This window comes from Burkholderia sp. RF4-BP95 (genome assembly GCF_001521985.1).
Taxonomy (GTDB): domain Bacteria; phylum Pseudomonadota; class Gammaproteobacteria; order Burkholderiales; family Burkholderiaceae; genus Burkholderia; species Burkholderia diffusa.
Genome location: NZ_LOSX01000018.1, coordinates 861,043 through 918,713, shown reverse-complemented (window position 1 = coordinate 918,713; position 57,671 = coordinate 861,043). Strand labels below are relative to the sequence as shown.

Annotated in this window: 36 protein-coding genes and 2 pseudogenes (2 of these 38 only partly in view); 17 read left to right on the top strand and 21 right to left on the bottom strand. The window is 64.8% G+C overall.

All coding sequences use genetic code 11. The annotated features are described in order from the left end of the window. The 11 genes from WS46_RS08580 to tssJ form a co-directional block, all read left to right on the top strand. On the top strand, positions 1-1,341 hold the 3' portion of the coding sequence (locus tag WS46_RS08580; RefSeq protein WP_059690133.1) for a glycoside hydrolase family 19 protein. 1,284 nt of this gene lie to the left of the window's left edge; 1,341 of the gene's 2,625 nt are visible here — the last part of the coding sequence; its start codon lies off the left edge, out of view; its stop codon occupies positions 1,339-1,341. After that, positions 1,334-2,128 (top strand): hypothetical protein, encoded by a 795-nt coding sequence (locus WS46_RS35145; protein ID WP_156443094.1) that lies wholly within the window; start codon positions 1,334-1,336, stop codon positions 2,126-2,128. The genes WS46_RS08580 and WS46_RS35145 overlap by 8 nt, the downstream gene beginning before the upstream one ends. A 347-nt stretch (positions 2,129-2,475) precedes the next feature. After that, entirely contained in the window at positions 2,476-3,399 is a 924-nt protein-coding gene (locus WS46_RS35140) for a hypothetical protein (protein ID WP_156443093.1), read from the top strand. A gap of 243 nt (positions 3,400-3,642) precedes the next feature. Next, complete coding sequence (locus tag WS46_RS35135) at positions 3,643-4,182, top strand: hypothetical protein (RefSeq protein WP_156443092.1); 540 nt, start codon at positions 3,643-3,645, stop codon at positions 4,180-4,182. Continuing rightward, positions 4,179-4,436 (top strand): PAAR domain-containing protein, encoded by a 258-nt coding sequence (locus WS46_RS08575; RefSeq protein WP_059690132.1) that lies wholly within the window; start codon positions 4,179-4,181, stop codon positions 4,434-4,436. Before WS46_RS35135 ends, WS46_RS08575 begins: the two co-directional genes overlap by 4 nt. Before the next feature lie 3 nt (positions 4,437-4,439). Beyond that, entirely contained in the window at positions 4,440-5,678 is a 1,239-nt protein-coding gene (locus WS46_RS08570; RefSeq protein ID WP_059690131.1) for a hypothetical protein, read from the top strand. Next, entirely contained in the window at positions 5,675-9,223 is a 3,549-nt protein-coding gene (locus WS46_RS08565; RefSeq protein WP_059690130.1) for an ImcF-related family protein, read from the top strand. The genes WS46_RS08570 and WS46_RS08565 overlap by 4 nt, the downstream gene beginning before the upstream one ends. Further along, positions 9,223-10,803 (top strand): type VI secretion system protein TssA, encoded by a 1,581-nt coding sequence (gene tssA, locus WS46_RS08560; protein ID WP_059690129.1) that lies wholly within the window; start codon positions 9,223-9,225, stop codon positions 10,801-10,803. The genes WS46_RS08565 and tssA overlap by 1 nt, the downstream gene beginning before the upstream one ends. A 12-nt stretch (positions 10,804-10,815) precedes the next feature. Further along, positions 10,816-12,630, top strand: a complete 1,815-nt coding sequence (gene tssF / locus WS46_RS08555; RefSeq protein WP_059690128.1) for a type VI secretion system baseplate subunit TssF — start codon at positions 10,816-10,818, stop codon at positions 12,628-12,630. Beyond that, positions 12,627-13,748, top strand: a complete 1,122-nt coding sequence (gene tssG, locus WS46_RS08550) for a type VI secretion system baseplate subunit TssG (RefSeq protein WP_059690232.1) — start codon at positions 12,627-12,629, stop codon at positions 13,746-13,748. The genes tssF and tssG overlap by 4 nt, the downstream gene beginning before the upstream one ends. Before the next feature lie 12 nt (positions 13,749-13,760). Next, entirely contained in the window at positions 13,761-14,288 is a 528-nt protein-coding gene (gene tssJ, locus WS46_RS08545) for a type VI secretion system lipoprotein TssJ (protein WP_059690127.1), read from the top strand. A 116-nt stretch (positions 14,289-14,404) separates the two neighbouring features. On the opposite strand, the gene WS46_RS08540 is transcribed toward tssJ, so the two are convergent. The 10 genes from WS46_RS08540 to WS46_RS08490 form a co-directional block, all read right to left on the bottom strand. Then, positions 14,405-15,334, bottom strand: coding sequence for an ABC transporter substrate-binding protein (locus WS46_RS08540; RefSeq protein WP_059690126.1), 930 nt, complete (start codon positions 15,332-15,334; stop codon positions 14,405-14,407). A gap of 34 nt (positions 15,335-15,368) precedes the next feature. Then, positions 15,369-17,138, bottom strand: coding sequence for an amino acid ABC transporter permease/ATP-binding protein (locus tag WS46_RS36740; RefSeq protein ID WP_082725278.1), 1,770 nt, complete (start codon positions 17,136-17,138; stop codon positions 15,369-15,371). Positions 17,139-17,197: 59 nt separating this feature from the next. Beyond that, the gene (locus tag WS46_RS08525; RefSeq protein WP_059690125.1) at positions 17,198-18,556 is read right to left on the bottom strand and encodes an LLM class flavin-dependent oxidoreductase; all 1,359 of its coding nucleotides are present in this window, start codon (positions 18,554-18,556) and stop codon (positions 17,198-17,200) included. A 7-nt stretch (positions 18,557-18,563) separates the two neighbouring features. After that, positions 18,564-19,613: an LLM class flavin-dependent oxidoreductase gene (locus WS46_RS08520; RefSeq protein WP_059690124.1), complete on the bottom strand. Its 1,050-nt coding sequence runs from the start codon at positions 19,611-19,613 to the stop codon at positions 18,564-18,566. Positions 19,614-19,651: 38 nt separating this feature from the next. Beyond that, positions 19,652-20,593 carry an ABC transporter substrate-binding protein gene (locus WS46_RS08515; protein ID WP_059525535.1) on the bottom strand — a complete coding sequence of 314 codons (942 nt, stop codon included), beginning with the start codon at positions 20,591-20,593 and terminating at the stop codon, positions 19,652-19,654. A gap of 63 nt (positions 20,594-20,656) precedes the next feature. Beyond that, complete coding sequence (locus WS46_RS08510; protein WP_059525532.1) at positions 20,657-21,217, bottom strand: GNAT family N-acetyltransferase; 561 nt, start codon at positions 21,215-21,217, stop codon at positions 20,657-20,659. Positions 21,218-21,515: 298 nt separating this feature from the next. Continuing rightward, complete coding sequence (locus tag WS46_RS08505; RefSeq protein WP_059690123.1) at positions 21,516-21,917, bottom strand: type II toxin-antitoxin system MqsA family antitoxin; 402 nt, start codon at positions 21,915-21,917, stop codon at positions 21,516-21,518. Between the two features lie 130 nt (positions 21,918-22,047). After that, positions 22,048-23,082: a succinylglutamate desuccinylase/aspartoacylase family protein gene (locus WS46_RS08500; RefSeq protein WP_059690122.1), complete on the bottom strand. Its 1,035-nt coding sequence runs from the start codon at positions 23,080-23,082 to the stop codon at positions 22,048-22,050. Between the two features lie 241 nt (positions 23,083-23,323). After that, positions 23,324-23,599 carry a hypothetical protein gene (locus tag WS46_RS08495; protein ID WP_059525528.1) on the bottom strand — a complete coding sequence of 92 codons (276 nt, stop codon included), beginning with the start codon at positions 23,597-23,599 and terminating at the stop codon, positions 23,324-23,326. 268 nt (positions 23,600-23,867) lie between these two features. Then, positions 23,868-25,418, bottom strand: a complete 1,551-nt coding sequence (locus WS46_RS08490) for a diguanylate cyclase domain-containing protein (protein ID WP_059690121.1) — start codon at positions 25,416-25,418, stop codon at positions 23,868-23,870. Between the two features lie 502 nt (positions 25,419-25,920). Here WS46_RS08490 and WS46_RS08485 point away from each other — a divergent pair. From WS46_RS08485 to WS46_RS08475, 3 genes are read left to right on the top strand one after another with little or no spacing between them, the layout of a single operon-like run. Next, a complete protein-coding gene (locus WS46_RS08485) occupies positions 25,921-28,797 on the top strand; it encodes a xanthine dehydrogenase family protein molybdopterin-binding subunit (protein WP_059690120.1) in 2,877 nt (958 codons plus the stop codon). After that, positions 28,794-29,480, top strand: a complete 687-nt coding sequence (locus WS46_RS08480) for a (2Fe-2S)-binding protein (RefSeq protein WP_059690119.1) — start codon at positions 28,794-28,796, stop codon at positions 29,478-29,480. The genes WS46_RS08485 and WS46_RS08480 overlap by 4 nt, the downstream gene beginning before the upstream one ends. Beyond that, positions 29,477-30,739 (top strand): cytochrome c, encoded by a 1,263-nt coding sequence (locus tag WS46_RS08475; RefSeq protein ID WP_059690118.1) that lies wholly within the window; start codon positions 29,477-29,479, stop codon positions 30,737-30,739. Before WS46_RS08480 ends, WS46_RS08475 begins: the two co-directional genes overlap by 4 nt. 92 nt (positions 30,740-30,831) lie before the next feature. Here the strand turns inward: WS46_RS08475 and WS46_RS35965 are convergent, their stop codons facing one another. The 3 genes from WS46_RS35965 to WS46_RS08465 all read right to left on the bottom strand — a co-directional run bounded on the left by WS46_RS35965 (position 30,832) and on the right by WS46_RS08465 (position 33,321). After that, positions 30,832-31,002, bottom strand: a complete 171-nt coding sequence (locus tag WS46_RS35965; protein WP_175906937.1) for a hypothetical protein — start codon at positions 31,000-31,002, stop codon at positions 30,832-30,834. A 239-nt stretch (positions 31,003-31,241) separates the two neighbouring features. Then, on the bottom strand, positions 31,242-31,733 hold the full coding sequence (gene pal, locus WS46_RS08470) for a peptidoglycan-associated lipoprotein Pal (RefSeq protein WP_059690117.1): 492 nt from the start codon (positions 31,731-31,733) through the stop codon (positions 31,242-31,244). A gap of 331 nt (positions 31,734-32,064) precedes the next feature. Beyond that, on the bottom strand, positions 32,065-33,321 hold the full coding sequence (locus WS46_RS08465; RefSeq protein WP_059690116.1) for a porin: 1,257 nt from the start codon (positions 33,319-33,321) through the stop codon (positions 32,065-32,067). Between the two features lie 565 nt (positions 33,322-33,886). On the opposite strand from WS46_RS08465, the gene WS46_RS08460 reads away from it, so the two are divergent. Next, complete coding sequence (locus WS46_RS08460) at positions 33,887-46,231, top strand: LWXIA domain-containing protein (protein ID WP_059690115.1); 12,345 nt, start codon at positions 33,887-33,889, stop codon at positions 46,229-46,231. Between the two features lie 49 nt (positions 46,232-46,280). Here the strand turns inward: WS46_RS08460 and WS46_RS36855 are convergent. Then, a pseudogene (locus WS46_RS36855) lies at positions 46,281-46,512 on the bottom strand (ISNCY family transposase); the annotation flags it as partial. 315 nt (positions 46,513-46,827) lie between these two features. Between WS46_RS36855 and WS46_RS33580 the strand changes: the two are divergent. Continuing rightward, a pseudogene (locus WS46_RS33580) lies at positions 46,828-46,965 on the top strand (transposase); the annotation flags it as partial. Between the two features lie 56 nt (positions 46,966-47,021). Here WS46_RS33580 and WS46_RS08450 read toward each other — a convergent pair. Together WS46_RS08450 and WS46_RS08445 are read right to left on the bottom strand one after the other, a co-directional pair. Continuing rightward, positions 47,022-49,973, bottom strand: a complete 2,952-nt coding sequence (locus WS46_RS08450) for a GH92 family glycosyl hydrolase (protein ID WP_082725287.1) — start codon at positions 49,971-49,973, stop codon at positions 47,022-47,024. Between the two features lie 316 nt (positions 49,974-50,289). After that, complete coding sequence (locus WS46_RS08445; RefSeq protein ID WP_059690112.1) at positions 50,290-51,048, bottom strand: hypothetical protein; 759 nt, start codon at positions 51,046-51,048, stop codon at positions 50,290-50,292. A gap of 1,088 nt (positions 51,049-52,136) precedes the next feature. On the opposite strand from WS46_RS08445, the gene WS46_RS33575 reads away from it, so the two are divergent. Continuing rightward, positions 52,137-52,310 carry a hypothetical protein gene (locus WS46_RS33575; RefSeq protein ID WP_179949134.1) on the top strand — a complete coding sequence of 58 codons (174 nt, stop codon included), beginning with the start codon at positions 52,137-52,139 and terminating at the stop codon, positions 52,308-52,310. Positions 52,311-52,665: 355 nt separating this feature from the next. Here WS46_RS33575 and WS46_RS08440 read toward each other — a convergent pair whose 3' ends face one another. The 5 genes from WS46_RS08440 to WS46_RS08420 form a co-directional block, all read right to left on the bottom strand. Then, positions 52,666-53,772 carry a porin gene (locus WS46_RS08440; RefSeq protein ID WP_059690111.1) on the bottom strand — a complete coding sequence of 369 codons (1,107 nt, stop codon included), beginning with the start codon at positions 53,770-53,772 and terminating at the stop codon, positions 52,666-52,668. A gap of 219 nt (positions 53,773-53,991) precedes the next feature. Beyond that, positions 53,992-54,696, bottom strand: a complete 705-nt coding sequence (locus WS46_RS08435) for an RraA family protein (protein WP_059690110.1) — start codon at positions 54,694-54,696, stop codon at positions 53,992-53,994. 18 nt (positions 54,697-54,714) lie between these two features. Further along, a complete protein-coding gene (locus tag WS46_RS35130) occupies positions 54,715-55,653 on the bottom strand; it encodes a hypothetical protein (RefSeq protein WP_156443091.1) in 939 nt (312 codons plus the stop codon). Positions 55,654-55,818: 165 nt separating this feature from the next. Beyond that, entirely contained in the window at positions 55,819-56,820 is a 1,002-nt protein-coding gene (locus WS46_RS08425; RefSeq protein ID WP_063892197.1) for an ABC transporter permease, read from the bottom strand. 16 nt (positions 56,821-56,836) lie between these two features. Further along, positions 56,837-57,671 carry the 3' portion of a sugar ABC transporter ATP-binding protein gene (locus tag WS46_RS08420; RefSeq protein ID WP_082725276.1) on the bottom strand. It continues 716 nt past the right edge of the window, so only the last 835 of its 1,551 coding nucleotides appear in the window; its start codon lies off the right edge, out of view; it ends in the stop codon at positions 56,837-56,839.

The window sequence follows — 57,671 nt, the reverse complement described above, 5'->3', positions numbered from 1 at the left end:
CCTGGTTACCCGGTGAGCTGGTGGCACGTCGACGGCGTGAATGCACAAGGTCAACCAATCGACGGCTGGGTGTGCGACTTCAATCATGCAAGTGGGCGGGTGACGCGGGAATTCGCGCAGAAGTGGATCGACTTCGAGTGTACGGGGGATACCCATGATCCGGCGCATACAATCTTTGCGACAACCCCAAAGTGGGTCGACTATGAGAGCGGCGCCAATGTTGGCGACATCGCTTCGCGTTCGAATCTCAGCCCGTTGATGCTCAAGGTGTACGACACCCTGTTCACGAGAGGGGATGGCAAGCGGGCGGCTGACGAACTATGCACACTGGCACAGACCGGGCGCGGGGGATATCCGTGGTTGATGCAGGCGGCGTCCCGGCTGATCGTCAAGCACGAGAGCGAGTGGGCGAATCCGTCGAAATGGAAGCACTTAATCGCAGAGTTGGAGAAGCAGACGGGGCCCAAGCCGCAGCACGACGAAGAGCAGAAGCGTATCGAGAAGCTCGCGTGGTGGAATGACGTGAAGGCCGAGGTGCCGGGCCTTCCGGGCCCAGATGTACATCATGTTAACCCAATTGCCATCGCAGCAAATTTCTCAAATAAGAATCTTGTGTGCAAGAGATGCGGTGCGATAATCACATTAACCACAGAGTTCTTGAGAAAAATTGCCCCTGGCGCTGGTGCCAACTTTGTTTCCGAAATGACCCGCGCTTCAGTTGAATTATTCCCGGAATATGGTGTAAATAGCTGTCGCCAAGTGAAGCATCTCTTAGCGCAGGCCAAGCACGAGACGCAGCGCTTTACGGCATTCAGAGAGTCGCTCAACTATGCAAGCCACACCGGGCAAAGCCTGTATAACATGGCTCGCACTGCCATCAACAACGGTTTTGCTCGTAAAAATATGACCTTTCCAACTCCTTCGGCAAAGATTGCATGGATTCAAAATAATCTGATTGCAAATGATGTCGCCTATGGGGAACACTGCTTTGGATCCAATGAACAACCTGGAAAAGACTTTCGTGGTCGCGGCCTGCTTCACTTGACCCATTACGAAACCTACAGGCGCTGCGCTCAAGCGACTGGCCATCTTATTGATAGTCAGCCAGAGCTTGTCGAAAATAATCCAATAGCGATTATAGAGACTGGATTATGGTTCTGGAGGGATAGGAGGATTGGTTCGATTGCTGACAATCCAGCGGTCGTCGGAGATGACGGTGTCAAGAAGGTTACTCGCCCAATAAACCCCGGATACAAAGGCCTTTCTGAGCGACAGCAGTTCAAAAGAGAGATTTCTTCCATATTCAATCAAGATTTTTCATCGAGGTGCACTGATGATTAATTATTACATTTGCTTGGCGATCGCTCTTGTAAGCGGTTCGGCATGCGCGAAGAATACGTGTGCCGATATTCGCGGCGCACAGGGTTACCCCCCGCTGAGCGTAGGGAGTGGAATAATCTGCTTCGTTCGAGAGCAGGCATCGGATCCGAAGACCGAGGTGCAGGTCGGCGCCGAGGCGATTTCCTTGTATTATATCGCTGATGGAAATCCACCTTTAAAGGCCGAAGGTCGTGGGTTGCTCTATGATGATACGCCTGGTGAAATTGTTGACGCATTTTCATTGGAAATTGATCAAAGCCATCGAAAAAAAATCTTCGTAATCCATTCAATGGAGGTTCGAGATTCTATCGCGGAACAAAATTCATCTGGCAAGTTCTATTCTGTCGATGTTTTTGATCTGGCTGGGAATATCTTGCGCCGTAATGAGCGTGCTTCCGATTGGTTTGGGGCAGGTTATAGCTTCTTGTCTGACGGAGTAAAAATAACATACAATTTCCCTTACCTGACAAAACTGGACGTTCGGCGGGCAATGGAATCTCCTTTCGCTTCGCTGATGAGTGGGGACGAAAATATTCCTGTCCGAGTGAAGTTTAAAAGCCACCTGTTCGAATTGCCGAATACTGGCGACAAGACAAGAAAGTATCTGATCGAAGGGGACCGGGTTACAGTCGAAAAAGTTACAGCAGGATGGTGCAAAGTTAAACTCTCCGGAGGTTTGAAGCCGCTAAAGATGTGGTTAATGTGTTCAGCATTAGAAATTGAAGATCGGAACAATAAGGTGAATTGATATCGTGAGGGGAAGGTTGCGGATTTCATTGGTCGTTTGCGCACTACAATCACCAAGAAGTCGTGCGGCTATAGAAATTCAGTAATTGACTTATTGCTATCTTGACTAGGTCGCGCGCTTGCTCTTGATCAGGACGTCAACACACTCGATAAAGTCTCTAGAGATCTTGAAACATCAATTAATGCACTTCGGGCATGACATGCGGCATTGGGCACAGACCCGACGCAATGGGGTGACAACAGATCGCAGTATGAAGCCGAACTTATTCAGATCTATGGTCCATCACGCCATATGAACTCTGCTGTAGAACGTTACAACCAACTTCGCGGGATGCTGTAGAACTTCAAATGATTCGTAGATCCCTATTTTTGTTCTTCACAGTACTGTCTGCCTGCGTTCAGGCCCAGGTATATGTGTCGAGTGAAGCAAGTATTTTAGAGTATACCAATCGCGGGCATGACACCTACCGATCGCTTCGCTTTAAGCGGCCAGATGGCACGACGTTTGCCCCTTTCGATGAGGGATTGAGATTTTACGAGCCCGGCACGAGCAGTCTGTCTCCAGACAAACAATACTCGGTCGTGAATTTTTCTGCCGAAGGAGAGCTCGCTGATTCCAACGGTGTGTCGGAGCGTTCCGAGTATTTATGTGCCTTCGTACGCATGAAGGATGGTTGCGTTTTGCATGTGGCGCAAGATGCGCTCTGTGGTGGAGAGTGGCAATCGCCTCACCAGTGGTCCGTCAACATTGAGCCGATCTTCGATAATCCACCTAATGCAACCGACATCTACGCCGCTTATTCATCGAAACATAAAAATGGATACCAAATTTCACAGCCGCCAATACTGGCATATCTGGCGGAAGGTACCACATTTGACAATCTGCTTGCGTGCGATCCACCAAGTGCAGGCAATAGAAGTGTTTATTCTAAACTACTTGTCAAATTACAGAGAGATGGAGACACCGAAGACGCCGCTAAGCTGAAGAAGATTCTGACTAGCGACCGGAATGGCGCGTCTATCCATGTAGCACCAGTTGAGTCGGGTGCCTGGGTCGGACATGCAGTGATTCCAAAGATGGCATATCTATATGCGATCCCCGATAAATCAAAAGTTACTAGAGCCTACCTTGTGCAAGATGATTCAGTATTGGTGAATGAATCTGGCTTGTCGAAGGGATTTGTGCCGTCAAGATATCGTCAGAAGGACGGAAATATTATCGAGCGCTGGATTCGTTGTGAAGATGTGAATGCGTGCTCCACAGGTAATTGAATCGTCGAGTCTTAGTTTTCTGGTAAATATTTGCTTAAGATGTACGGTGCTATGTGGCGTTGTTGCATACGTAGACGGCGGCAGCTCAAAATCCGGGCCGAAGCTGGCAGGTTCCGATTATGGCGCAGCAGGGGCTGCGCGCTCGCAAGACACCGAATGGCACACATATAGGCATTCTGCCTGCGGGGGGCCAACGTTGGCATCGAGAGGATCGAGACGAAGAACGGAGAGCGGTGGGAGCAATTGACGAATCTTCTGGGGCATCACTGTATCCGCAAGAAACAGGCGGATATGTGGGTGGGCAAAAAGAGGAGATCGATACCTAAATTTCAATGGGTCAACGCCATGAATAGATTGAGGGGCCTAATTTTGGGGTGCATATTCTCTGTGACTTCGGCCTGCGGATGTGCGTCTTCTACTGATTTCTTTGTTGGTGAGTGGGGCTGGAATAACTCTCCGGACACGATGACTTTTTCAATTGAAATAAAGCAGCAGGGTAAAAATCTTCAAGGGCAGTATTGTGCGGCGGCGCAAAACGGCAGAAAAATGGACTGTGACGATGCAGCAAACCCAAATATTGACGGAGTTATCGATGGTACCGGAAAATCGGCAAACGTAATTTTTTCTTCTTTCTTTGGTGCAAAGAATGGAAAGGCAGTTATGAAGATAAGTGATGGACATCTCATTTGGCATATTGTCAGAAACCCGAGTGAAGGGGAATTCTACGCTCCTAAAAATGCCATCTTGGCACCTCATCAATTCACGCGGGAAAACACCCAATGAAAAATCTCGCATATGAAGGTGACGCAACGAGCCACGGCGGCAAGATCCTGACCGGCTCGGATCGCATCAAGGTGAAGGGGCGTCGGGCCGCCCGTGTCGGTGACAAGGTGTCGTGCCCGATTCACGGCGACAATGAAATCGTCGAAGGCAGCGGCAGGATGAAGGATGGCACCACGCCGCTGTCGCGCGATGGCGATCACACGCGGTGTGGGGCGGTCCTCGTGGGTTCTTCCGCCGGGGCGCAGGTTCGGTAAGCGATGCCCGTCGATTTCAATCGCGTGCCGCCGCGAGTCGCGGTACCGCCTGCACCGCAGCCGTCGGTGCTCGTCTGGACGAGCCTGCTCGTACTCATGATGGGCGCGGGGGCAGCGCTGGCGATCATGCTCTGGCCTGCGGGCGCGCCGACGAACACACTATGGTTTGGGTTCTGTCTCGCGGGCTACCCGTTTATGGCGTGGGCATTTCTGCTGTGTGCTTGGCTCGGGTATGGCTATGTCCGTCGCAATCAGGCGATTGCGTTTAACCGCATCAGCGATGAGGCGGAGCAGCGGTGTCACGCTGTTGCAGGCAGGCCGCTCGCGATACTGGGCCATGCCTGGTGTTTCGCCGCAGACGATTCGGAAAACTCGCTCGAAGGAATACTGACTGGAACTGAACTGGCGAAGCTTCGTCCAAGCGGCGCAGTCGCGGATACTGAAATCAATGCACGTTGGCTCGACATTCCTGAGATGCATTTTCAGCCGGGCAACGAACTCGCTGAACACATCCGGCATCACGCCGTTTGTACGTGGCTGCTCGAACGCTTGATCGACCGTCTCCTGCCACAGCTCCAGAGGCTTCCGCCACAAACGAAGCTTCAAATCGAACTGCATCATCGGTCCCGGTTGAAATCCGAGGCTGTCGAGGTCCAGCTACGGGAAGTGCTTTCGAAACGTGTGGCCGTGTTGAAGGTGGACATCGTGCCGGGTGAACACACGATTCCGCTCTTCCGGACAGACGCGTGGCATGACAAGCGAGACGTCAACACAGCCCATCTGATGATCGCCGTTGAGCTTCGCGATGCGATTAGTGCCGTCCTATCGGACGGCGTTGCCGAAGCGGGTGTTGCGCTGCTCGTTGGGCACCCACGCGTTACGTCATCGGCCACGCCTGTCGGGCTATGGCTGCATCGTCCTGCCAAAGGTGCTTTTGATGCTGCTGCCCGGACTATCGAGCTTGCCGCCCGTTGGGGCCGGTCCTCGTGCGATCGTCTGCGCACGGTTTGGGGGCATGGTCTGACTGGCGACAAAGTGAGTGCCGTTCGGCAAGCCGCGTTATTTCCGAACGAGACTCGATGGATTGCGCTTGAGTCATCGGTGGGTGACTGTTCGGGCGCGGGGGCGTGGTTGGCCGTGGTCCTTGCCGCAGAGAACGCGCAGACCACCGGCGACCCGCAATTGGTGCTGTGTGGCGAAGACGAGGGACTCATCGCCCTTATGTGCAGAAAGCAGACATGAACGACAACAAGAACGATAACAAAACCATACGGGCAGGCCTCTTTATTGGCATCGCGGTTGTCATTATCTTCCTTGCGCTCGGTATTGCGGTATGGGTGAAGGGGACTCGTTACGGGTGGTCTCGCGATACCCGGATCATCGCCGAGCTTTCCCTGTTTTCGGTCTTGCTGGTGGTGATACTGCTGGTCAAGTACTTAGAGGGTGCGCTGCTTTGGATTGCCTCGCTGAGAGCTGCTCGTTGGTTTGCTCGATATGGCGCCAGCAAGCGCGCCACGTCCGTCGACCAATACGATCCGGATGAATCACCGGGACAAGTTGACGGAGCTGCTATGCTGCGTAATAACCTGCGCGACCGTCACGGCTGGCGCTGGCGCTACCGGGATCGCTGGGTGCTGGTTGCCGGCGACGAACCGCTCGTCAAGCGCCTGGCACCAGGCCTCGCCGACGCCGGCTACGCGATCACAGGCGACACCGTCCTGCTCTACGCGAAACAAACGAGCAACACGCTCGACGCAGAATGGCTCGACCAGATCCGCCGCCTGCGCCGTCGCCGCCCGGTCGACGCGATCGTCGCGGTGACGCGTAACCGCAGCACGGCCCATGCGCCGTTCGACGCCGACAATCTCTCGCAGCGGCTCGCCCGTCACGCACGCGCACTGCATTGGGCCGCGCCCGCGTATCTGCTCAACGTCACGGATTTCGGCGACGAAACGTCGAGTCCCGACGAAGCGATCGGCTTCACGTGGGCGAACGCGCGCGTCAGGGCCGACGAGATTGACGCGTCGTTGCACGACCTTGCCTTTAATCTCGCGGACGTGGGCGTCGTGCGTTTGACGAAGGATGCCGGTGACCGCTATCCCGCCGAGCTGTCGCGGCATATTTCGGATCTGCGCAGCGCCTTGTCGGGATTGGTGCTGCAAACCGCCCAGTCCCGCGTCTGGCAGCACGCGGTTCACGGCGTCCTGTTCGCTCCGTTGTTCAAGGCGCGGGAACTGCCCCCCCCGGCATCTGGCGCCCCGGAAGACGACGAGGTGCCACTCGGCCCGCAACATCGAACGATCTGGCAGATGGTCGCCGAGCACAGTCGCAAGATCCACGGCCGCCGGGTCGGCTTCTCGCTGTCGACGACGGCCGCGTGGCTCACCACGACCCTGATCGGTTTGTGGATCGTCGGCACGATGGTGTCGGGCTTCACGAACCGCGCGACGATTCAGGCCGCCGGGGACACGCTCACGAAGCTGTCGGGAACGCAGGACCGCACCCAGGCGATGTTGACGCTGGACCGTCTCGACAAGCAGATCGACACGCTCGAAGTCCATCGGCGCGACGGCGCCCCCTGGCTGACCCGTTTCGGCCTGAACCGCGACGGCGCGCTGCTCGACGCACTGTGGCCGAGCTACGCCAACGTGGCGAGCCGCATCCTCGTTGCACCGATCCGTCAGAAGCTCGAGGAACGCCTGCATCAGCTCGCGTCCCTGTCAGACGCCGAGATCGCCAGCGGCGGGAATGCGCAGGTACAGGCCGCCTACGACACACTCAAGGCCTACCTGATGCTCGCGAAGCCCGAACGCGCTGTCGCGTCATTTCTGACACCGCAGCTCGCTGCAACGGCGGCGCCCGTGCGACCGGGCAATTCGCCGCTATCGTCGGGCGCCTGGGAAGACCTTCGCCAGCACACGATTGCCTTCTTTGCGGACCATTTGGGCCGCGGTGGATTGCCGGCAATCACCCCGGATCTCGGCCTCGTTGCTTCGACCCGCCAGACGGTCATCGGCGTGCGCGGCATCCAGAACTCGACCGACGCTGTGTACCAGCAGATCCTCGACGACGCGAAGGCCAAATATCCGCCCGTGTCGCTCGCGACACTGCTAGGCGATACGACCAGCCGCGGCCTGTTCAACACGACGGCGACGGTCCCGGGCGTGTTCACGCGCGCCGCGTGGGACGAACGGATCGCGAAGGCGATCGACGAAGCGAGCGAGCGGCAAAACGCTGCGGGCGACTGGGTGTTATCCGACGTCAAGACTACCCAGGCCACCCCGTCGACCTTGAAAGCCGACCTGCGTCAGCGTTACTTCGACGACTACGCGCGCGCCTGGGCGCTGTTCCTCAACGGCCTGCGCTGGCAACCCGCCGCAACGCTGTCGGCCACGGCCGACCAGCTGACGTTGTTGGGCGACCCACAACGTTCGCCGCTCGTCGCGCTGATGAACGCAGTCGTCTACCAGGCCGGCACGGGCGCGAATGCGCAGTCGCTGGCCGACAACCTGATCAACAAGGCGCAGCAACTTGTCGGAGGCAGCGAGAAGGACCCGTCGAAGCAGGCTCAGCCGCAGCTTGCGCCGCTTGCCACAGTTTTCGGCCCGATCTTGCGCCTGACCGGCAGTGATCTTATGTCAGGTGCCCCAGGCAACGGCAAAGCCGCCACGCAGCTCGCCGCGACTGGAGACCTGAGTCTCGCGCGCTACCTCGAGCGGGTCACTGCGATGCGGCTCAAGGCGTCGCAGATCGTTTCCGGCGCCGATCCGGACGCGATGGCGCGTCTGGCAGCGCAGTCGGTGCTGCAGGGCAAGACATCCGATATCGCCGACAGCCGCGACTACGCAAGCAGGTTGGCCGCCAGCCTGGGCGAGCAGTGGTCGGGGTTCGGCGAACTGTTCCGCGCGCCGTTCGATCAGTCGTGGCAGGTCGTCGTGCAGCCGGCCGCCGCGAGCCTGAACGAGATCTGGCGCACCGCGATCCTGGCCGACTGGAACAGGGCATTCGGCGGCCGCTATCCGTTCGCCGACTCCGACAACGATGCGTCGTTACCCGAAATGGCGCGCTTCATGCGCCCGGACAACGGCGTGATCACGCAGTTCGTCATGACGCAGCTGGCCGGCGTCATCGAGCGGCAGGGCGACCGGTGGGTAGCCGCGCAGGGCGCCGACCACGGCGCGCTGACGATCGATCCGGGCTTCCTCGCCAGCCTGAACAAGCTCACGCGAATCTCGACGGTGCTGTTCCCGTCCGGCGACGCGCGCGTGCGCTATGAGTTGCAGGCGGTGCCGACACCGGGCGTCACCGACATGCGGTTCGTGCTGTCCGGACGCGAATTGCACTACTTCAACCAGAAGCAGGAGTGGACGCCGTTCGAGTGGCCGGGCCAGTCGCTGGAAAACCTGTCGCACATCGAATGGCAGACCGAGCAGGGTGGCTTGCGTACCGCGCTGGATTCGCAGGGCCGATTCGGCCTGATCCGGCTGCTGGAGCGTGCGAAGGTGTCGCAGCAGGACGGCGCGCGCTATCTGCTGACCTGGACGCCGGACACGAGCCAGGGCATTCCGCTCAGGGTGCAGCTGCGCAGCGAGGCGGGCGCGGGGCCGCTGGACGTGCTGCAGTTGCGCAACTTCACGCTGCCGAAGCGAATCTTCGTGACAGGCTCGACAAAAGCGGAGCCGAAGCTTTCGTCCAGCAATCCACCGCCGTTACCGGCATCGATGATCGCGGCGGCGAAGCACGCCGCGGTGCCCTTGCCGCGTGGCACGTTTTCGGAGGTCGAATAATGCTGGGTGGACTGTTCAAGAGCCTCTTTCCGGCGCGCGACGACGCCGAGCAACTCGTGCGTGCACGGCTCGACACATGGAGTGCATGGTTGCAGCCGCTTGCCGGCGAGGGCGGGGTCGGCCGCGATCCCGGCTACGAGGACGTATTCTTCGCGCTTCGGGAAGAAACGCAAAAGCTTTCCGGTATCGATGACGGACTGATCGTCCGATCCTGCGAACAGCTGCTCAAGGAAACCGGCAAGGATCTGCGTCTGGCGGGCTACCACGCGTTTGCGCGGTTGCGGCAGGACGGCCCCGCCGGTTTCGCGGACGGACTCGAGCTGGCGGCCGCGCTCGTCGACCGGTTCGGAGAAGCGGTGCTGCCCGCGCGCGCCGAGGCAAAGAAGGGCGCGCTCGAAATGCTGGCCACCGCGCGCGTGCTCGAGCTGCTGGAAAGCCGCGGCGAGTTCGCGCCTGCCGATCTCGAGCGGGCGCTCGCCGCGCTCGATGTGCTGGTCGCCATCACCGGCGCGTGGCCAGACGCAGCGCGCCCGAACCTGCAGCCGCTCGTCTCTCGTTTCGAGCGCAATGGCGAAGCGCCGCGCAGCATGGAAACCGAGACGGTTGCGTCGACAACCACAACCGCGTCGACGACGTCCGGCGCGATAGCGTCGACACGCGATTTGCTGGATCAGGCGCGCACGATGGCGGTGTGGCTGCGCAGCCAGGAGAACGGCTACCTGCCGTCGGTGCGGCTCGTACGCAGCATCCGCTGGGACACGCTGCACGAGGTGCCGCCGGCGGACGCAGCATCGCATACGCGGCTCGTATCACCACGTGGCGAACTGAGGCAGCAGATGAAACGGCTTGTGCTGCAGAAGCAGTGGCACGAACTGCTCGAACGCGTCGAAGGCGCGTTCATGGAAGGCGTCAATCACCTGTGGTTCGACCTGCAGTACTTCCAGCATGTCGCACTCGACCACGTCGGTGCGCCGTACAGCACATGGCGCGAACTGCTGCGCGCGGACTTCGCGCTGTTCCTCGAACGCTTGCCGGGCATCGAGCGGCTGGCGTTCAACGACGGCACGCCGTTCGCTGACGACACGACGCTCGAATGGATCGCGCGGCACGCGGTTGTGCGAGACCTCGAAGCGGGTGAGGCCGTCGTCCCGCTGCCCGTATCGGCCGACAGCGAGGGCGATGCCACCGGCGACTGGCCGGAAATCGAGGCGCAGGCGCGCGACGCGACCGCGCGTGAAGGCGTCGAGGCTGCATTCGCGTGGCTCGAAGCGCTGCCGGGCGTGAAGACCGAACGCCACCGCTATCTGCAACGGCTCGTGATGGCGCGCGTTGCCGATCATGCCGGCCGTCCTGATACGGCGCTCGCGCTGCTTGCCGAGCTCGATACGTCATCCCGGGCGCTGCCGCTGATGCGCTGGGAGCCGGCGCTCGTGTTCGAGGTCAAGCAACAGCTCGTTCGTGCATTGAAAGCGATGAGCAACCGCAAGGACGCCGACAAACCGGCACTTGCGCGCCACATCGGCGAACTGCAGGCGGAACTGACCGTGCTGGACCCGGCGCGCGCCCTGACCCTCTCATAAGAACGAAGATCAATGCAAAACGACGACCCGATCCTGCGCTACTACGAAGCGGAAATGCGCTATCTGCGCGAGTCCGGCAAGGAATTCGCGAAGGCACATCCCGATCGCGCACGCCTGCTCAACCTCGATCGCGTCGGCGATCGCGACCCCTATGTCGAGCGGCTTTTCGAAGGCTTTGCATTCCTGACCGGCCGGCTTCGGCAGAAGCTCGACGACGAACTGCCGGAACTCACCGAAGGGCTCGTGAGCCTGCTCTGGCCGCATTATCTGCGGATGATTCCGTCGCTGTCGGTGGTCGAACTGATCCCGCTCGCGGAAAAGCTTCAGAAGACCGAGGTGGTGCCGGCCGGCGTGCCGGTGCGTGCCGCGCCGATTGCCGTGCCGCCTGCACCCGGTGCCGAGGGCACGGTACCGAGAACCGTGCAGTGCCTGTACCGAACCACGCAGGCTGTCGCGCTACAGCCGGTCGCCATTACGCACGCCGGACCGTTCGTCCGTTACGACGGACGGTCGGTGATCCGGCTTGGCTTTGCGCTGGACGGCTCGGCACTTCGCAAGGAAACGGATTTGTCGCGGCTGCGCCTGCACCTGAATGCGGATCTGCCGACCGCGTTCGCGATGCATCTCGCGCTCACGCGGCAGGTCGATGCGATCCAGTGGCGCATTCCGGAAGTCCGCGACGGCGAAGCGGTGCCGCTCGCCGGCGTGACGATCGAGCCGGCCGGTTTCTCGGCCGAAGAGCGGTTGTGGCCCAAGGCCGATGCGGCCTTTTCCGGCTATCAGATGCTGCTCGAATACTTCACGTTCCGCGAGAAATTTCTGTTCGTCGACCTGTGCGGACTGGACATCGCGAAGCTGCCCGAAAGTTCGACCCGCTTCGAGCTGGAGATCGTACTGACGCATGCCTATCCGTCGGACCAGCGCTTCACCGCGGAGAACGTGCGACTGTTCTGCTCGCCCGTGATCAACCTGTTCGAGCTGGACGCGGAGCCGATCGAGATCGACCATCACGAAACTGAATATCGCGTGGTGCCGGCCGGCCATCAAGGCGAGCACGTCGAAACCTATTCGGTCGACGCGATCGCGACGTTCGATCACGACTCGGCCGAACGCTACGAATATGTGCCGTTCGCGACGTTCCGGCACCGCGGCGGCATGCTGCGACACGAGGCGCCGGAGCGCTATTTCCATACGCGCGTGCGACCGGGGGTGTCGGGGCTGCATGAAACCTGGGTGATTCTCGGCGGACACGCGTGGGAGACGATGGACACGCTGCTGGAAGAAAGCCTGTCGCTGCGCGTGACGGGAACGAATGGCCTGTTGCCGCGCAAGGGGCTGCGTGAAGCCAGTCTCAACGAGCTCGCGGCCAGCACGCCGAACGTCGCGGGCGTGCGCAATCTCGTGTCGCCGACGCTGCCGCTGTATCCGCCGACGGAGGACCGCTTCCAGTGGCGCGTGCTGTCGCATCTTGCGCCGAATTTTCTGTCGATGATGAACGCGGAAGTGCTGCGCGGGGCGCTCGCGCTGTATGACTGGACCGACGATGAGCTGAACCGCCGGCGGCTGGCGGGCATTCTGTGGGTTTCGCAGGAATTGCTCGAGGAAGTAACCGGCGGCTCGGTCGAGCGCGGCGTACTGATCGAGGTGACGCTCGATTCGCATGCGTTCGCGGGCGAGGGTGACGTGATGCTGTTCGGCGAGTTGCTGCATCGCTTCTTTGCACAATACGCGGAGATCAACCTGTTCACGAAGCTGTCGATCATCAGCCTGCCGTCGCAGGCCCGGACCGTGTGGCCGCGCAGCAAGGCGCAACGGGCGCCGCTATGAAGCCGCACGCCCCGCAGGAAGTCCCCTTGGGGGACGCGTTGCCGAATCTCGAGCCGCTGGTCGCGTCGCTGCTGGCCCGCGCGCCACGCATGAACTTCATGCAGCTTTGCAGGCTGCTCGAGGTGCGGGTGCCTGACTTGCCGGGCTTGGGCACGCAGGACACGGCCGAGCATGAGCGCGTGCGCTTCCGGCCGCGGCCGCGCGTCGGCTTTCCGGCGGGAGAAATCTCGGCGGTAGAGTTTGACGACGAGCGTCCCGATGCGCCGCCGACCGTACGCACGACGTTCATGGGCCTGTATGGTGTCGACGCGGCGATGCCGCCGCACATGATCGACGAGATCGTGTTGCGCGAGGAGGGGCATGAGGTCGTCGAAGCGTTTCTTGACCAGTTCAATCACCGCTACGTCACGCTGCTGTACCGCGCGTGGAAGAAATACCGCTACCCGGAAAGCTTCCGCCCCGGCGGCAGCGACGCGCATTCGCGCAACCTGCTGTGCCTGGCCGGCTTCGGGTGGGGCGACAAGCCGCGGCGCGCCGGCCTGCCGGATTCGCGATTGCTCGCGCTGCTGGGGCTGCTGATCCAGCACACGCGCACGCCCGAAGGTCTGACCGGCGTCATCGCACTGGCCGTACCCGGTATCGAGGTGCGCGTCGACGAGTTCTTTCCAGTGGCTATGCGCGTCGGACAAGCGCAGCCGCTGACGTCGGCCGGCCAGTTTGCCGGTTCATCGGAAGAGGGCAGGCGCTGGGGCCTCGGGGGCGGCTACGTGCTGGGCAAACGGATGGCCTATCGCAGTCGCGCGGTGCGTGTGACGCTGCGGCCAGCGGATGCGCAGCAGGCCCGCGATCTCCTGCCTGGCGCGTGGCTGCATCGTGAGTTGATGGCGTTCGTGCAGTTGTATGTCGGCGTCAAGGCCGACGTGCACCTGCGCATGCAATTGTCGTCACGTCATGCGCCGCAACCGACGATCGGTCCGGCACATGCCGATCAGGCGCCGCGCCTCGGCTGGACGACCGTGCTGCCCGCCGACGAAGAGCGCGTGATCAACATCGCGCTCGGCGTCTATGAAGCGTTTCCTGCGCCCGGGACCAATCCACACCTGACACAACATGTTTGACCAGAGAAGACCATGACTATCCGCTTCGCCGTTTCGACCCTTGCATCCGTTCTGCTGCTGTCGGCATGCGGCGTATGGCAAACCGTCTCCGATGCCTCGTCGAGCGCCTACCGCACTGTCTTCTTCAAGCAGGTCAAGGTGCTCAACATCGATTTGTCGGCACGCGAGGCGTTGAATCCGGACGACGCCGGCCGCCCGACGTCGGTTGCGGTGCGCGTGTATCAATTGAAGGACCGCAAGATGTTCGATGGCGCGTCCTACAACGACCTGCTGAAGAACGATCGGACAATGCTTGTGCAGGATCTGCAGGCAAACATGGCGACGGTCCTGAATCCGGGCGCGGCCGCGAGCCTCTCGCAGCCGATGCAGGTCGAGACCAAGTATGTCGCGATCGTTGCGTTCTACCGCAACCCTGGAAGCGGCGATGACTGGAAGGTCGTGATCGAGAAGAAGAAGCTCGACGCAGACAAGCCGTTGAAGCTCGAACTGGTCGATCAGCTTCTGCTTTCTGCCGGGGCATCTGAGAATGCATCCCGGTGATCAATTGCATGTGAACGGCAATCAGGTGGCGACGACGGACGTGAAACTGGCCGTGGCGCAACGTTGTCCGTGACAGGTTCGGCACCGCATGGCGTGCCCGCCATGACGCCGCACCGTCAAAACGACGGCAACCCCGGCGGATTCGTCTCCGCGCGCGCGACCGCCTCGCTCTGCAACCCCCAGCGCGCCAGCGCCTGCCCGTAGCGGCCGTTGCTGATCAGCGCGTTCGTCGCGAGCGTCAGCGCCGGCGCGAGCCCGCTGCCGCGACGCGTCGCGATCGCGACATCCGCATTCGCCGGCCAGCCCGCGTTGACGACGCCGACCCGACGAATCCTGCCGTCGCGCGCGGCCTCGTAAGCCAGCGACGCATTCGGGTTCAGCTCGGCGTCGGCGCGGCCCGACAGCAACGCGACGCGGGCTGCCGCATCGTCGTCGAAATAGAGCAGTTCGGTCGCCTTCAGCCCTTGCGCGACGTTGCGTCGGCTCCATTCGAGGAGGATGCGCTCCTGGCTCGTGCCCGCACCCGTGATGACGCGCAGGCCCGCGACGTCCTTCGGCTCGGCAATCTTCGCGATCGGGCTCGCGGTGCGCACGTAGAAGCCGTGCAGCCCGAGCCGATAGGTCGTGAAATCGTATTTCTCCTTGCGCTTCTCGGTCACGCCGACGTTCGAGATCACGGCGTCGTACTTGCCCGACGTGAGCCCGAGCGGCCAGTCGGCCCACGCGATCGGCACCAGCACCAGCGTGCGGCCGAGCGCGTCCGCGACGAGCTGCGCATAGTCGGGATCGGCGCCCACGACCGTGCGCGCGTCGGTCGCATAGGTCGACACCGGCGGTGCGTGCGGCGAAATCGCGACCGTGAACGCGCCGTCGCGTACCCAGCGGTAGTTGCCGGCCGCGCGAATCGCCGCATCGTCGCGCGACGCGCGGATTCGGCCGGCCTGGCGCGGATCGAGATCGGCGGTCGCGGCCGCGTCGGCCGCGTGCCACCGGAGGCCGGCGGCGGCCGCGAGCGCGGCGGTCATGAACTGGCGTCGGTCGATCATCGTCGGGTGCCTCGGAAGTCGTGAGCGGCGTGCATCAGAGCACCCGCGACAGGAACGCGCGCGTGCGCGGATGGGCCGGCGCGTCGAGCACGACGGCGGGCGGGCCCGACTCGACGATGCGGCCGCGCTCCATGAACAGCACGTTGTCCGCGACTTCGCGCGCGAAGCCGATCTCGTGCGTGACGATCACGAGCGTGGTGCCCGAGCGCGCCAGTTCCTTGATCACGTCGAGCACTTCGTTGACCAGTTCGGGATCGAGCGCCGACGTCGGCTCGTCGAACAGCAGCACCTTCGGGCGCAACGCGAGCGCCCGCGCAATCGCGACGCGCTGCTGCTGGCCGCCGGACAGCTGGCGCGGGTAGGCATCGGCCTTGTCCGCGAGGCCGACGCGCGCGAGCAGCGTGCGCGCGGTGCGCTCGGCGGCCTCGCGCGTGACGCCGCCGACGGCGACCGGCGCTTCGACCAGGTTCTCGAGCACCGTCAGATGCGGAAACAGGTTGAAGTTCTGGAACACCATTCCGACCGCCGTGCGCCGCTTCAGCACGTCGCGCTCCTTCAGCTCGTGCAGCACGTCGCCGTCGCGCCGATAGCCGATCAGCTCGCCGTCGATGTCGATGAAGCCGTCGTCGACGCGTTCGAGATGGTTGATCGTGCGCAGCAGCGTCGACTTGCCCGAGCCGGACGGCCCGACGATCACCGTCACGCTGCCGCGCGGCGCGACGAACGACACGTTGTCGAGCACGCGCTGCATGCCGAACTGCTTCGACACGTTGTGCACGGCGACCTCGCCGCCGGTGCGCGGCACTGGCGCGTCAGCGTTGCCCTGAAACGTCGCATCGGCCGTTGCCGCACGCCGCCGCAGCGCACCGATGCGCGCCAGCACGAACGTCAGCGCCGACGGCGGCGGATTGCGCAGCGCACCGCGCGCATAGTGGCGCTCGACCTGCACCTGGATCGCGGACAGCACGGTCAGGATGATCAGGTACCAGACGGTCGCGACCATCAGCAGCGGAATCACTTCCAGATTGCGGCGATAGATCACCTGCACCGTGTAGAACAGTTCGGGCATCGCGAGCACGTAGACCATCGACGTGCCTTTCGCGAGCGTGATCAGGTCGTTGAACGCGGTCGGCAGGATCGCGCGCATCGCCTGCGGCAACACGATGCGCGTGGTCTGGCGGCCGCGCGGCAGGCCGAGCGCGGCGGCCGCTTCGAGCTGCCCCTGGTCGACCGCGAGAATGCCGCCGCGAATCACTTCCGCGGAAAACGCCGCGTGGTTCAGCGTGAGGCCGAGCACGGCCGCGAGGAACGGGCTGATCAGGTCGGTGGTCGGCGTGTCGAACCACACGATGTCGGTGAACGGCACACCGAGCCGCACGTGTTCGTACAGGTAGCCGAGATTGTTCAGGATCAGCAGCAGCACGATCAGCGGAATCGAGCGGAACAACCAGACGAACGTCCACGCGCTCGCGGCGAGCAGGCGCGAGCGCGACAGCCGGGCCAGCGCGACGAGCGCGCCGAGCGCGAAGCCGAACACCGCGCCGAGCAGCGTCAGCACCAGCGTGCGCGCGAGCCCGGACAGCACCGGCGGCGACAGGAACCATTCGGCGAACACCGGCCAGCCCCATTGCGGGTTGCCGAGAATCGAATGCAGCGCGAGCGCGATCAGCACGAGCGCGAGCACGGTGCCGACCGTGCGCGACCTGTGCCGGGCCGGCACGATGCGCGGGCGCGTGCCGGCGTCGCGGGCGGGGGCGGAAGTGAGCGGCGGCAGTGCGCCGCCGAGATGGGTCGTGTCGCTCATGTCGGTGAGGGTCCTCGATCGGGTTGGCCGGATGCGCCGCGCGAGGCGGCGCGCAGGCGTCAGGCGTGCGCTTCGGCCGCGTCGCCCTGTTTGCGCACCGCGCCGGGCGCCGCATGGCGGCTCGCCTTGCGCGGCAGGCCGAGGTGGTCGCGCAGCGTGCTGCCCGGCAGGTCGCGGCGGTAGCGGCCGCGCGCCTCGAGCACCGGAATCACGAGTTCGACGAAGTCGTCGACGCCCTGGGCCTGCACCGGGAAGCCGAGGATGAAGCCATCGCCGGCTCCGGCGTCGTGCCAGCGGATCAGCTCGTCGGCGACGTGCTCGGCCGTGCCGATGAAGTTCGGGCGCGGCGTCGCGACGGCGAGTGCCGTCTCGCGCAGCGTGAGGTGCTTGCGCTTCGCGTCGGCCTTGATCCGGTCGGTGGTCGAGCGGAAGCTGTTGCGGCCGATATCGCCGAGTTCGGGGAACGGTGCGTCGAGCGCGTACTGCGTGAAATCGTGGTGATCGAAATAGCGGCCGAGATACGCGAGCGCCGCGTCGATCGTCAGCAGGTCGCGGATCGCCTGGTACTTGTCTTCGGCCTCGGCGGCCGTGCGGCCGACGATCGGCCCGACGCCGGGGAAGATCTTCACGTCGCCCGGCTGCCGCCCGTGCTCGACCGCGCTTTGCTTCACGCGCCGCGTGAACGCGGCCGTTTCGTCGAGCGACGGCGAATGCGTGAACACGGCGTCCGCGTACTTCCCCGCGAGCCCGATGCCGGTGTCGGACGAGCCGGCCTGGAAGATCACCGGCTGCCCCTGCGGCGAGCGCTGGATGTTCAGCGGGCCGGCAACGTGGAAGAAGCGGCCGTGATGATCGAGCGTATGGAGCTTGTCGCGATCGAAGAAGCGCCCGCTCGCGCGATCGCGCACGAACGCGTCGTCGTCCCAGCTGTCCCACAGCCCCTGCACGACGTCGAGGTATTCGTCGGCGATTTCGTAGCGCAGTTCGTGATCGGGATGCGCCTTGCCGAAATTCTTCGCGGTGCCTTCGAGCGGCGTCGTGACGACGTTCCAGCCCGCGCGCCCGCCGCTGATCGCGTCGAGCGACGCGAGCTGGCGCGCGACCGTGAACGGCTCGCTGTACGACGTCGAGATCGTGCCCGCGAGGCCGATCTTCTTCGTCGCGACCGCGAGCGCCGACAGCACGGTGAGCGGCTCGAAGCGGTTCAGGAAGTGCGGGATCGACTTCTCGTTGATGTAGAGGCCGTCCGCGACGAACGCGAACGCGATGCCGGCGGCTTCCGCCTTGCGCGCGATGCCGATCGCGAAGTCGAGGTTGATGCTCGCGTCCGGCGGGTTGCTCGGATGCCGCCACGCGTTCATGTGGCTGCCTGCGCCTTGCAGCATCAGGCCGAAGGGAATCGATCGTCGGGTCGTCATGGGAGCGTCACGCGTTCTGGTCGGGGGAAGGGAAACGTTCGGCGGCGAGGGCCGCCTGCACGGGCGTGATCGACTGCGCGCCGCCGAGCCATTCGGCCGACGCGAGCCGTGCCGCGTAGTCGGTTACCGGCGAGTCGATCACGAATGCATCGACGTCGAGCCGCCGGCTCAGCGCGTCGAGCGCGCGGTGCACGCGTTCGGGCGTATCGGCCAGCACGGTCGGGCGCAGTTCGTCGATCCGGTAGTCGGACGCGCCGCTCTGCCGCGCGAATTCGGCGGCGGCCTGCGCGCTCGCCAGATTGAAGCTCTGGCCGCCGGCGAATTGCAGCTTGAAGATCTTCAGCGGCCCGATCAGTTGCTCGGCTTCGTCGCGGGTCGGCGCGGCGACGGCGTACAGCGCGACGATCGGGCGTGTGCCGCCCGCGTCGCGGTACGCGGCCAGCGAGCGTTCGAGGTTCGCGTCGTCGCCGTTGAAGTGTCCCGCGTAGCAGAAGCGCCAGCCGTGGCGGGCGGCGAGCGCGCCGCTGTCGGGCGAGCCGCCGAGCAGGATGCGTTCGGGCGCGTGCGGCGGCATCGGCATCGCGACCGCGCCGGCGAGCGGATGATCCTCGGCGACGCCCCAGCCGAGGAACGCGTCGAGTTCCGCGAGCTGGCCCGCGAAGTCGGGCTTCTTCGCCTTGTCGTGAAACCACTGCAGCGCGCGCGTGGTCAGCGGCAATCCACCGGGCGCCTTGCCGATGCCGAGATCGACGCGGCCCGGCCCGAGCGCGGCGAGCAGCTTGAACGACTCGGCGACCTTGAACGGGCTGTAGTGCTGCAGCATCACGCCGCCCGAACCGACGCGAATGCGCGACGTGTGCGCGAGCAGGTGCGCGACGACGATCTCGGGCGCGGAGCTCGCGAAGCCCGGCGCGCCGTGATGCTCGGCGACCCAGAAGCGCTCGTAGCCGAGCTGTTCCGCGCGCCGCGCGAGGGTCGTCGTGAAGCGCAGCGCGTCGGCGGCGGTCGCGCCGTCGGCGATCGGGCTTTTGTCCAGCAATGAAAGCGAATAAGACATGGTGTCGGCGTTCCTGCGAGGGCGTGGACGGGCAGCGCTCAGCTCTTCGGCAAGCCCGGCGGATTCGTGCGCGACTGGTCGATCGCTTCGGAGGCGAGGTTCCAGCGGTCGAGGATCTGCTGATAGCGGCCGTTCCGGATCAGCCCGTTCAGCGCGACCGTCAGCGGCTCGGCGAGCCCGCTGCCGCGGCGCGTCGCGATCGCGATGTCGGCCGTGCGCGGCCAGCCGCCGCTGATCGCGCCGACGAGGCGCGTCTTGCCCTGCTGCGCGCTCTGGTAGGCGAGCACCGAGTTCACGCTGAACACGGCATCGGCGCGGCCCGACTGCACGGCGACGATCCGCATCGCCTGATCGTCGTAGTACTGGACCTGCACGGGCTTCAGGCCGTGCGCGACGTTCTCGCGATCCCACGCGAGCAGGATCTTTTCCTGGTTGGTGCCGGCATCGGTGACGATGCGCAGCCCCGCGACGTCCTTCGGCTCGCGGATCGACTGGATCTTGCTGTCGTTGCGCACGTAGAAGCCGACCTGGTCCTTGCGGTAGGTCGAGAAATCGAACTTCTGCTTGCGCTCCTCGGTGACGGTGACGTTCGAAATCACCGCGTCGACTTTCCCCGATTCGAGCGCGAGCGGCCAGTCGGCCCATGCGAGCGGGACGATCTTCAGCTTGCGGCCGAGGCTGTCGGACACGAGCTGGCCGACGTCCGCGTCGAAGCCGATCACCGTGCGCGCGTCGGTCGCATACGAGCTGATCGGCGGCAGGCTCGGCGCGACGCCGATCGTCAGCGTGCCGGCTTCGGCGAACCTGAACGACGCGGGCACCGCGCGCTCGACGGCCGCATCGGCCGCACCGCGCGGGCGGCCACGTTGCTCGGGGCTGAGGTCGAAGGTCGCGGCGGCCGCGGCGATCGCGGTCACGCCGATCAGCGCGGCGGCCAGCGTGCGGAGCGCACGCGGCGTGAAGGGTACGGCTCGTTGCATGGATGGGTCCTGTCGTTTCGTGTCTTGGGGAACGGAAGAGCGGAATCGGGGGGCGCGGGGCGTTCAGCGCGGCAGCACGGCTTCGGGAAGCGGCGCCCACAGGTCGGCGAGCGTCGACGTGCGCGACGGATCGGCGAGATCCTTGCCGAAGCGCAGGTGGAAATACGCTTCCGGATCGATCGACGAATCGAACAGCCGCGTATAGCCGGTGCGGTCGTACAGCGCCCACGCTTCGGGCTGGCGAAAGCCGGTGGTCAGGTACACGCGTCGATAGCCCTGCTGCGCGGCGCGCAGTTCGAGCGCATCGACGATCAGGCGCGCGAGCCCCTGGCGGCGCAGGTCCGCGCGGGTCCAGATGCGTTTGAGTTCGGCGGTCTGCGCGTCGTAGCGCTTGAATGCGCCGCCGCCGATCGTTTCTCCGTCGCGCAGCAGCAGCACGAACGCGCCTTCGGGCGGCGCGAACAGCTCGGCCGGGTAGCGCGCGAGTTCGTCGCGTGCGGACGCGCGGCTGTCGGGGCGATACGCGTCGTAGCGCGTCGCGTATTCGTCGATCAGCGCGTCGACCAGCGGCTGGGCGCGGACGTCGAGCGGTGTCGTGTCGATGAGGCGGTCGTTCGTGGCCATGGGCATCGCGAAGGGCGCGCGATGCGGACGTTCCTGGCGGGGGCCTGCCACGCGGCCCGTCCGGTCTGCTCCGTTATCGCGACGCGGTTGTCGTGATGACGGCGGCCGCGGTGCTTCCTGCGTTGCATCCGGCGTGCCGCCGCCGTTTCGAACACGTTAGCGGCGCGGCCGGCAAAGACGAACGAAGCAATTTCGATAAGGATTTCGCGGGGAGCGTCAGAAGGCTTGCAGGGGGAGTGGGGTGGGGGGCGCACGCGTCGAATGTTCGTCGCATGCGCAATGCCGGAGGGGCGTATGGCTAGGCTGCGCGTACTTCCGCGAGCAGATCCGGATGACGATCCAGAATCTTGAGCAACTTCACGAGGGCAAGCGGCGGGTTCGTCTTGCCGGTTTCGTAGCGCGAGAAAGCATTGACGCCGCCACCGAATATCTCGGCCGCCTCGCGTTGATCCAGCATCAGCTTCTTGCGCACCTTCGCGATGAACTTCGGGTCGACGATGGTCGAATTTACTTGCTTGTTGAACTCGCCGATCGCGTCACCCAGCCGGGTTGCCTCGTCCATGTCCAGCACCGACTCGCCGCAGGCCGGACAGAAGTCGCCGGTTACGTCGCGAACGACGGTCGAGTGACCCTTGTATGTGTAGGGGGTGTCTCGTGTATCGCGGACGAGTTTCGCGCCACCGCACGCAGGACACTTCATGTTCAACGCTCCTTCTTTTCGTCGGCGATCTTAACCAAAAGAGTTAATTTGTCAAGTTGGTTAATGGCGCGCGCATGCGGTCCGCCATCCTCGGCAGACTGCACGGAAAAGGTTCGGGGAGTAACTCGGCCTATCGGCGAACGCGCGGCGGCGTCGACGCCTCCGCCAGCTGAAACAGGCAATCGCCGCGCCGCACCTGCGCGGGCACGCGCTTGCACACCACTTCGCCGTCGCCGTTGAAGCGGTGCAGCACCGGTTCGCGCAGCGGCGTATCGGGGAAGTGCACCCACGCGGCCGGCTGGCCGGCCTTCACCTGGTCGCCGAGTTCGACGAGCGGTTCGTACAGCCCGCGCTCGTACGCGTAGACGAAGTGACGATCGCCGTCGACACGCAGGAAGCGCGTGACGGTCGGCGGCGCGTCGGGCACGAGCGCGCCGCGCAGCAGGCCGATGTAGCCGAGGTAGTGCAGCAGCCCGTGGCGGCCGAGCCGTATCAGCGCCGGATCGGCCATGCCCGCCCCGCCGAGTTCGGTCACGATCGAGATCGCCCCCTGCCGGCGCGCGGCCGATGCCGAGTGCACCGGGTTCGGCGCGTGCAGCAGCGCGTTCGGCAGCCCGAACGCGACCAGCAGGCCGTTGAGCTTCGCGGCCTCGTCGTCGTCGAGCGGGTCGATCGCGAGCATGTTGCCGCCCTGGTACAGCAGCGAGCTGCCGCCCGAATGCAGGTCGACCAGATACTGCGCGCGCGACAGCAGCGCATGCTCGATGTAATGCGCGATCATCTGCGTCGGCGTGCCGGCCGGGTCGCCGGGGAAGCTGCGATTCAGGTTGCCCTCGTCGAGCGGCGACACGCGCAAGCCGGCGTCGGCCGCGGGGAAGTTCGCCATCGGCAGCAGGATCAACTGCCCGCTGACCATCTCCGGATCGATCTCGCGCATCAGCTGCGACACGATGATCTGGCCTTCGTATTCGTCGCCGTGATTGCCGGCCATCACGAGCACGACCGGGCCGTCGCCGTTGCGGATCGACGCGATCGGGATCGGCAGCCAGCCGTATGCGGAGCGATGCACGGAATGCGGCAGGCGCAGATAGCCCGCATGCTTGCCTTGCGCATCGAGATCGATTTCGCAATGGATGGGATTTCGGTGGGAGGAGGAGGCGGTCATGGCGGCATCGTTCGATGAACGGAATCTGCCATCTTATCGGGAAACGACCGCCGCGCGGCGTGCGCGGTGCGGGCAATGCCGGACGCCGTCAACCGGCCCGCGTGCGAACCCGCGACATACGCAACACGAGCAGCCGCACGCGACGTTGCAGCGCTGAAACGCATGCCGGCGCGCGGCCGCCCGCACGTGCCGTGCGGCGCGTCGGCCCCTTGTCTCGACGGGGCCGGCGCGCGCGATCGCGTCAGCGACCGGAGGTTTCAGCTTCGATACGGCCTTCTTCCCACAGCGCCCAGAAACGGCTGCCGGCGCGATACGGATTCGCGCGTCGCGCCGCGTGATCGGTGACGCCCTGGCGATATGCGCCGTACAGCGTCAGCGGCGGATTGTCGACGCACGCGGCTTCGCGCGCGGCGGGCGCGCGGTGCTCGGAAACGAGCCGTCGGATCAGCGAGGCGCCGTCGATCACGTCCAGTTGATCGCTCGCTTCCGCATGGCTGAGGACTTCGACGGTATTCATGTTTGGGCTCCCTGACATCCTGTTTCCCAGTCAAGGAGCAATAAGGGTGCCAGCGATGAAATACCGCGCGCCGCCCCGATCGTGCGGGCTTCTGCGGCCAACGTGACGCGCGGCGCGGGCCGATGTTACGGAACACGTCACGTGACACGGGCGCGCGCGGCGGAACACCTGCGCGTATGCGCGGAGTCACGCGAAGCGTTTCGGGAATGAATCGCGGGAAGCGAAGGGACGCGCGGAGGCCGCCGGCGTCAACGCGAACGGCGCGCGCTCAGCTCGTGGTCGCGGGCGTCACGCGGCTGCTTCCGGCCGAATAGAAGCGGTAGATTCCCTTGCCGGCCGACTTCGCGTCGTACAGCGCGCTGTCGGCCTGGCGGATCAGTTCGTCGGGGGAGCCGTGCCCGTCGTCGAGCGCGATGCCGATGCTGATCCCGAAGCTGACGGTCTCGCCGATCGACAACGTGTACGGCGCCGAGATCTGCCGGATGATCCGCGCGGCGAGGAGCGAGCAGGCGTGCATCGTGGTGGCGTCGAGCGCGACGACGAACTCGTCGCCGCCAATCCGCGCCGCCAGCTCGCCGGGCGGCAGCGTCTTGCCGAGCCGCTCGGCGACCTGCGTGAGCACTTCATCGCCGGCCTGGTGGCCGAACCGGTCGTTGATTGCCTTGAAGCCGTCGAGGTCGAGATACATGACGGCGAGCGTGGCGCTCGGCAGGCGCGGCCGGTGCGCGAGCATCCGCTTGAGTTGCGCATGCAGTTCGTGGCGGTTCGGCAAACCCGTCAGCGCGTCGTGTCGCGCGAGGTGCCGGATGTGCTGCTCGCTGCGGCGGCGCGTGGTGACGTCCTCGACGATGATCACCGCGTTGCCGTCCGGCACGCGATGGCGCGTCAGTTCCAGCTGTCGGCCGTCGGCGAGCGTGATGTCGAGCGGCACCGGTTCGTCATGGTTCAGCCAGACGTCGCATTGCGCGGCGAGACCTGCGCCGTCGGAATCGGTCACCGCGTTCGCGGCGAGCGCCGCGACGACGTCGGGCAGCGGTGTGTCGAGCATGATCTCGCGCGGCGAGCCGAACAATTGCGCGGTGCGGCGGTTCGCGACGATCACGCGGCTCTCGCCGTCGATCATGCACAGGCCGTGCGGCATGTAGGTGAGGGCGGCGTCGAAGCGCGCGACGAGCTCGGCGTTGCGCTGGCGCGCGGCGATCAGCGCGACCAGCACGCGGTAATGACGCTGGACGACCGTGCGCATGGCCGCGAGATAGATCGCGAGCGGCGGCAGCAGCAGCCAGGCGCCGGGCCGGTCGACCAGCACCGCGCCGAGGCCGATCGGCAGGACGCCGAGCGTGACCTGGGTCATCGCGAGCCGGGGCAGCGCCGAATTGCGCGACGCGATTCCGCCGAACACGCCGCCCGCGACCATCACCGACAGCGTGCCGAGCTCGGCGTCGGGCGCCTCCACGCAGCCCATCACGCCGAGGCCGAGCACGAAGCACGCGGCGAGCGACACGGGCGCATAGCGCAGCGCCCAGTATTCGGCGCGATCGTCGCCGGCGGCACGGCGCACGGCATACGCGCGCGCGATCGCGAGCCGCGCGGCGAGCAGGCCGACGTCGACGACGAGCCACACGAAACACCAGAGTTGTTGCAGCCGGATCAGCGCGATCGCCGCGACGAACGCGCTGGCGAGGCCGGACAGCGCCATCGGGCGCACGTCCTCGAACAGCGTGACGAGCATCGACGGGCGCAGCGCGGCCGTCACGCGGTGATTGCCGCAGGGGGGAGTGGCGAGAACGGCATTCAGGAGGCTTGCCTTGACTGCCATGGCTATTTTGACCTCGACACGATGCGGCGCATTGCCGGCCGCCCCGCACGGCACGTGGCGGAGTGACCGGCGAGCCGGATGCGCACGACATTACCATGAAACGTCGGCCGCGCGTGTCGTGCGGGGGCGCCGGCGAGTCGTCGTCAACCACGCCGACGCGCGCCTTGCGCATTCGCCGACGCGGGGGCAGGCGTCGTTGCCCGCGGGACGATCTCGGGCGACCGCTCGCGGACCGGTTTCAGCGCGCCGCACATGGCTCGCCCATGGCGGCGATCAGCGCGCGGCGATCGATGCGCCCGCCGTGACACCGCCCAATCGCGCCCGTATGTCGCCCGCGACCGGACGCCGCAGCCCGTCTGAATCTCGTTATAAGAAATTCAATAAGTAATTCATGCGGGAAATACTATAGGCGATATATCGAAAACAATGCCAGAATGCGCGCCGCTCCGAACGCCGCGACACCCGATCGCCGTCCGAGCCGCATCAGGAGGTTCCCCCCCACATGAAAAACCACGGCCTGTCACGGCGGGGTTTTCTGAAAGCCAGCGTGCTGGCGGGCGTCGCGGTCTACGTCGCGCCCATCGGCAGCCGCGCGTTCGCGGCGCTCTTCGAAGAAAATCTCCTCACCCCCGTCAAATGGGATAGCGTCACCGGCATCCCCCAATTCCGCATCGACGGCATCGCGAAGGTCACGGGCTCGAAAGTGTTCGCCCGTGACGTGCGCGCAGCCGACATGCCGCACTGGCCGCAGCAGCAGTCGCACGCGCTGATCCTCCGCGCCACGCAGGCCGACCGCATCTACGAGGGCTTCGACCTGTCGCTGCTCGGCGACGAACTGAAGCCGGACCGCGTGGTCACGGCCGACGATCTCGCACGCGACGGCGTCGCGTTCCCGACGTTCTACGGCGACGACATGCTGTTGCCGGCCGGCAAGACCCCCGCGTATCTCGGCCATGCGGTCGCGATCCTCATCTATCACGACTTCGCGCGCTTCCGCTTCGCGAAGAACGCGCTCAAGTTCCGCGACGACGTGATCCGCTACGGCGCGGTCACGGGCCCGCTCGAGCGCGATCCGTGGGGCACGTTCCGCTACGTGCGGGTGGGCGGCAAGACGGCTTACGACGACGATGTCTATTCGAGCCTGAAGGACGCGCCGATCTTCCCGAGCATGATGCGCAAGCACCTGCCGGTCTGGCCGGACGGCAAGGAGCACGGCAGGCTCGACGAGCAGGGGATGTTCCTGGCCGGCCGGATCGCCGCCGAGCTCGATCGTCCGTCGGCCGACTGGCTCGTGTTCGATCGCGAGTACAGCACGCAGTCGGTCGATACCGCCGCGCTCGAACCCGACAACGCGAACTGCTGGTACGACGCCGCGACGCAGTCGATGCACCTCGTCGTGCCGACCCAGTCGCCGCTCGAAGTGGCGGAGAACGCGGCCGCGATGGTCGCGAAATGCCGCTTCCCGGTGAAGAAGCTGTTCGTGCATCCGTGCTACACGGTCGGCTACGGCTCGAAGGATCACTGCAACGTGCCGTTCTACGGCCTCGTCTGCGCGCTGTACGCGGACGGCCGCCCGGTGCGGTTCGCGAACGACCGCTACGAGCAGTTCCAGACGTCGCTGAAGCGCCACGCGTTCAAGATGCATTACCGGATCGCGGTCGATCGCAACACGGGTCTCATGCAGTCGTTCAAGGGCGACTTCGAGGCGAACGGCGGCGGGCGCTCGAACTTCTCGCCGTCCGTGGCGATGGTCGGCGCGACGGCCGCGCAATCGATCTACTACTTCCCGAAGAGCGACCTGGCTGCGGTCGCGATTGCGTCGCGCGCGATCGACGCCGGCTCCGCGCGCGGCTACGGCACGCTGCAGAGCATGGCCGCGACCGAGATGGCGGTCGACGAGATCGCCGCGCAACTGAACCTCGATCCGATCGAGTTCCGCCTGCGCAACGCGCTGCGTTCGGGGATGAAGAACACGCAGGGCGCGATTCCCGCCGGCGCGCTGCGCGTCGACGAAGTGCTGGAGCGCGCGAGGCAGCATCCGCTGTGGACGCGCCGTGCGGCGCGCAAGGCCGAATTCGAGGCGACGAACCCGGGCAAGCGCTACGGCGTCGGCTTCGCGTGCGTGCAGAAGGATTTCGGCACGGGTGCCGAGGCATCGTTCGCGAAGGTCGAATTCGACGAGAACGGCAAGGTGTCGCTGCATCACACGGCGGCCGAGATCGGCACGGGGATGTCGACGTCGCAGGCCGTCGCGGTCGCGAAGTGGCTCGGCCGCCCGGCGACCGAGGTGCGTGTTGCCGTGACCGAATGGCCCGATCTGCCGGTCGAGACGAGCGGCGATCCGTACCTGATGTCGCAGGCCGACCAGGACCGGCTGAGCGCGAATCCGCGCTGGTCGCCGGGCTATGCGTCGCCGTCGAGCGCGACGAACTCCGCGTACTACTTCACGCACAGCACGCGCGAAGCCGCGCGCGCGGTGTTCCGCTACGGGCTGTGGCCGGCCGCGATGTCGATCTGGACGCGCGGTCTCGGCGGCGGCCAGGCCGCGCCGTACACGATCCGCATCGAGGACGCGCGCTGGGTCGACGGCAAGCTGACCGCCGACGGCCTCGAGCCGCTGACGTTCGAGCAGCTCGCGAAGCAGGCGCATGCGCTCGGCCTGCCGACCGGCGCCGTCGTGCACGTGTTCAACCGCTGGCAATGGACCGACGCGGAGTTCGACGTGGGCGGCGCGGTCGATCGTCTGCCGATCGACGGGTTGTCGCTGCGGGTCGGCGCGCCGAAGACCGGCGACGACGGCCCGATGCCGGGCACCGCCGCGCCGGCCGGCGCCACCGCGATGCACGGCACGCTGGCGCCGACCGCGAACGGCTATCGCGTGCTGGACCGCAAACGCGTGTTCATCCCGCCGACGAGCCGCAACAACGCGGCCGTCACGTACTACACGGCGGTGGGCACGCTCGTCGAGCTGGCCGTGCACGAAGCGACCGGCAAGGTCGAGCTGCTCACGCATCACTCGATCATGGAGTGCGGCAACCAGATCTCGCCGCAACTCGTGTCGGGCCAGTTGCAGGGCGGCCTCGCGATGGGCATCGGCCATGCGCTGCACGAATACCTGCCGCTTTACGAAGACGGCCCCGGCAACGGCACGTGGAACTTCAACCGCTACCAGCTGCCGCGCGCGACCGACGTCGCCGTGTGGTCGCAGACGGGCGACATCCTGCCGCCGCTGTCCGAGACCGATCCGCCGAAGGGTGTCGCCGAGGTGGTGATGATTCCCGTCGTCGGCGCGATCGTGAACGGCATCGCGCACGCGATCGGCCATCGTTTCACCGACTTGCCGGTGACCCCGCAAAAGATTCAGGAGGTGCTCGCATGACGACCGCCCAAACCACCGCGTCGGCCGCGAGCGCCAGCGCGGCCGCGACCGGCGCATCCGCGCCGAATGCGGCTTCGGCCGCCCCGGCATCGGCGCCCGCTGCCGCACCGGCCGCCGTCGAGCGTCCGCTCGTCCGCTTTCGGCAGAAACCGCTGTCGGTGAACATCAACGGCAAGTCCGTCGGCCCGATGCAGGTGCCCGAAGGGCTGATGATGATCGAGTTCCTGCACGAGTATGCGGGCCTCACCGGTTCGCGGCTCGGCTGCGGGCAGGGCATCTGCCACGCGTGCGTCGTGATCGTCGACAAGCCGGACGGCACGAGCGAGGAAATGCGCACGTGCATCACCGGCGCGCACTTCTTCCACGGCCGTTCGATCCGCACGATCGAAGGCCACGCGAAGCGCAACGAAGCCGGCGAAGTGGTGGAGCTGTCGCCGATCCAGCAGAAGTTCCTCGAGCACTTCAGCTTCCAGTGCGGCTACTGCACGCCGGGCTTCGTCAACGCGGCGACGGTGCTGATCGAACGCCTGAAGCGCGAGCCGGTCGCGAAGGCCGACGTCGAGCGCACGATCACCGACGCGCTGAACGCGCACATCTGCCGCTGCACCGGTTATGTCCGCTACTACGAAGCCGTGAAGGACGTGATTTTGACGACGCCGGGACTCGTGAAGGACGCCGCATGAAACGCATATTCGCCCATCGTGCCGCGCGGGCCGCGGGCCTGCCCGCACTCGCGGCCGCCTGCGCGCTGCTGCTCGCCGCCTGCGGCGGCCATGACGCGCCGGCTTCGAACGCGGCTTCCGGCGCGCCCGGCGCCGACCAGATCGCGCGCGGCCGCTATCTCGTGAAGGCCGCGGACTGCGCGGCGTGCCACACCGCGAAGGACGGCGCGCCGTTCGCCGGCGGTGCGCCGCTCGAATCGCCGTTCGGCACGTTCTACGGTTCGAACATCACGCCCGACAAGGATCACGGGATCGGCGGCTGGAGCGCGGACGACTTCTACGCCGCGCTGCACGACGGCAAGGCGCCGGGCAAGCGTCTGTATCCGTCGATGCCATACACGTCGTACCGGCAGCTCACGCGCGCCGATACCGACGCGATGTACGCTTACCTGAAGACGGTGAAGCCGGTCGCGCAGGAAAACCGCGCGCACGAACTCAAGTTTCCGTACAACCTGCGCTTCGGCATGGTGTTCTGGGACATGGTGTTCCTGAAGGACAGCCTGCCCGACGCATCGACCGGCCGGTCCGCCGACTGGCAGCGCGGCCGCTATCTGGCGGGCGCGCTCGGCCACTGCGCGGAATGCCACACGCCGCGTGCGTTCACGGGGCAGCTCGACGGCGCGAAGCCGTTCGCGGGCGCCGCGCTCGGCCGCGTGGCCGCGCCGGACATCACGCCGGCCGGCCTTGCCGCGCGCGGCTGGACGGGCACCGACCTGCAGACGTTCTTCGGCGTCGGCATCGCGCCGCAAGGCTCGGCGTTCGGCGAAATGTATCCGGTCGCGCATCTGAGCACGCAGTACATGACGAAGGACGATCTGCGCGCGCTGTCCGTGTACCTGCTCGGCGATACGCCGCCGGCGCCGCAGCCGGTGAAGCCGGTGTCGGCCGATGCCGCGCAGCTCGCGGCCGGCCGCTCGGTGTATCTCGCGGTGTGCGCGGGCTGTCACGGTTTCGACGGCGAAGGCAAGCCGCACGTGGCGGTGCCGATGAACGGCAATTCGACGCTGCGTCAGGGCGATGCGCGCAACCTGCTGGTCGCGATGCTCGACGGCATCGACGAGCAGAAGTTCGCCGGCTTCGAGAACCTCCAGCCGATGCCTGGTTTCGCGCACACGCTGAGCGACGACGAACTCGCACAGCTCGCGAATTACCTGCGCGCGACGTGGGGCGGCCAGCCCGCGAGCGTCACGCCGGCCGACGTGAAGGCCATGCGTCGGTAAGTCGTGCGACGAAGCGGGGCGTCGCGCGCGAGGCGGCCGGCTTCCGGCTGCGCGCGTGCGTGACGCCCCGCTCGAGCCTTTCCGGCGGCGCTTCAGTAGCCGCCGCCCCCTCCGCCGCCACCGCCACCTCCGCTGCCGCCCGCGCCGCCATACCGGCTCATGCCGGGGCCTTGCGACATGCCGCCACCCGACGACGTACATCCGGCCGACAGCACCAGCATCAGCGCCGCGAGCAGCGCCGCGGCCAATCTTGCGGAACTCATTTCACTCTCCTTTCGCCGAGAAGGCCGCGCGGCAGGGCGGTTCGCGTGAACCGGCGACCGCGCGATGACGAAACGTTTCCGGCGGGCGGTTTATTCCATGCTTTTTGCGTTCGGCACAGGGCGAAACGGAGCGGCGCACGCGTTCGCACGCGCACGCCGCCGGGGCGCGGCGCGCCCCCCGCAGATTCGCTACGTCACGGGATGCGTAGCCGGAATGCCGCCGTCGCGGCGGCATCCGGTCAACGATAGACGAGATCGGCGCGGCGGTTCTGCGCCCACGAATCCTCGTCGTGACCGAGCGCGACGGGTTTTTCCTTGCCGAGGCTGACCGCTTCGAGTTGCGAAGCCTGCACGCCCAGCGTTTCCAGCGCGCCCATCACCGCTTGCGACCGGCGTTGGCCAAGCGCGAGGTTGTATTCGGACGTCCCGCGTTCGTCGGTGTTGCCCTGGATCAGCACGCGGCGCGACGGGTGGCTGCGCAGGTAGTCGGCGTGCGCCTGCAGCAGCGTCTGGTATTCCGGCTTCACGGAGTACTGGTCGAAATCGAAGTAGACGCTGCGCTTCGCGAGCGGGCTGTTCGGATTGTTGAGATCGTCGGCCGCCACCGTCGCGACCGCTTCGCTCGATGGCGCCGGCGCCATCTCCGCATTCTCGGGCGTTTTCGCCGCGTGGTGACAACCCGCCAGCAGCGCGAAGGCTGCCATGACCGCAAATCGGTTCGTTTTGCTCATCGTGCGTCTCCTGCGGTTGACTGCGAGGAAAGCGTGGTGCGCGCGAACTGCCGCGTCACGCATCCGGCGAGACGGCGCGAAAGTGCCGGCTTCCGTGCGCGATGCGCTTTCGTAAGCCGGCGATGCGCCATATGAAAGATTGTCTCGGCCGGAACGCCGAAGCACGGCGCCGCTGCAATTAGATTAGGAAAAATGTCACAGCGTGACCAGTTTCTCTCATTTTTCACACGGGAACGACGCAGGACGCATTCTTGCTTGCGCGGAAACCGCGGCATGCGCGGCGATGCGTGATGTGCGATGCCGGTGCGGGCGTGTCACGCATCGCGGGGCATCAGAACTTGTGCCGCAACCCGAGCGCGACCACCAGCTGGTTGCTGTTGGCTGAGGGCGTCATCGTCCAGACGGTCGCGTTGAACGCGGGATTGCCGTTGCCGCCGCTCACGCTTTGATAGACGGCTTCGAGATACGCGTCCGTGCGTTTCGAGAACGCGTAGTCGGCCTGCGTGACCACGTGGTTCCATTTCGGGCGCGTCTGGCCCGTGCGCGTGTCGAAACGGCCCATCGTATACGTGTACGCGGCGGCCACGCTGAATGCCGTCGTGACGAAGTAGCGGCCATCGACCGAGAAGTTGTCGAAGACGAGCGATTCGCCCTTCAGCGGGGTGATGCCGCTGCCCTGAAGCACGCCGCTCACGCCGTCGGTGGCCGAGTGCGACCACGCGGCGCCGACCGAATGCGGGCCGAACGCATAGCGGCCGGCCATGGCCCAGATCTGCTGGTTGCCGCCCGTTATCGTCGCCGAGCCGTCGACCGTGCTCAATGCGCCGTCCGGATTTGGCGCATTGCGGTCGCGGCTGATCTTCAGGTAGCCGGCGCCGAGCTTCAGCGGCCCGTTCGCATACCCGAGCCCCGCGCTCCACACGGCGTTGTTCGAGAACGCGCCGGCCGTGTTCGAGAATCCGAACATCGCGCCGAACGTCAGCCCGCGATACGTCGGGCTCGTGTACTTCACCGCGTGGTTGATGCGCAGGTTGCGGTTCGAGTCGTCGTTGTCGTACGGATGCACCGCGAGGTTGCCGCCCCATCCCGGGCCCGACGCGCCGAGCGGCGTCACGAAATCGAGGATCAGGTCGTACTGGCGGCCGAACGTGAGCGTGCCGGCCGTGCGCGAGCTTATGCCAAGCCATGCCTGACGGCCGAACATGTCGACGCCTTTCTGCGACAGCTTGCCCGTCGTGCCCGAGAAGCCGTTCTCGAGCGTGAAGACCGCCGCCATCCCGCCGCCGAGATCCTCGCGGCCGCGCAGCCCCCAGCGCGACGCGTTCAACGCGCCGCTCGTCAGCCCGACGCTGCCGCTGCCGGGCGAACCGGCGCCTTGCGTACGCTGGTTGGTCGCGTAGGTGATCGACGTATCGATCAGGCCGTACAGCGTCACGTTGCTCTGCGCGTGCGCGACGCACGGAATCAGGCCGGCCGCGCAGGCGGCGAGCACGGTCCCCGGGAGCGCGCCGGTACGACGGCCGCGACGGACGGCATGCGGCGTGGCAACGCGCGCGTTGGCGGGCTGGATGGTTTTATAGGAATGCATAGGATTTTTTATCGTTGGTCTCCGGCCCGATCGCCGGTGGGTCGCGTCGGCGCGCCGGCCGACGGATCGAGCGGCCATTATTGGAGATCGCGCGACCGTCGATTAAGGCGCTGCACAGGAAAGGTCCTCTGCGAAATCGCGTGGAATCGCGGCGGTTCGACGCAGGGTGTTTTCGTCGAATCGGCACGAAATGGAACCATCGCGTGTGCGGAAGGATTCGGCATTTACGAGGCGGTTCGGCGGGAGCGTCGGCATTTTCAGGAGCCGGCCGCGTGATGTTGCATCGCGCAAGGTCGTGCGTTACCGCGTTTCCGGTGGGAGGCGGCATGTATTTCTGACGTCGCGCGCGGCGACCAGCAAAATTTTCCGCCCGAAACGGCAAGGGCCGAATCGCCGCATCGGGTTCATTGCGTTCGTAGCATGCGCCTTCCCGTGCCGCCGCAACCCGGCCGGCGACTACGTAATGCGCGACTTTTTCACGCGCGGCCGTTCTGCACAATGGACTATTGCGCGTGGCCCGCCTGCCGCTGTGCCGGCACGTCACGCATGCCGCGGGAGAACGGATATGGTGTTGATGGCTGTGGGCGGGGGCGGACCGGTGAACGTGCCGCAGCCGCAGAATGACGACGATCCGGCACCGACGAACGGGGCCGGCAGCGCTCCGCCGGCCCAGACGGCGGAACAGCAGGCCCTCGCGGCCGCGCAGGCCGAGACGCAGCGCCTGCTGCAGCTCGCGCAGGCCGAAATGGCGGCGCTCAAGCGTCTGCACGACCAGGGCGCGTCGCAAGCCGATCTCGACAACCAGGTGAAGAAGGCCGAAGCCGCATGGGGCTCGGTGCAGGCGGCCGTCGAGAACCAGATGCGCGTCGCGGCCGACGGCGGCGGCGACACGAACAAGGCGATCGCGGGCGTGGCCTCGGATCTGCGCAATGCGTCGCCGAACGATCCGGTGCTCGGCTCGGTGCTCGACGATGCGCAAAAGGCGGTGTCGGCCGAATCCGTGCCCGAGCGGGCGACCAACGTGAAGGCGTTCCAGTTCGCGGTGGCGATGCAGAAGGATCAGGACGCGAACGCCGACGTGCAGCGCTACAACGCGTTGCCGGGCGGCATCCGGCGCGCCGATCCCGACGCCGGCGCGCAATTGCGCCAGGCGGCCACCACGGCCGACACGAACGCCAACGACGCCTACACGGCGCTCACCTCCGCGTTGCGCCACGAATACAGCACGTCGGCCGCGACGCTGCGCCTGAACGACGCGAAGGCCGACTATGCGGCGTGGCAGAAGGAGCCCGGCGGATTGCGCCGCGCCGACGAGGCCGACATCACGCAGGCGTTGTCGCAGGCGCAGAGCCAGTACGACAAGGTCGTGACGGGCGGCGACGACACCGCGCTCACCTACGTGACGGCCGACGAGCAGAAGCAGGTCGTCGCGTCGGTGAAGCAGAATCACGACGGCATGTGGTACACCGGCCTCGTCGACGCGCTGGGCGAGGAGAGCCAGCTCAAGCGCACGATCGCGACGATCAATCCCGACGATCCGTCGCTGTCGCCGCAGATGAAACAGCTCGCGCAGTCCGACCCGGTCACGTTCGCGCTGATGCAGGACACGGGTGTGACCGTCGACCCGAACGATCCGAAGCTGTCGTCGCAGGAGAAGCTCCTCGCCCAGCAGAATCCGCTCGCCGAGGCGTTCGTCAAGCTGACGGGTATCAAGGTCGGCACGGACGGCCTGAGCGACGCCGACGCCAACGCACTGAACGCGCAGATCAACCAGGCGGGCGGTGTGTTTGCCTATGCGATGGCGAAGGCGCAGGCGGACAAGAACAACCCCGGTTATCAGAAGATTCAGACGCTGCTTGCGGCGGCGCCCGAGGTGCGGCTGCAGTACACGAAGCAGCAGGTCGCGCGGCTGATGGAGAATCCGGGCAGCAATCCGGGCGCGGCGCTTCAGGTGCTGAAGACCAACATGAACGCGTCGTTCTCGCTGGACGAACGCCAGACGCTGTGGACGCAGGCGGGCCAGCCGCATTTCAACGCGAACTTCATCCATTCGCAGATCGATCCGCTGATGCAGAAGCCCGATTCGCAAGCGACGGACCAGGCCAGCATGCAGGCACGTGTCGACGGCCGGATGAATGCCGACAAGGCCGGCAAGTGGATGCAGGACATCCTCGCCAATGCGCCGCCCGAATTCGCGGGCGTCGTGCTCGATACCGTCGAGAAGGATTTCGGCAACAAGTGGACGCAGTCGAACACGGGCAGGCCGCAGCCTTACGGCGACGGCATCGAGTTCTACAAGGGCCTCAGCACGGCGGTCGGGCTCGCCGATCAGCAGCCGACCGCGAGCGGCGCGCCCGTGCATCGCGAGGACGACGTCGCGAGCTGGCTGCTCGACGCCAACGGCAACGCGAAGACGATGATCTATACGTTGCGCGGCGGCGACGCCGGCTACGGGTTCGACGGCGTGCGGCAGGCGCTGTCGTCGGGCGTCGACCCGACGTTGTCGAAGGCGCTGCTGTCGAAGATGCAGAACGACGACCGGTTCCGTTCGGGCTTCGCGAACGACTTCCAGCTGCGTTACGACCAGGGCACCAAGAATGCCCAGGACAAGCAGAACAAGGACACCGCCAACGCCAGCTACAAGCTGTTCCAGGCCGATCCGGACAAGCAGTTGAAGGCGTATTTCGACGACTTCCAGAAGCACTTCGACGACAAGTCCTATACGTTCACCACCGGCTCCAATCAGATGACGAACTTCGTCGGCGCCGGGCTCGGGATTCAGCCGGACGACCCGGGCGTGACGCCGACCGACCGGAACGACGTGCCGTCGATGGCGATGCTCGAGCAACTGATCGTCGGCAACGGGCAGTTGCCGAGCGGCACGGCGGTTAACAGTCAGTCGCTGTACGCGAGGAATTCGGCCGCGACGCAGATGATCCAGACCGTCGTCGATCAGATCCGCAAGGTCGGCGGCGACCACGCGGTCGTGTCGCTCGTGCCGATCTACTACGTGTCGAAGGGGACCGGCACCGCGCCGAGCGCGCTGTTCAAGGTGCAGGTGGAGGGGCATCCGGACCAGTACAAGCTGATCGACGATCGCGGCTGGAAGTACGACTCCGTCGACGACTATCAGCACAACAATGCGCTGTCCGACGACGGCAAGCTGTACGTGCCGAAAAGCCTGACGAACGGTCCGGCGTCCGGCGGTTTCTCGCAATACCAGCCGATCGACGCGCACAAGACGGAGTGGTACCAGCACGCCGAACACATCCTCGAAATGGGCGCCGGCATTCTTGCCGCGGCCGGCGGCGTCGTGCTGGTCGCGAGCGGCATCGGGGCGCCGGTCGGCGGCCTGATGCTCGGCGCCGCGTGGACGGCCGTCGGCGCGGGCATGGCCGTCGGCGTGCCTGCCGCGATCGGCGACCTGAAGAACCTGAGCGATCACGGCCAGTCGATCGGCTTCGGCAACGAACAGGCGCGCGGCGACTGGATCAGCCTGATCGGCAGCGGCGCGGGCATCGCCGGCGGCGGGCTCGGCGTGGCGGCGAAGTCGCTCGCGGAGGCATCGTCGCTGTTGCGCACGACGGGGCGGGTCTCCGACCTGCTGACGGTCGCATCGCGCGGCGACGGCGCCGCGGCCGACGTGGCAGGCCTCGGCCGTTTCACGCAGGAAGCCGACGCGTTCCAGTCGCTCGCGCAGACGACGGGCAAGACCGCCGGCGTATTCAATGTCACGGGCGGCGTGATCGGCGGCTACCAGATGGCGGACCAGGGCGTGTCGCTGGTCAAGAACTGGGACGCGATGTCCGATTCCGATCGCGCGCAGCAATTGCTCAACCTCGGCATCGGCATCGCGCAGATGGGGCTCGGCTCGCACACGCTGATGGAGCGGCCGATTCGAGCGATCACGAAGACGCCCGCGCCGACGACGATGTCGCGGCCGGTCGCGATCAACGTCGTCGATACGTTGTACGGCAACGGGCTGGCGAACCAGCGTCTCGCGGTCGGCGAGATTGGCAATCCGTGGCAGCACGCGGAGGAGCAGGCGAACAGCTTCGGCGAACCGATCGACGACGGCGGCGCGGTCGCGCCGGCCGACAAGGGGCTGCGGGCGCGCATCGCGTCGTGGTTTCGCGCGCACCGCATGCAGGGCACGCCGGACGACGCCGCGATCGTACCGCGGCTCGCGCCCGACGGCGAAGCGACGCCGGCCGTCGCCGATGCGCTGGCTGGCGACGCCGCGTCGACGGCCAGGGCCGGCATGCCGGCAAACGGCGCGCATCCGCCGTCCTGGGAGATCCCCGCGCATGTGGCGGCCGATCCGGCGATGCTGAGCGAGGTGGTCGGTGGAATCATCGAGAGCGGCAACCGGCTCGAGGACGTCGAGTACTACGTGTACGCGCTGGAAGACCCGGAAGGCAACGTACGCAACCCCGAGGAACACGGGCTGCCCGCGACCGAAAAGGGCAACATCGTCGACGACCTGAGCGCGGCGCGGGCGGACCAGCGGCGCGCGAACGCGGCCGACGATGCAAAGGCGCGGGCGGCGGTTGCGCCCGACGAAGGCGGCACGATCGGCGTGACGCGCTACACGACGTATCACGACGCGCTGATGGTCGGCGCCGACGGCGTGGCGGGCGGCCGCTACCGGATCGCGCTGGTCGATCACGGGGCGCTCGCCGCGGACGGCTCGGTGCCGCCCGAAGCGGTGGTCGGCCACGTCGGGCTGACCGACGCCGGCGATGCGTTCATGCTGTCGATGAACGATGCGTACGACCGCACGCTGCGTGTCGTGTACCCGCGCGGCTTCGATCCGCAGAAGCCGTTGATTCGCTACGAGGGCGGCCGACGCGTCGACGTGATCAACGCGCCATTCGGCATGCGCGAAACGCAGTGGGCCGCGTATCCGCGCCGCGAAGCCGATCTCGCGATCTATTCGGACAACCCGAGCCAGCCCGAGAACCGGCTGCCGGCGGGCGAGCGGCCGTTGATGCCGGTGCCGCCCGGCTACTTCGCCGTGTACGCGCATGCATGGGCCGACGCCTTCGCGAGCGCGACCGGCAAGGCGATGAGCGCCGAAGACATGGCCGCGCTGATTCGCCAGAGCGGCTGGGACGGCAAGTCGCCGGTCATTCTTTATGCGTGCGGCGCCGGCACGCGCGTGAGTCCGCTCGCGCAATTGCTCGCGAACGTGCTGGGCGTGGACGTGTACGGCGCAAGCGGTTTCGTCGCATGGCGTTCGCCGCGCTATCGGGCCGACGGCAGCCCCGACTCCGGTTATACGGGCGGTATCCTGATCGAGCCCGGCGCGCCCGATCAGGCCGGCGTGCCGGACCATTCGGTCAGCGGCGAACCGCGTACGTACCGGTTCTCGCCGGCGCTGGCGGTCATCGACCAGGGGGCGCATCCGGTCAACTGGAGCAGCGTCGCGCCGCGGCCGGTATCGAACCAGTGGGGCGGCAGCGCCACCACGGGCGATGCGCGCGTGCCGATCGGCGTGTACGTGTGGCGCCTGTTGACGAAGCGCGGTTCGATCATCAATCCGCGCAGCGGCCGGTCGGCCAGCGCGCTCGAGATGACGCATGCGCTGGAAGAGCTGGCGTGGAAAGGCTATACGCCGGGCACGCCGATCGCGCTGGAGGGGCCGCGCAGCGGCGCCAATCCCGAGTTGCTGCAGGAATTCGCGGATCTGATCCAGGCGCCGGTATTCGGCCGGCTGGGCGACGACGACGCGGCCGGATGGCTGCGGGCGCTCCCCAATCCGGGCCGCCGGCTTGCGCGCTTCGAGATCGAGCCCGACGTGAACGGGAAGTTCTCGCCGGGCGGCGCGCAGCCGGTCCGGATCAATCCTCTGGAACTGCGGCCCGTGCCGGGTTCCAACGTCGTGAACCTGCTCGGCCACGCGACCGCACGCCAGTTCCTGAAGGTGTCGGGGTTCGACATCGCCGAGTCGCACGGCACGGCGCCGCGCGACGTGACCCTGGACAGCGCGGCCGCCGTCACGGAAGGCGGCAAGACGATTTCGCCGCGGCAATTCGCGCGCAAGCTGCTCGACGACCCGGCCTATACGGAAGGCAACGGCGTGCTGCTGACGGGCTGCTATCTCGGCGCCGGCGGCTATTCGTTCGCGCAGGAGCTCGCGTACGAACTGCAGGTGCCCGTGATCGCATCGATCACGTCCAACTCCGTGCGCGGCACCGGCGCGCTGGAACTGCATCCGATCGACGACAAGATCATCCTGCCGGCAAACGATCCCGACGTCGCGACGCGGCTCTATCTGCATCTGCCCGAGGCGCCCGACGCGAGCGATCCGCCGATGGTATTCGCCCAGCGCGGCGAACCGGCGGCGCGCACGGCCGCGCATGGCGATGCACCGGTCGAGCCCGTGCGGCCGATCGACGCGCAGATCGATCCGGACTCGGACAGCGGCCGCCGCGGCGTCGGCGGTCCGCAAGGCGATGGCGGACGCCAGGGCGTGTCGCCGGGCGGGCCCGCGCATCCGCGGCTCGCTCCGGATGCGGAACCCGGCGAACCGCCCGTCTACGAGACGACTCCGCTCGTCGAAGTCGGGCCGGGGCAGATCTTCACGGCGGACGAATGGGCCGCGCGCGTCGAGCAGGTCGCCGAAGCCGAGGCCGACGACGGCCTGTCGGGGAAAACGCAGAAAATCTATCCGAAGACCAGCCGCGTCTATACGGACCGCCGGATCGCCAACGACGGCGTCATCACGACGACGGTTCATGGTCAGTCGGTGCTGCAGCCCGGGTTCGACGACGTGACCGGCGTCGACGCGACGCAACACCCCGAGTTCCTGCGTCCGGCCGATACGCTGCTGATGCCGCCCGACGATCCGCTCCATCCGATCGGCGCGCGCGGGCTGATGTCGCCGCCCGGCCATCACGTCGTGTTCGGCCACGGGATATCGGCGGACGCGATGCTGGGCCCGGAAGGCCGTCCGCTCACGCCGGACGAGGTGGCCGAGCGCGTGGCGCCGCATCTCGAACCGGGGCAGGACGTCACGCTGTATTCGTGCTTCGGCGGATCGAACAAGCATGATCCGTTGCGCATCGCGCCCGGGCAAGTACGGGCGGCCAGCACGACCTTCGCGGCGGCGCTCGCGCAGCGCCTGTCCGAGCTGACCGGACGGCCGACATCGGTCTGGGCGCCGCCGGACATCCTGCTCGTCGAGCCCGACGGTTCGACCACGGTACGCGGCACGCGACTGACCGGCCAGGTCGACAAGGATCGGCTGCCGATGCAAAGCTTCCGCGGCGATCCGGCACGCGCGGGCCGGCCGGCGCTCCCCGCGGGCCGCGACGCGGAGCCGGCCGCGACGACCGCCCGTACCGCGTCGCGCCCGCTCGGCGATCCGCCGCCACGCCCGACGGTGCCGCGCGTGGCCGATCCGACGTTTGCCGATCCCGACTACGATTTCACCGCGATTCCGGACGACACGTTCGAATCGGTCACGCTCGATCATCCGTTCCGCACCGCGCTGGCCGACCGGCCCGGCGTGATCGGCGACGCGGCGCGCGTGACGCAACCCGGCGGCACGGTGAGCCAGCGCTGGCCGAGCTACTTCCTCGACGGCCCCGAGCCGACCCGCGTGATCGACGGGGTGATGCAGGCGTTCGACGCGGCCGGGCTGACCCACCTGCGCGTGGAATTCGTGACGCACGACGGCAGCATCGAACTCGGCAGCGGCACCGATTTCGGCGCGCTCGATCCCGAGGACGGCTGGTTCCGGTTCAGCGGCACGGTGCCCGATGCACCGGCTACCGCCGCCACGCACGCGCCGGCCCGTTCGGCGGCCGATGCCCGGCTCGCGTTGCCGGAAGGCGCGCCGACGGTCGCGCACGGCGATCTCGGGCAGGCAATCGATGCCGCGCATACCGGCCCACGGAACCACGCCTACGTGCAAACCGACGCGTTGCCGGACGGCACCGCATTCGCACAGGGCAACCTGACGCCGCAGGAGCGCGTCGCGGCCAGCGCGTCCGCGAACCTCGCCGCGGTCGAGGGCGCGGCACCGACCGACGTGGTGCTGCTGTCGGCGCTCGGCCACGATCCGGCTCGCGCGCTGCGCATCACCACGCCCGATGGCGGCGAACTGGTCAAGCCGGCCGGCGTCGACATGTACGTCGTGCGCACCCGCGACGCGGCGACCGGCGACGTGTCGTACCGGCTCGTCGGCATCGATCGCTCGGGCTTGCCGGAAGGCTATACGGCCGTCCACGCCGGCGGCATGCGTGCGGTCGGGGCGACCGACGGCCGCCCGACCTGGCCGACGATCGGCCACGCGGGGCCGGCGGCCGGTCGCCTTGCGGGTACGGCGGGCGAATCGTCCGGCGCGGCAGCGCCTGCCGCCGTATCCGGTCATGCGAACCCGCCGGCCGTGCCGGAGGGCGCCGCGGTGGCCGAAGCGAGCGATCCGCAGGCCGTTGCCGCGACGTGGCTCGACAGCCTCGGCCGGCGCACGCTCACGCGCGTCGACGGCCGGCGCGCGCCGACGCTCGACGGGTTGGGGCGCCAGCTCGGCCCGAACGCGCACGTGCTAATCACCGCGCACACAGACGCGCCCGCCGCCGACGCCGAACACGCGGCGCCGGCGTTCGTCGCGGTGCTCGAGACGGACGAGCACGGCGCGCTCGGCCCCGTGCGGATGCTGGACGGCAAGCGCGTGCCGCGCGCGCTGCGCAAGGCGCTCGTGAAGACCGGCAGCAGCGGGCGCACGGCGCGCCGTCAGTTCGATTTCTTCGTGTCGCCGGTCGCGCACGACGAGCTGATGCAGTTCGGCGGCGCGTCGAAGATCGAGACGCGGGACGGCAAGTCGTCGTGGTCCGTGACCGCGTCGGGGCATCCGGTCGACACCGCGCTCGCCGCGGCCGTGGCGAAACTGCACGACGCACCGGGTTTCAAGCGGCCGCGTCAGGCCGTGCGTGCCGTCGAGGGAGAGCAGCGCTGGATTCACGTGGTCGAGGACGAGACGGGCAAGGTGCTCGGCTACGCGGAGCGCAACACGAACCACGAATGGAAGTACTACGAGAAGGCGCCGCTCGGCGATACCGAGATTCCCGAGCAGGATCTGCGCACGGTGTTCCGGCGACGGCGCAGGGGCGGCATTCCGGTCCTGCGCTCACCGCGACGCGGCATCCGGTTCGTCGTCAGCGACGTCAAGCCGGAAACCGTCGATCGAATCGGCGGCTTCCGGCCGGCGAAGGAAGCCACCGCGGCAGAGAAACCGCCGCACCGTTCGCTCGGCGATCTTTTCCAGTCGAAGGTGCCGCTTCGCCGGCCGCTCACGCAGGCGGAGCAGGGGGGTGAAGGCAACACGGCAACGCGGCCGCCGGTCGATCCGCATTTGCTGCCGTCGAGCACATCCGCGCTCAACGCGGTCGATTTCAGCGGCAACAGCGTGCCGCACCTGCTGACCGCGATCCGGAACGGTGCGGTCGACGGCAACCAGCACGTGATCTACGTGTTCAGAACGGACGGCGCCGTGGCCGAGGCGCTCGACGATCCGGTCGGCGTGATCGCCGCGCGCAACGGCGAGATGCGGTGGTTCGACGCGGTCCGGCACGCCAACAACCCGAATCATCAGGGCGTGCCGCTCGACGAAATGCCGATCGGCAACGACCGGTTCGGCACGGACGTGCATTTCCTGCTCACGCAACTGCCGCCGCGCGCGTTCATGCGGAGTGCGCGGCCGACGCGTGTCGCGGCGCTCGAGGCGCGCGCGAAGGCGCTGCGCGAGCAGTTGACCGACGCGGAAGCGCGTGGCCAGCATTCGGCGCCGTTCAGGGCGCTCGCGGCCCGGACGCGGCACGGTTACAACGAGGTGCTGAACGACTTGCAGCGCTTGCGGCGCAGCGGCACCGCACCCGCGCCGCTGTCGATCGAGCCGTACCAGCCCGGGCTGTCGTCGTCGACCGTCGTCGCGTTCAACCTGCGCAACGGTGCCGCGAAGACCGAGCACTATTTCGCGACGCACGACCAGATCGAGGCCTACAACAAGCAGGCGCAGCGCGCCGGCAACGTGAATCTCGTGCTGAAGGGCGAGCCGCAGGCCGTGATGGTCGATCCGGGCATGTGGCGCACGCTGCTCAACAAGCTGTATGTCGGGCGCGACGTGTCGACATCGGCGTCGCGCTTCCTGCCGGTGCCGGGCAAGCTGCGCGCGCGCACCCGGCGCTTGGGCGCGGCCACCGTCGCCGATCAGCGGATCCGTTATTTCTTCACGCGCTCGAGCGAAGCGTTGCAGGACCGCATGGTGCCGATGGCACGTTCGCTGTCGCTGAGCGACGATCCGGCGCTGATGCGCAAGATCGTCGAGCAATACGGCGGTGTGACGCCGGTCGTCACGCTCGTGGTCGATCCGCATCTGCTCGCGGCCGTGCTCGGCAAGGCGCACGATCCGGATTTCCTGCGCGCGGTGAAGGCGCTCGGCGACCAGAAGCACGCCGTGTTCGACGGCGAGAACGGGATGATTCATCCGGCGCCCGGCACGGACGGGACGGCGCTCGCGCTCGATCATCTCGCACATCTGAATCGCTGGCTCGACGAGGCGGCGCGCACCGGCTTCGCGATCCGACTCGAAACGGCGCCGTCGCGCGCGCTCGTGTCCGGCACCGACTACCGCTACCAGTCGGGCACCAACGACGCATATCACGACTACGTGCGCGTCATGACGGCGCTCGAGAAGTGGTCGAACGACCATCCCGACACCACGGCGCCCAACGTGATGGTCACGTTCCACGGCTGGGACGCGGTGCCCGAATCGGTGCCGGGCGCTGGGCACGAGAAGCTGTTGCGCGCCGTGCTCGAGCGCGAGGGGCTCGAATGGGTCCACGTCGGGCTGTCGCTCGGCACGCACGGCGCCGACTTCATCGGCAACCAGGACCTGACCGGCGCGCTCGCGAAACTGATCGTCGAGAACCGCGCGCGACCGGAAATCATCGATCGCCTGCACGGTGCCGATGCGCTCACGCGCGTGTTCGAGCGCGTCGACCGGCAGACGCTGGCGAACCAGCATCAGCTGCTGTTCGCGGAGGTCGAGCGGATCGGTGCCGCGCAAGGGATGACGCCCGCCGAAGTAGCCGCGCTGCGCAAGAAGCTCTACGAAGGCAACACGACCGTGTGGCTGAACCAGGCGCGCAAGGCGACGATCGAGCATGCGACCGAACACTGGAAGGGCGACGGCAACGGGCCCGGCAACAAGACGGAGAAGGGCGCACGCACGTTCGCCGCACGCTGGCTGAAGCAATACGGCGACAGCGTGCCCGACCGCGTGACCACGCGCGCACAGCCATCCGCCGCGGACCCGGCCGAACACTGGCGCGCGGTCGTGCGCGATCCCGCGCTGATCAACGATGGCACCAAGCCGATCGGTACAAGCCGGCGGGAGACCGCACAGCTCGCCAAGGTCGAGATTCCCGACGCGGAGCGCGCGCAGGCGGAGCTGCACGCACTGCGCGTGCACGACGAGCCGATCGGCACGACCCGACGCCCGCCGTCGCGACGGCGGATTGCCGGCGAAATGACCACGGCCACGCTGACCGGCGGGACCGCCGCGGGTGCGCTCGTCGCGACGGGCAACGAATTCGTGGGCACCGCGACGAATTCGCTGTACGCCGGCCTGCGGGTCGGTCGCGTGTTCCAGGCGCTGCATCACGGCGCGGTCGCCAGCCTGAAGAACGGCGATCCGCGCGCGTTCGATCGGGCCGTCGACCGCCTCGTGCGCGGGCTGCAGAAGCAACTCAAGGCGAACGGGTTCGACGCCGCCGCGCGCGGCACGCAGCTCGAACAGATTGCACACGAAGGCAAGGCCGCCGCCGCGCAGCTGCGCGCGCTCAACGAGGACGGGACGCTGTCGTTCGACGAAACCGCGACGCACACGCAGGCGATCGCTGCCGACATGCTCGCGCAGATGCAGGGCGTGGTCGGCGGGACGTCGCTGAAACTGCTGCACCATGGCAGCCCGCGGCACTCGGTTGGCCGGGTCGGGCGGCTGCTCGCCCTGGGAGGGTACGGAGGCTCGATCACGATCAACGGCGCCAAGTTCCTCCATGGCGACGGGCTGGCCGGCGGGCAGGCCTTGGGCGGGATCATCAGCGCCATCTCTACCGGCATCGTCTACAAGGGTGGTTCGCGCGGCGTGAATGCGGAGAATCGCAGTCAGCTGGCGCGGATCGCGAGCGCGACCGGCGACTACGTGACATCGGCCGTCGGTCTGGCAAGCGGTATCCACGGCGCAATGGCCGCGCATACGTTCGGCGAGGGGATGACCGGCATGCTCGGTGCAATGTCCGGCGCGTTGCTGGGCGCCGGGCGTCTGCATACGCAATTCCCGAATGCCACGCCGTGGCTCGCGCGCTTGCCGACCGGCATCGCGCTGTTCCCGGTGGCGATCTTCGGGATCATGCAGGGGTACGGCGTGATCTCGGTGTTGACGGGATCGGACGACAAGAACAAGCATCCCGGTTCCGGTCCGTCGCCGTCGCCGACGCCTTCGGGTTCCAGCAGCACGACGCCGACGCCCGGGGCCTCGATCTCACCGACGCCCGGGGCGACGACGGCGCCGGCGGCTCAGCCGAGTCCGTCCGCGTCATCGACGCCGAATGCGCAGCCGTCTGGGACGCCGTCCTCACCGGCGCAGCCGTCGACGGGTTCGCCGAGCCCGACGCCAACACCGCTGACGGTGAACGTCGTCGCCGGCGATTCGTTGTGGACCATTGCGGAAACTCACGAAGGATCGTTGCTTGCGGCCGCTCGCATACCGGCCGACGAACAGCAGCGGATGTCGGACGGTCAGCGGATCAATGTCGCGTTGAACGAGATCCTGCAGCTCAACCGGAACCTGGCGAGCAATCCGGGGGAGATCAATCCGGGGCAGCGGGTGATTGTCGGGTGAAGGGGCGGGTGGAACGCGGGTGGTGTCTTGCCGTCGCACGGCGCATATGCGGTCGCTGTCGACGTGGGAGCCACAAGCCAGCCTCCGTCATCAGATTCCTGACCGTTTCATTGGCGAGCCGGATGTCGTGGGCTTCCCAGCTTCTCGCAAGCCAATGTCGGTCCGAAATCGGCGTAGCGATCGCGGATGATCGACAGCGCACGTTGGGCCAACTCCAAATCCAGTCGCTCGATCTGCCGGACCGTCAGACCTTCAGACGGTCGAGTTCTTGCATGTTCAATGTCACCAGAGCTGTTCGGTACATCGCCAGCTCCATGATCTGACGGGGAGCCGGCAAGCTTACAATTTGAACTTGGCTAGAAGCGGACATTACAACTTAGCCACTACAATCCGAAATGGTGATAATTTAGCTTATGTCAAATGTATTCCGGATTCCTAATTTTTGGTGATCGACTGCACTTCTGTTGAGCATACCGTGCTTGCCATATCAGGTCTCCTCGTGCTGGCATCGCTTTTCCTTTACTGGACATTATTCTAGGGCTAGCCTCATGATCGCCGCATGACTGGCGGTACGTGGAAACGAGACAGGGTCAAGCTGTCGTCATCCGCTCAATACCAGCATCGTTGAAGGCATCAACAACACGATCAAGGTCATCAAGCGCAGGGCCTACGGGTACCGCGACGAGGGGTACTTCTTCCTCAAGATCCGCGCCGAATTCCCCGTAGTCCCGAGATGCCCCCCCCAAAAAAGCCACGCGCCCCTTCCGGACGGCGCGGCCTTTCCTTGCGCTCAGTTCCCCATCGCGATCCCGAAAACGTGCATCTTCCCTGCATTGACAAGACGCGGTAACGTCACACTTGCCACGCGCTTGCCAACCGGTACCGCAATCTTCTGCGCGAAGATGTAGGTCGTCACATTTTCCTTCTGCCCGCCGCCCGTGTTGCGATATGCCATGGTCAGTGCAATCGCGGAATTCGCGCTGGCCTTTCCGCCGTTTAACGCCCAGTCATCGAATGCGAGCGTCACCGACTGACTCGTGCCGTCCGTGAAATTCACCTGGGCGACGCCCGCACTCGGCCCGTTGTTCGCCGCCCCCAGTACGATCAGGCTACGGCCCGCTGGCCCCGGTGGCAACATTACGGTCTGACCAACCGTCACGGTATTGTCGAGCGCCGACGCACCGCCCGCGAGCACGAAGCTCGCGCCGTCGTACCCGAACGGCACGCCGGCTTTCACGCCAGCCGCCGCCAGCGCATTCGACGAATAGCTATACAAGCTGCCGTCGAAGTCCGCGCCCTTGCCGTCGGTATTGGTCGCGCCATCCGCGCTGAAACCGCGGTTGTTGAAGCTGTCGGCGGGCGTCGTCGCGACCGGTACGCCATACGACGGCGGCAAATCGCTCCCACCCCACTGCGACTCCGCGCCGCCCATCGAGAAATTCAGCGTCGCGCCGTTCGCGAGCGTGTCGTACGGCACCCAAGTACTAGTCTGGTTGCGGCCGTCGATGGTCAAGCTCTGCACGTAATTTGACGCCGGTGCGCCGGGCGCGTTGATTGTCAGTGTCTTGCCACTGCCGAGCTTCACCTTGATCGACTGGAACTGCGGGCTGCTGATCGCGAAGCCGCCAACGCCCGGAATCTCCGGATACAGCCCGAGCGCAGCCCACACGTACCAACCAGACACCGCGCCGTTATCGTCGTTGCCGGGCAGGCCATCGGGCTTCGTGCTGAACGCCGTGTTCATGATCTGTTGAACCACGCGCTGGGTGCCGGCCGGCCGGCCGGTCCAGTTGTACAGCCACGGCACCGCGAAGGTCGGCTCGTTACCCATGTAGAAGTTCGGTAAGCTCATCCCCGCGTTCAGCACAGTGAAGAACTGGTCGAGGCGCGTTACGACCGTCTGCGGCGTGCCGAGCAGCGCCATCAGACCGCCCGGGTTGTACGGCACCATCCACGTGTACTGCTCAGCATTGCCCTCCATGTAGTGGTCGGTGCTGCTCTGCATCTCGTTGATCCAGTCGCCGTTAGCCTTGCGCGCGGCAATCAGCGGCGGATTGAGCGACGTATTGAGCAGGTTCTGCCAGTATGCCGAGCGGCTCAGTAGAATCCGCTGGGTCGTCGTGTCGCCGAGTGCGCCGGCAAACTGCGCGGTCGCGAAATCGCCGCTGGTGTACTCAAGCGTCGTCGACGCCAACCTCCCATCGCCCTTCTCGCCCTTCGCGAGGTTCGTGAGGTAGCCCGAATTCGCGTAGCTTGAGCCACCGGCGTTGGTTGCCACCTTGTTGCACGCGGTGCCCGGGATGTTCGCCATCTTGATCATGTGCGCGAGTGCGCCCTGCGTGTCGAAGTTGCGCGCGCCAAAAGCATACGCGCTCGACACCATCAGCGCACCCGCGTCGCCCAACATCACGCCGGTCTCGACGTTGTCGTTGACCCAGCGCGGAATCGCACCGCACTGGTCGGCGTCGTTGACCAGAGACTGGATCATGTCACTCGTCTCCTGCGGGAACAGCACCGCTTTCAACTGTATCAGCGAGCGGTAGATATCCCATCCCGAGAAGGTCGAATACTGCGCACCCTGGCCCTTCGCAACAGTGTGCACCTTCTGGTCGAGCCCGATGTACTGGCCATTGACGTCGCTGAACAGGCTCGGTGCCCAAAGGGCGTGATAGAACGCAGTGTAGAACTTGGTCATCGCATCGGTGTCGCCGCCCGTCACCTGAATCGCATTGAGGCGGGTGTTCCAGGCGATGTCAGCCGCGTTCTTGACCGCGTCGAAATCCCAGTTCGGATTCTCTGCATCGAGGTTGGACTTCGCGTTATCGACACTCACGTACGAGACGCCGATCTTCATCCGGACCGTTGCGCCCGAATCGAAGCCCAGCTTCGCGATGCCATTCGACAGCGTCGACGATGTCGCGAATGGCCGGTCGAACTTCGCATAGAAGTACACCGGCACCGGCGCGGTCTTGCCGCACAAGTACCCGCCAACGGTGCGGCCGGAAATCGCGTCGGGCGCGACCTTCGTAACGGTGCCGTTGGTCGAGGTCCTGGTGTTGGTATGCGTCGTGTCGATCACGAGATACGCAGGCTTGCCGTCCGGGTATGTGAAGCGGCCGAACCCGCTGCGCAGCGTGGCAGTCAGCTCGACTTTGATCTGGGTATCGAGCAGCACCGAGTAATAACCGGCCCGCGCCGTTTCGTTCGCATGATTGAATGTCGGCGCAAGCTCGCTCGTGTCGGTGGTCGGCATTATCGGGAATTCACCGTTGTTTCCGCCACAACCCGCACCGCTCATATGCGTGACGCTAAAGCCATGGATCGACTTGAGATCGTAGTAATAGCCGGCCGGGGAGCCCGGCTCGGCGCTGCTCGCGGGCGCTGGCGTCGTGTTCGTGTCCGGCGCCCATTGCACCATCCCTGACGGCAGCCCCGCTGCCGGCACTACGCTGCCCGCCTGGCCGGCCGGCACCGGATTCGGCGAGTTGCTCGCTAGCGTGCCGATCAGCGGATTCACGTATTGAGTGAGTTTCAGCAGCGCAGGTGTCGCGCCACTCGACGGGCTTCCGCCCGTCGTCGCGTTCGTTCCCCCGCCGCCGCCTCCTCCTCCGGTTCCCACTACGGGCTGCCCGCCCACCGCAGTGCCGCCACTCAGCACCGGCGTCCCGTTTTCGTCACCGCCACACCCTGCTAGCACGCTCACCGTCACGACAACGGCCGCCAGCCTCACGATTTGTCTCATGAATGTCTCCATCTCGTATTTGATTATCAGCAGTACGTATAATTAAATTTCATGAAATTCATATAGAAGAATTGTGCCAGCGGATTGTTAAAATAAAAATCACCGACCAGCCGAATCAATTTATTTGCAATATTTCTATTTTATCTTGCAACCGATTAACAACAAGGCAATAAATCAGACCTTTGCACCATGAAATCGACAAAAACCTGGGGGATCGACAAACCACCATACATTTGACCAGGTTCTCAGCGAAATAAAATAACCGCCCGGGCCACAAAAGACCGGAGAAGATTTCCGATGGTCATAGTGACGACCTTCATCCATCAGGAATCGGGAGCTCGTGGATTTCGGCGATCTTATAAATAGAGACTTCGGCGGCCCTCAAGACGAAGCCATTTGCATGCCAGCGGCTTACATTCTCGATCCTGAAAACCTTCGCCGACGGAATGTTCTTCGCGAAAAGATCGATCAGTGCAGCGCGACTGGCATCACTGTCGGCAATCGCCCATTCCCGGCCATCCCGGACGATATCGAAACCGCGCTCGCGCAAACTATCTATCCGTGCCGCATTGTCATGTTTGTCGGAGACTGGCGTATCCGAGTCGAGGATCGAGAGATCGCCATTGAGCCGAAACGAGAACTTGCCGTGACAGACACCGTATGCACCGAATTCGAGGTCGTACACGTAGCCGAACCCGTCGCGGCTCCACCAGCTTTTGAGGTGCTGCGCGATGTTCTTGATGGAGTTTTGAGTTGCCTCAGGGGACACAGTATCGCCAAGCTGCGTCTCCAGATCACGAATGCGCGTGTTGGCTGCACGAAGGTCTTCGCGGTGCTGTGCACGCTCACTCGAACTGAGCGTTTCGACGCCGATCGCTCTGCACAGACCAGCGAGATTGAACTCGGCCACCTTGACGCAGTTGGTCGCGAGTTCAAGCTGAATGTCGCGCCCTTCCTTAATGAGGGTAAAGACCGTGCCGATCGCGTAAAAGATATCAGAAATTTTCTGCTGCGCGACTGCATGCTGGCCTGCGGACAGATGGAGGACCGCTTCAGTAGTCGTAATAGCCGTCATTGGGTCAGATCTCGATGACTGGAAACTGAGTTCGCATATGCCAGCGTTCGCATGAATGCGTCATCGGAAAGATGACGATTCCCATTCACCAGCCGCACATCAATTGTTTCATCCGAAAAACTGGTTCTGTACAAACCACCTACAAGAAAAACCAAGCGTCCAAAGCACCGGAATCTGCGCGGCTCGGGGCACTGTGTCCCAGGTGGGACAAGGAGGACAGCTCCACTGCCAGCTACAAAGGCAAAACTCGACGAGAACCGTCCGATGCTCCAACGGATTACGGCGAATCCATGTCAAAGGAATATCCTCCTGGTTCCGTGCGCATTTGCCAGTCTGTATCACATACTCAAGCGCATGAAAAAAACGGGTGTCAGAAAATCAGACATCCGCCACAGCAATGCCCCCCGGATCGAGTTAAGGGGAAGCAAGGGAGGCCGGTCAAATACTCAAATTAAGCGGCCGCATCTGTCCGATTGATATACAACTTCGAAAAATACGTTCTGTCTGGCTTTTAATAACTGGAGGTCACAATCAGATGACTCCACGTCGTAGGCGCATCGCTCAGGCTGAAGGTGAACGTGCCAACACTCATAACTTTCTTAAACAACGTGTTGCTCAACATAGCACCATTCGGCGCAGCGCTTTTCGCGTACCGTCAGTTGCAACATCACCGCAACCACGCGTTCAGCGTGGCTGACTGAGGCCGCAATCAAATTGGCATTGTTCCGCACCGAGTTCCGCCTCTTTGACAATGTTGTTCCTTCACTTGGTGTTACGAAATATTACCGACCTGGGCGTTTGTCAGCAATCAGTTGTCTCCCTAGTTTTGCGTTTAGCTCACTAAACAAAGCGTATTGAATTTGTATTTTTAAAAATGCAAGCATAATCCGCTCTATTTATTCAGACCATTTAAATCATGGAGAACGGTCGCGCGACGACACACGCAGAAAAGATGTCTTTGGCCACGAAAATTATCAGATAAATCATCTTTGGGATTGTCACTGCCCTGCCTAAGGAAACTCTGCACAATTCGGCACCGGTTGTGCTTGCACTGAATCGTCGAGCCAGCGACGCAGTCGAGTGTTGGCATGCGCGTGATCGCGCTTTGGCTCGGCCATGAGCATCTCGACACAACGCACATTTACATGGAAGCCGATCTCGCCCTGAAGGAGAAGGCGCTGAATCGGCTTCAGCCGGCGGGGCAGACCGCTCCGCAGTTTCGTGCGACCGACAAGGTGATGGCGCCCCTCGAGAGCCTGTGATTATGCTCACCGCGGCGGCCCATGATGTCCGTCACTCAATGCGTTCTGGTCGCCGCCGCGCATAATTCGGTACTGAGCATAATCATGAATATGCGAAGCTTCCCATATTCACGATTCCCGGCCGCCCCTCTTATTGGATGCAGCCGGAGGGATTATTACATTAGTCAAATCTATGGGCATGATTAGCAGTTTTGAAGCACTTCAACATCAACCCAATTCAAGGGGCGGCATGTCTTATCAGGTAGCCGAGATGGATGCGCACGAAAAAAACGGGCACGGCGTACGCTGCCGTACCCGAACACGCCTCTCTCGCTGCGTGGAAAGCGGAGTCCGTTGTGAACCGTGCGTTCCGTCGTTAGAAGTAGTGCTGGATGCCGACGTACGCGCCCGTCTGGCTATGCCCAGGGAGCGGATTCTCGTTATACGCCCCATCTGCACCGACGCCGCCCGCACCGGCGGCATTCGGATCGAGACCGAAATTCGCTTTGGCGCTGTTCCGCACCGTAGCGATCTGCAGATCGAGCAAGGTCCGCTTCGACAGGTTGTACGTCCCGCCGATCGAATAGATGGTCGCGTTGCCCGCACCCTTGTTTGCGTTGACGTGATACGCCGCAGCGATCAGTTGCGCCTCCGGCGTCACGTACCAGTTCAGCCCCGCCCATTCGAGATCCAGCGAAGTCGGCCCATTGCCTGCGACTGCCCCCCCCGACGTACGGTTCGCCTGATAGGCCGCACGCACCGTCACCGGACCAAGGAATACGTTCAGGCCCGCAAAGTACTCGCGCGAGTGCGAAAACGGATCGTCAAGCAGACCGTTCTTCGGATCGCGAATCTCGTCGTAAATGCCGCGCAGCTGGAACACCGGTGCCGTATATGTGATCTGCAAGCCGGCCTGACGCCCCTGCGCGGTCGTATTGTTGCCGTTCCAGCTCGACGCATTGGAAAGCGAATACTGACCATACACGTCGAAACCAGCAAACTTCGGAGACTGATAGGAAATGTTGTTGCTGGACTTCTGCCAGTTCCGGCCTCGCACCAGCGACGCAGACGACCATGCCGTCTGCCCGAACGGATCGAAATCCCACAGCCCGTTCGAAATGAACGCTTCCCGGCCGAGCAGCAACGTGCCGAACCGGTCGTTCGAGAAACCGACCGTACCTACGTCGAAGAACATCAGGTTGCCGGCCGCTCGGCCATTCATCGTGTTGAACGCCCCCTCCAGCTGAAACAGGACCTTGGTCCCCCCTCCGATATCCTCCGCCCCCTTCATGCCCCAGAGGCTACCGCCCCAATTTCCGCTCTCGGCCCGCCAGCGCGACGTCGATCCCGTATAGCTCGTGTTCGGCAGGCCGCTGACGTATTCGAGCCCGGTATCAATGCGGCCGTACAGCGTAACCGAGCTCTGCGCCTGCGCCGCTATGGCGAACGACAGGACTGATACCGCAAAAAGTGCCTTTTTCATCAAATATCTCCTCACCACATTTATATTAGTTTACCTAATTAATTTACATAAAACGCATCTGAATAGATTGCACTACATCCATTCTTCATTGCTCGACGTCACCTCCTCATCTACACGCGCCAATCCTCATACGACATACGATTAACTATGCAATCCTAATTTTCACAAGAATACGAAGAACTTCTCAGATTGACGAACGGGTGCCATGAATCGTGCCGCTTACATTACTCCGTATCGCTCGTAGGCCTCGACAGTGCTCATTCCCGCCTCGATCGCGAGACGCACCATGCTTTCCGCATCCACCTTCTCGAGCGCCAATTCAATGGTCTGTCGCTCGACGATACGCGGCACCACCAGCACACCGTCTCGATCGCCGAACATAATGTCGCCCGGGTAGATGCGAACTCCACCAATTTCGATCGGCACGCGCCAGTCGACCACCTTGCCGCGAGGCGCCTGGTCCTGCGCATAGCTTCCGCGGCTGAACGTCGGGAAACCGCGACCGAGAATTTCCTGAGTATCGCGATGGAATCCGTCGAGAATCGCACCTGCCGCGCACAGTTTCGTCGCGCGCGTGGAAGTCAACCCACCCCACAATGCGTACCGCAAGGATGCGCCGGTCGCCACGTAGATCTCGTCGTCACGCAAGTCGTCGATCGCTTCGAACAGCATCCCGAACGTTTTCCGGGACAGCGCATTGTGTCCGGCGTCGGCGAAATAATCGGCTTCCAAAACCGGCATCGCGCGACCCGCGATCACCATCGAATCGTCGATCGGCTTGATCTGTTGCGGAAGAAACTGATGCTCATACCCGAGTTTGTCGAGCACGTCGCCGACAACTGCCGAAAAGAGCTTCGTGCGCATCACGCCGAATAGCTCGCGATCATTCTCCCAGCGGGCGACCGGCGTCTGCTTCTGTTCCATTCTGTATGTCTCCTGTTTTCAGATTCGAACCGTCGACGCGGCGTCGGCGACGCTTATCCGATATTCGATCGTGGTCGCCGCATCCGGATGCAACGCCATCGTCGTGGAAATGCCACGTTCGGCAATCGGGTTGAGCCCGTTGCTGGCAGCCACACCCAGATCGAAAGCGGAACACACCGGCTCGACACCCAGTGCAAAATGCCGGCCGCTCCATGGCCACGCACGCCTGCCGCCATTGCTGATCCACAAGACGCACGACGGCAACAGCGACGATGGCCACGTGACACTCACGTGATACTCCTCCTCGTGATTCGTCAAATCCATTCGACCGTCGACGCCACACAACTGAACGAGCGACTCCGTCGTTTCACTCAATGGGTACGCAGTCAGATCGATTGCATTGCCATTGCGTGCCGGAACACTGGACAGATCCGAGAAGAACGCACCCGACTCGAGCACGTCCTCACCCGGTTCAACTTCCAGCGGATAATTCATGCCGAACCCGAAGTGCCCCGGGGTCAGCGTCATGCCGCGTCGCGCAAGTGGTACCCGCAATGTCGGATGCAACCCGATCGGCAACAGGCATGGACGCCGCACATGTACGGTCAACCGGCATCGGATCGCCGCCTCCCCCCACACCCCTTCTATCTCGCGCTCGAGGGCTTCGACCGGCCCCGCCGGCCCGCAGGAGAAACGAAGCGACAGGCGCGCGGGATTCCGACCATCGTCGATACGCTTCCAGTTTCCATGCGACGACTCGCCGTGAATGGGCGGGCGCCATGCGGAATTTCCGTTCGTTATCCCGAACGGAACGCATGGCCATTCTCCACAACTGCTCGCCATCAACCCCGTCAGCGGCGCCTCGCCTGGCGGCGCCTTCTCGTTCGCCCACGGAAAGATCGCAAACGGTTGCACCATCCGGTCATCCGGCATGCGAAAGTGCACGGGGCCAAGCATCCCGCCCAATTCCTGCACGCTTCCGCGCCCGTGGGACCATTCGAATGTCCAGCCGCTCACGCTCGTGCCGCCCGACGACATTCGTCACCGCACCACGTACGCCCCGGGTGCGTCGCCCGGCACACGTTCAGCAGGCTCGGGCACCGGACTTCCTCGCCTGCCCGCTCAGCTCTCACGGCTCTTCTCCATGATCGAGTTGAGTAGCACCGCACCCAGAATCAGCAAGGCGCGCACGACGTATTGCCAGTATTCGCTGACGTTCATCAACGTCATGCCGTTGATGATGATGCCCAGGAACAGCACGCCGATCAGGGTTCCCCAAATCTGACCGCGACCGCCGAACAAACTGGTTCCGCCGATGATCACCGCGGAAATCACGTCCAGTTCCCACCCGCGCGCCGCCGATGCGTTGCCCGCCATCGTCTGCGAAGAAACCAGGATGCCGCTCAGTGCGGTCAACGCCGACGTGATCACCAGTGCCGTCGTCTTCACTTGCCAGATCCGGATACCTGACAGACGAGCCGCCTCGGCGTTCCCGCCGACCGCATAGATCGCACGACCGAGCGTCGTATGCTTCATCAGAAAATGTGATGCGAGAAAGACGACGGCAAAGATATAGACCGGAAAGGGAATGCCAAACAGGTAACCGCTGCCGAGAAATCCATACCAGTCCGGGAACGGCGTGATCGGAAACCCGCCTGTCAGCAGGTTCGCCGCGCCGAACAAGCCGGTCAGCAGCGCAAGCGACGTAATGAATGTCGGCACGCGCGTGTACTGCCGCAGGATCCCTGACAGCAACGCCGTCGCGGCAAGTGCAAGAATGGCGAGTACGCATCCGGCGAGCACAGCCGCCACGTCCCCGACGGCTTCGGAAAACTGCCGGACCACCAGCGCGACGACACAGCCGGCGAATGCGGCGCCGGACCCGACGCTGAGGTCAATTTCTCCTGAAACGATCACCATCGTCATGCCGAACGCGATACTGCCCTGCAGCGTCGCATTTCGAAGCACGTTCAACTGATTCTCAAGCGTGAAAAAATTCGGCGCGAACGAGATCAGCGCAATGTAGAGAACAACCAGGATCGACTCCATTGGATGATGCTTCAACCAGTCGACCACGCTTCCTCGCAACCCCGTCGTGCTCATTGCCATTCCATCAGCATGCATGTCCCTCTCCTCGATATCATTCTTTCTGCATGCATTCCGCATACAGATCTTTCGCATCAATCTTGTTCGGCTGCAGTTCCGTCTGAATCCGTCCGTCGCGCAATACGAGAATCCGGTCGCAGACTTCGAGCAGTTCCTCCAGTTCGGTCGAGACGACGATCGACGAAATACCGTTTGCCGCCTGGGCCCAGACGATCTGGAAAATCTGCTGCTTTGCCGCCACGTCGATGCCGCGCGACGGCTCGTCGAGCAACAGCACCTTCGGCTTCGTATTGAGCCAGTTTCCGATCACGACCTTCTGTTGATTTCCTCCCGACAGCGACGATACGGGGCGATCCGGATCAGGTACCTTGATATGCAGGTCGCGGATGTTCGCGTCGATGTAGGGTTGCTCCATCGAGCGGTTGATCCGCCCGCGCCTTGCGATACGCGACAGCGCAGCCAGACACAGGTTGTCGCGCACGCTCGCGATCTGCACGAGGCCGTCTTCCTTCCGGTTCTCCGACGTATATCCGACGCCCAGCGCCTTCATCCTGTCCGGAGCCGGATTCGTCACGTGCTCGCCATCGAATTCGATGGTCCCGCCCTTGAGCGGAACAAGGCCGTAGATCGCGCGCAGGATTTCCGTTCGGCCCGAGCCCAGCATTCCGGCAATGCCCAACACCTCTCCCCGATACAGCGTGAAGCTCACGTCGTGAATCTTGGGCGGAAGACACAGGTGCTCGACGGTCAGAATCGGTTCCTTGCCAGTGCAAGTCGGGGCCTCGCGCCGCGCGAATTCGGTCTCGCCAAACATCATGTCGAGCACGACCTTCGTGCCGGCCTCGGCGATCGATCTGCTGCCGATGTAT

Coding starts and splice junctions, on each gene's coding strand:
- WS46_RS35145 (WP_156443094.1), top strand. CDS start 1,334: ATGATTAATTATTACATTTGCTTGGCGATCGCTCTTGTAAGCGGTTCG.
- WS46_RS35130 (WP_156443091.1), bottom strand. CDS start 55,653: ATGCTTGGCCCCGTGCACTTTCGCATGCCGGATGACCGGATGGTGCAA.
- WS46_RS08515 (WP_059525535.1), bottom strand. CDS start 20,593: ATGCAACGAGCCGTACCCTTCACGCCGCGTGCGCTCCGCACGCTGGCC.
- pal (WP_059690117.1), bottom strand. CDS start 31,733: ATGAGCAAAACGAACCGATTTGCGGTCATGGCAGCCTTCGCGCTGCTG.
- WS46_RS08485 (WP_059690120.1), top strand. CDS start 25,921: ATGAAAAACCACGGCCTGTCACGGCGGGGTTTTCTGAAAGCCAGCGTG.
- WS46_RS08435 (WP_059690110.1), bottom strand. CDS start 54,696: ATGGAACAGAAGCAGACGCCGGTCGCCCGCTGGGAGAATGATCGCGAG.
- WS46_RS36740 (WP_082725278.1), bottom strand. CDS start 17,138: ATGAGCGACACGACCCATCTCGGCGGCGCACTGCCGCCGCTCACTTCC.
- WS46_RS08490 (WP_059690121.1), bottom strand. CDS start 25,418: ATGGCAGTCAAGGCAAGCCTCCTGAATGCCGTTCTCGCCACTCCCCCC.
- WS46_RS08505 (WP_059690123.1), bottom strand. CDS start 21,917: ATGAAGTGTCCTGCGTGCGGTGGCGCGAAACTCGTCCGCGATACACGA.
- WS46_RS08570 (WP_059690131.1), top strand. CDS start 4,440: ATGCCCGTCGATTTCAATCGCGTGCCGCCGCGAGTCGCGGTACCGCCT.
- WS46_RS08480 (WP_059690119.1), top strand. CDS start 28,794: ATGACGACCGCCCAAACCACCGCGTCGGCCGCGAGCGCCAGCGCGGCC.
- WS46_RS08495 (WP_059525528.1), bottom strand. CDS start 23,599: ATGAATACCGTCGAAGTCCTCAGCCATGCGGAAGCGAGCGATCAACTG.
- WS46_RS08465 (WP_059690116.1), bottom strand. CDS start 33,321: ATGCATTCCTATAAAACCATCCAGCCCGCCAACGCGCGCGTTGCCACG.
- WS46_RS08525 (WP_059690125.1), bottom strand. CDS start 18,556: ATGACGACCCGACGATCGATTCCCTTCGGCCTGATGCTGCAAGGCGCA.
- WS46_RS08475 (WP_059690118.1), top strand. CDS start 29,477: ATGAAACGCATATTCGCCCATCGTGCCGCGCGGGCCGCGGGCCTGCCC.
- tssA (WP_059690129.1), top strand. CDS start 9,223: ATGCTGGGTGGACTGTTCAAGAGCCTCTTTCCGGCGCGCGACGACGCC.
- tssG (WP_059690232.1), top strand. CDS start 12,627: ATGAAGCCGCACGCCCCGCAGGAAGTCCCCTTGGGGGACGCGTTGCCG.
- WS46_RS33575 (WP_179949134.1), top strand. CDS start 52,137: ATGCGCGTGATCGCGCTTTGGCTCGGCCATGAGCATCTCGACACAACG.
- WS46_RS08445 (WP_059690112.1), bottom strand. CDS start 51,048: ATGACGGCTATTACGACTACTGAAGCGGTCCTCCATCTGTCCGCAGGC.
- WS46_RS08460 (WP_059690115.1), top strand. CDS start 33,887: ATGGTGTTGATGGCTGTGGGCGGGGGCGGACCGGTGAACGTGCCGCAG.
- WS46_RS08450 (WP_082725287.1), bottom strand. CDS start 49,973: ATGAGACAAATCGTGAGGCTGGCGGCCGTTGTCGTGACGGTGAGCGTG.
- WS46_RS08565 (WP_059690130.1), top strand. CDS start 5,675: ATGAACGACAACAAGAACGATAACAAAACCATACGGGCAGGCCTCTTT.
- WS46_RS08575 (WP_059690132.1), top strand. CDS start 4,179: ATGAAAAATCTCGCATATGAAGGTGACGCAACGAGCCACGGCGGCAAG.
- WS46_RS08540 (WP_059690126.1), bottom strand. CDS start 15,334: ATGATCGACCGACGCCAGTTCATGACCGCCGCGCTCGCGGCCGCCGCC.
- WS46_RS08520 (WP_059690124.1), bottom strand. CDS start 19,613: ATGTCTTATTCGCTTTCATTGCTGGACAAAAGCCCGATCGCCGACGGC.
- WS46_RS35140 (WP_156443093.1), top strand. CDS start 2,476: ATGATTCGTAGATCCCTATTTTTGTTCTTCACAGTACTGTCTGCCTGC.
- WS46_RS08500 (WP_059690122.1), bottom strand. CDS start 23,082: ATGACCGCCTCCTCCTCCCACCGAAATCCCATCCATTGCGAAATCGAT.
- WS46_RS08425 (WP_063892197.1), bottom strand. CDS start 56,820: ATGCATGCTGATGGAATGGCAATGAGCACGACGGGGTTGCGAGGAAGC.
- tssF (WP_059690128.1), top strand. CDS start 10,816: ATGCAAAACGACGACCCGATCCTGCGCTACTACGAAGCGGAAATGCGC.
- tssJ (WP_059690127.1), top strand. CDS start 13,761: ATGACTATCCGCTTCGCCGTTTCGACCCTTGCATCCGTTCTGCTGCTG.
- WS46_RS08510 (WP_059525532.1), bottom strand. CDS start 21,217: ATGGCCACGAACGACCGCCTCATCGACACGACACCGCTCGACGTCCGC.
- WS46_RS08440 (WP_059690111.1), bottom strand. CDS start 53,772: ATGAAAAAGGCACTTTTTGCGGTATCAGTCCTGTCGTTCGCCATAGCG.
- WS46_RS35965 (WP_175906937.1), bottom strand. CDS start 31,002: ATGAGTTCCGCAAGATTGGCCGCGGCGCTGCTCGCGGCGCTGATGCTG.